This window comes from Microcoleus sp. B3-D7 (assembly GCF_036705305.1).
Taxonomy (GTDB): domain Bacteria; phylum Cyanobacteriota; class Cyanobacteriia; order Cyanobacteriales; family Microcoleaceae; genus Microcoleus.
Genome location: NZ_JAUBUE010000001.1, coordinates 115,343 through 163,563, shown reverse-complemented (window position 1 = coordinate 163,563; position 48,221 = coordinate 115,343). Strand labels below are relative to the sequence as shown.

34 protein-coding genes and 1 CRISPR repeat array (1 of these 35 cut by a window edge) are annotated in these 48,221 nt (G+C 46.3%); of the genes, 14 read left to right on the top strand and 20 right to left on the bottom strand.

The annotated features are described in order from the left end of the window. From QUB25_RS00600 to QUB25_RS00590, 3 genes are all read left to right on the top strand, one after another. Positions 1 to 1,952: CHAT domain-containing tetratricopeptide repeat protein (locus QUB25_RS00600; RefSeq protein WP_333181508.1), on the top strand; the 1,952-nt coding region annotated here is incomplete at its 5' end. 20 nt (positions 1,953 to 1,972) lie between these two features. Next, entirely contained in the window at positions 1,973 to 2,638 is a 666-nt protein-coding gene (locus QUB25_RS00595; protein ID WP_333181507.1) for a hypothetical protein, read from the top strand. Further along, positions 2,607 to 3,044, top strand: a complete 438-nt coding sequence (locus QUB25_RS00590; RefSeq protein ID WP_333181505.1) for a HEPN domain-containing protein — start codon at positions 2,607 to 2,609, stop codon at positions 3,042 to 3,044. The genes QUB25_RS00595 and QUB25_RS00590 overlap by 32 nt, the downstream gene beginning before the upstream one ends. A gap of 93 nt (positions 3,045 to 3,137) precedes the next feature. Here the strand turns inward: QUB25_RS00590 and QUB25_RS00585 are convergent, their stop codons facing one another. Both QUB25_RS00585 and QUB25_RS00580 read right to left on the bottom strand, forming a co-directional pair. Beyond that, complete coding sequence (locus QUB25_RS00585) at positions 3,138 to 5,204, bottom strand: elongation factor G (RefSeq protein WP_333181503.1); 2,067 nt, start codon at positions 5,202 to 5,204, stop codon at positions 3,138 to 3,140. A gap of 317 nt (positions 5,205 to 5,521) precedes the next feature. Further along, positions 5,522 to 7,435: a heavy metal translocating P-type ATPase gene (locus QUB25_RS00580; protein ID WP_333181501.1), complete on the bottom strand. Its 1,914-nt coding sequence runs from the start codon at positions 7,433 to 7,435 to the stop codon at positions 5,522 to 5,524. 161 nt (positions 7,436 to 7,596) lie between these two features. On the opposite strand from QUB25_RS00580, the gene QUB25_RS00575 reads away from it, so the two are divergent. Then, complete coding sequence (locus QUB25_RS00575) at positions 7,597 to 8,697, top strand: precorrin-8X methylmutase (RefSeq protein WP_333181500.1); 1,101 nt, start codon at positions 7,597 to 7,599, stop codon at positions 8,695 to 8,697. 51 nt (positions 8,698 to 8,748) lie between these two features. Next, positions 8,749 to 12,284: direct repeats of the CRISPR family, unit length 37 nt; unit sequence GTTTCAATCCCTGATAGGGAGTTAGGTTAATTGCGGC. A gap of 278 nt (positions 12,285 to 12,562) precedes the next feature. On the opposite strand, the gene QUB25_RS00570 is transcribed toward QUB25_RS00575, so the two are convergent. The 7 genes from QUB25_RS00570 to QUB25_RS00540 form a co-directional block, all read right to left on the bottom strand. Then, positions 12,563 to 14,680 (bottom strand): DNA-binding protein, encoded by a 2,118-nt coding sequence (locus QUB25_RS00570; protein WP_333181498.1) that lies wholly within the window; start codon positions 14,678 to 14,680, stop codon positions 12,563 to 12,565. Between the two features lie 264 nt (positions 14,681 to 14,944). Continuing rightward, complete coding sequence (locus QUB25_RS00565; RefSeq protein WP_333181496.1) at positions 14,945 to 16,711, bottom strand: NACHT C-terminal helical domain 2-containing protein; 1,767 nt, start codon at positions 16,709 to 16,711, stop codon at positions 14,945 to 14,947. Between the two features lie 350 nt (positions 16,712 to 17,061). Continuing rightward, positions 17,062 to 17,754 (bottom strand): hypothetical protein, encoded by a 693-nt coding sequence (locus QUB25_RS00560; RefSeq protein WP_333040868.1) that lies wholly within the window; start codon positions 17,752 to 17,754, stop codon positions 17,062 to 17,064. 172 nt (positions 17,755 to 17,926) lie between these two features. After that, positions 17,927 to 18,190, bottom strand: coding sequence for a hypothetical protein (locus QUB25_RS00555; RefSeq protein ID WP_333181494.1), 264 nt, complete (start codon positions 18,188 to 18,190; stop codon positions 17,927 to 17,929). A 15-nt stretch (positions 18,191 to 18,205) separates the two neighbouring features. Beyond that, positions 18,206 to 18,577 (bottom strand): hypothetical protein, encoded by a 372-nt coding sequence (locus tag QUB25_RS00550; protein WP_333181492.1) that lies wholly within the window; start codon positions 18,575 to 18,577, stop codon positions 18,206 to 18,208. Between the two features lie 38 nt (positions 18,578 to 18,615). Continuing rightward, complete coding sequence (locus QUB25_RS00545; protein ID WP_333181491.1) at positions 18,616 to 19,389, bottom strand: PP2C family serine/threonine-protein phosphatase; 774 nt, start codon at positions 19,387 to 19,389, stop codon at positions 18,616 to 18,618. 182 nt (positions 19,390 to 19,571) lie between these two features. After that, positions 19,572 to 20,234 carry a VWA domain-containing protein gene (locus QUB25_RS00540; RefSeq protein ID WP_332953856.1) on the bottom strand — a complete coding sequence of 221 codons (663 nt, stop codon included), beginning with the start codon at positions 20,232 to 20,234 and terminating at the stop codon, positions 19,572 to 19,574. A 244-nt stretch (positions 20,235 to 20,478) separates the two neighbouring features. On the opposite strand from QUB25_RS00540, the gene QUB25_RS00535 reads away from it, so the two are divergent. Both QUB25_RS00535 and QUB25_RS00530 read left to right on the top strand, forming a co-directional pair. Further along, positions 20,479 to 21,081 carry a Uma2 family endonuclease gene (locus QUB25_RS00535; RefSeq protein WP_333181489.1) on the top strand — a complete coding sequence of 201 codons (603 nt, stop codon included), beginning with the start codon at positions 20,479 to 20,481 and terminating at the stop codon, positions 21,079 to 21,081. Between the two features lie 52 nt (positions 21,082 to 21,133). Beyond that, positions 21,134 to 21,373, top strand: a complete 240-nt coding sequence (locus QUB25_RS00530; protein WP_333181487.1) for a DUF6737 family protein — start codon at positions 21,134 to 21,136, stop codon at positions 21,371 to 21,373. A gap of 286 nt (positions 21,374 to 21,659) precedes the next feature. On the opposite strand, the gene carB is transcribed toward QUB25_RS00530, so the two are convergent. From carB to QUB25_RS00515, 3 genes are all read right to left on the bottom strand, one after another. Beyond that, positions 21,660 to 24,971 carry a carbamoyl-phosphate synthase large subunit gene (carB, locus tag QUB25_RS00525; protein WP_333040874.1) on the bottom strand — a complete coding sequence of 1,104 codons (3,312 nt, stop codon included), beginning with the start codon at positions 24,969 to 24,971 and terminating at the stop codon, positions 21,660 to 21,662. 574 nt (positions 24,972 to 25,545) lie between these two features. Then, positions 25,546 to 25,785, bottom strand: coding sequence for a hypothetical protein (locus QUB25_RS00520; RefSeq protein WP_333040862.1), 240 nt, complete (start codon positions 25,783 to 25,785; stop codon positions 25,546 to 25,548). Positions 25,786 to 25,889: 104 nt separating this feature from the next. Further along, positions 25,890 to 26,105 carry a hypothetical protein gene (locus QUB25_RS00515; RefSeq protein ID WP_333181485.1) on the bottom strand — a complete coding sequence of 72 codons (216 nt, stop codon included), beginning with the start codon at positions 26,103 to 26,105 and terminating at the stop codon, positions 25,890 to 25,892. A 234-nt stretch (positions 26,106 to 26,339) separates the two neighbouring features. Between QUB25_RS00515 and QUB25_RS00510 the strand changes: the two genes are divergently transcribed. The 4 genes from QUB25_RS00510 (at position 26,340) to QUB25_RS00495 (ending at position 29,781) form a co-directional block, all read left to right on the top strand. Next, positions 26,340 to 26,597: a hypothetical protein gene (locus tag QUB25_RS00510; RefSeq protein ID WP_333040861.1), complete on the top strand. Its 258-nt coding sequence runs from the start codon at positions 26,340 to 26,342 to the stop codon at positions 26,595 to 26,597. Then, positions 26,590 to 27,813, top strand: coding sequence for a murein transglycosylase A (locus QUB25_RS00505; RefSeq protein WP_333181484.1), 1,224 nt, complete (start codon positions 26,590 to 26,592; stop codon positions 27,811 to 27,813). The genes QUB25_RS00510 and QUB25_RS00505 overlap by 8 nt, the downstream gene beginning before the upstream one ends. Before the next feature lie 151 nt (positions 27,814 to 27,964). Next, complete coding sequence (locus tag QUB25_RS00500) at positions 27,965 to 28,669, top strand: tetratricopeptide repeat protein (protein ID WP_333181482.1); 705 nt, start codon at positions 27,965 to 27,967, stop codon at positions 28,667 to 28,669. 224 nt (positions 28,670 to 28,893) lie between these two features. Beyond that, a complete protein-coding gene (locus tag QUB25_RS00495; RefSeq protein WP_333181481.1) occupies positions 28,894 to 29,781 on the top strand; it encodes an ROK family protein in 888 nt (295 codons plus the stop codon). Positions 29,782 to 29,933: 152 nt separating this feature from the next. Here the strand turns inward: QUB25_RS00495 and QUB25_RS00490 are convergent, their stop codons facing one another. The 3 genes from QUB25_RS00490 to QUB25_RS00480 form a co-directional block, all read right to left on the bottom strand. After that, positions 29,934 to 30,356, bottom strand: a complete 423-nt coding sequence (locus QUB25_RS00490; protein WP_015174977.1) for a hypothetical protein — start codon at positions 30,354 to 30,356, stop codon at positions 29,934 to 29,936. 462 nt (positions 30,357 to 30,818) lie between these two features. Continuing rightward, the gene (locus QUB25_RS00485; RefSeq protein ID WP_333062332.1) at positions 30,819 to 32,477 is read right to left on the bottom strand and encodes a CTP synthase; all 1,659 of its coding nucleotides are present in this window, start codon (positions 32,475 to 32,477) and stop codon (positions 30,819 to 30,821) included. Positions 32,478 to 32,583: 106 nt separating this feature from the next. After that, positions 32,584 to 33,564 (bottom strand): Rpn family recombination-promoting nuclease/putative transposase, encoded by a 981-nt coding sequence (locus QUB25_RS00480; RefSeq protein ID WP_333181478.1) that lies wholly within the window; start codon positions 33,562 to 33,564, stop codon positions 32,584 to 32,586. Between the two features lie 344 nt (positions 33,565 to 33,908). Here QUB25_RS00480 and QUB25_RS00475 point away from each other — a divergent pair, with 344 nt between their 5' ends. From QUB25_RS00475 to cutA, 3 genes are all read left to right on the top strand, one after another. Continuing rightward, entirely contained in the window at positions 33,909 to 36,419 is a 2,511-nt protein-coding gene (locus QUB25_RS00475; protein ID WP_333181476.1) for a VIT domain-containing protein, read from the top strand. Positions 36,420 to 36,672: 253 nt separating this feature from the next. After that, positions 36,673 to 37,572: a pentapeptide repeat-containing protein gene (locus QUB25_RS00470; RefSeq protein WP_333181474.1), complete on the top strand. Its 900-nt coding sequence runs from the start codon at positions 36,673 to 36,675 to the stop codon at positions 37,570 to 37,572. 330 nt (positions 37,573 to 37,902) lie between these two features. Beyond that, positions 37,903 to 38,223, top strand: coding sequence for a divalent-cation tolerance protein CutA (cutA, locus tag QUB25_RS00465; protein WP_333181473.1), 321 nt, complete (start codon positions 37,903 to 37,905; stop codon positions 38,221 to 38,223). 67 nt (positions 38,224 to 38,290) lie between these two features. Here cutA and QUB25_RS00460 read toward each other — a convergent pair whose 3' ends face one another. After that, entirely contained in the window at positions 38,291 to 38,830 is a 540-nt protein-coding gene (locus QUB25_RS00460; protein WP_333040852.1) for a DUF2231 domain-containing protein, read from the bottom strand. Between the two features lie 50 nt (positions 38,831 to 38,880). Beyond that, positions 38,881 to 39,159, bottom strand: a complete 279-nt coding sequence (locus QUB25_RS00455) for a hypothetical protein (protein ID WP_333062328.1) — start codon at positions 39,157 to 39,159, stop codon at positions 38,881 to 38,883. 211 nt (positions 39,160 to 39,370) lie between these two features. Here QUB25_RS00455 and QUB25_RS00450 point away from each other — a divergent pair, with 211 nt between their 5' ends. After that, positions 39,371 to 40,543, top strand: coding sequence for an FAD-binding oxidoreductase (locus QUB25_RS00450; RefSeq protein WP_333181471.1), 1,173 nt, complete (start codon positions 39,371 to 39,373; stop codon positions 40,541 to 40,543). Positions 40,544 to 40,569: 26 nt separating this feature from the next. Here the strand turns inward: QUB25_RS00450 and QUB25_RS00445 are convergent, their stop codons facing one another. The 3 genes in view from QUB25_RS00445 to QUB25_RS00435 are tightly spaced (at most 44 nt apart) and all read right to left on the bottom strand, a layout consistent with a single transcriptional unit that may run on beyond the window. Beyond that, complete coding sequence (locus tag QUB25_RS00445; RefSeq protein ID WP_333181469.1) at positions 40,570 to 41,691, bottom strand: ATP-binding protein; 1,122 nt, start codon at positions 41,689 to 41,691, stop codon at positions 40,570 to 40,572. 4 nt (positions 41,692 to 41,695) lie between these two features. After that, on the bottom strand, positions 41,696 to 45,403 hold the full coding sequence (locus QUB25_RS00440) for a PAS domain S-box protein (protein WP_333181468.1): 3,708 nt from the start codon (positions 45,401 to 45,403) through the stop codon (positions 41,696 to 41,698). Between the two features lie 44 nt (positions 45,404 to 45,447). Further along, positions 45,448 to 48,221 carry the 3' portion of an adenylate/guanylate cyclase domain-containing protein gene (locus tag QUB25_RS00435; RefSeq protein WP_333181466.1) on the bottom strand. 49 nt of this gene lie beyond the right edge of the window, so 2,774 of the gene's 2,823 nt are visible here — the last part of the coding sequence; its start codon lies off the right edge, out of view; its stop codon occupies positions 45,448 to 45,450.

The following is a 48,221-nucleotide window of genomic DNA, read 5'->3' as shown; positions in this document are numbered from 1 at the left end:
AGGGCATTGCCCTAAATTATTTGGAGCGCTACAGTGAGGCGCTCGCAGCCTTCAAGAACTGCTTAGAAATTGAACAAAAATTCCACGGGGCTTGGGTCGGGAAAGGCATGGCCCTAAATCATTTGAGGCGCTACAGTGAGGCGCTCGCATCCTTCGATAAAGCTTTAGAAATTAAAGACGATCAATTGTGGCTAGCGTGGGACTATCGAGGTTTGGCATTTTTATACTCCGGGTGCTACATTGAAGCTATTCAAAACTGGGACGAAGGCTTGGAGAAATATCAGCCCAGCAACCGCGACTATCGCCTCGCTTGTGGCAATTTGCACAAGGAAAAAGGCAAAGCACACTACGAACACGGTAAACAAACATTCACTTATTTTGAATCCTTCCACAAACCCAAAGCCAGCTACGAACAAGCCCGCGACTTCTTGAAATCACCCCTCATCCCAGAAACTTATTTAGAAGTATTGCAAGGCTTAATTACCGTCTGCCGCAGCTTGGGAGATCTCAAAACCAGCGAGTACCTTAACGAAGCTACTATCCTGCTAGAACAATTAATTTTAGACGATGACACTCACCCGGACATAAAACTGCGACTCCAGCGCAAATTTGCCGGACTTTACCAGTTAGAAGTCGATACCCTTGTCGAGTCTGGCGACAAGGTAAAAGCACTGGAAAAAGCCGAATTGCGGAAAAACTTTTGTCTGCAATGGATGCACGCAGGTTGGCAAAACCGCACCGATAGCCCGACTTATCCCCAAATCCGAGACTTACTGGCAAACAACACCGAAACGGCGATTATTTACTGGCATCTCAGCCCAGTTTCCCTGACGGCTTTTATCATTACCCCAGACAAGTTTGAAGTTATCTGCACACCTGTCACCGATATATTCGCAAAGCGCAACAGTCAGAGTTTAGAAAAATGGCTGGAAAACTGGAAAACCAACTATCAAAATTACGCCAAAACTACCAGCAAACAGCAAAGCAAACAATCCCATCCCTGGCGCGAGTCAATGACAGCGCAATTGCAACAACTCGCTGACATCCTCAAAATTCCCGAAATTTGTACGCACCTCACCAATATCCAACATTTAATCTTAATTCCCCACCGCGACTTGCACCTGCTGCCACTGCACTTTTTATTCTCCGATAATCTTTTCACTATCACTTATCTGCCCAGCATCCAAGTTGGGATAGACAGACTAGACAGACAACCCTCACCTTCAATGTCTCTGCTGTTGGTAGAAAGCCCCGATCCATTACTTTTTGCTGAAATAGAAGCGCCCGCGATCGCGAATTTCCACCTTCACTGCAATACTATCCCTAGTTCACAAGCTACCACAGACAATCTTAAAGAAGCTCTGCAACAAGCTGCTGACATATTCCATTTTACAGGTCACGCCTACCACAACACAAAACAGCCGTCCCAGTCAGCGTTAATCCTGAAAAACAAACAGGCCCTAACTTCACAAGAAATCGCCAAATTCGATTTGAAAAGCTATTATCTAGTCTGCCTTTCCGCTTGCGAAACTGGCATAACAGGAAAAGAAGAACTGATAGATGAATTTGTCGGTTTAGCCAGCAGCTTTTTAGCTGCGGGTGCTGTTTACGCCCTCAGCACCCTCTGGATAGTTGATGAGATATCTACCGCTTTAATGATGATTCGATTCTATGAAATTCTCAACGAACAGCGTTGCCAAAATAAGTTGCATCCGGCACTAGCCCTCAAAGAAGCGCAAAAATGGCTCCGAACTATTACTTACAGCGAACTATCCAACTGGTATCTCGAATTGTCTGAAATAATTAAAGACTATTCCGGTTGCAGTCAAGATTTGAGAGACGAAGCTAACCTCATCCGCAGAGATCGTGCTAAAATTGAATCTGACAAACCTCCTTATGCCGATCTCTACCACTGGGCAGGTTTCACAATTACTGGTAAAGTTAATCCCTAACTTCCAAACCATCGACTATTATGAAAGCAAGAGATATTATTAGTCTGCAAGCCCTTGGCGCTGCTTTAGCTAAACTAGATTCATCTGTCCAGCTTGGCGAGTTGGAAGAGAATATAAGTCGTGAGATATTGGCTTTAGAAAAATTAGCCGAACAAAACAACATTCTGAACGAAATTTACACAAAAGAACGCCTCGACTTAAAAGAGCAGTACCAAGCAAAATCAAAAGACAAACGCTACAACGAGACAAGTGACATCATTTACAGCACCGATGCTGCAAATTTAAGCCCTTCCTTTCCTCAGCCGCCTGAAGAAATGGAAAATCCCTCTGGAATAGCTAAAGCCTTTGAGAATTTAATTGCATCTTTTAATAAAATTAAAAGCCTGTATGCGCTTGAAAACCCTATAGAAAGTTTTCAAATCATCATGGAACAAGAAGCGATCGCACCTTTGATTCTGGAAGCTTACGAGCGCATTCTAGCGATATTTCCTACGGCAAGATTAGGCTTGGAAGTGAAAACCGATCCAGAAATTGCCAACTGGCGATCGCTGTGGATTACCATTTACACTAAACTCGAAGTCGAGGAAGCTTTTGCAAAGTTAAACATCCTTGATGATAGTTGGTGGCTCGAAGCTAAAAGAGCTGCCCCCAAAAATGATTTACATATTAGGCTTGAATGGGAGTAAAATGAGATTTGATTGGTCTGAATATTTTAATTTAGCTCAAGACTTAGCTGCCACCAATAGTGACTGTTCAGGTAACAGGGAAGCCAAGTTGCGATCGGCGATAAGTAGAGCCTACTATTCGACATTTTGCCTAGCGCGAAATTACTTGCGCGACATTGAAAAGGACCCAACACTTTTTCGTAAGAATCGCGATATCAACGAACATCAATATGTAGCAAAAGAATTTATATACCACCCAACTCAAATGAAAAATATGGTCAAAATTGGTGAAAATTTAAGCAGATTGAGAGAACTTAGGAATAAAGCTGATTATCAAGATACTATGTTTAACTTACAAAGAGAAGCGAGAACTGCGTTAATGCTAGCTGAGAATATTATTTCATCGTTAAGTAAGTTAACTCAATAATCCCAGAAATGAAAATCGATCGCAATAAACTTTAATGGCAACTCGTGCAAAAACCCGGTTTCTTGAAGAAACCGGGTTTTTTAAGACAATTACCTAACTTTTACCGTTACCGTTTCCATTGCCGCCAGTTGTTAGTAAAACCCGCTTAGCTAAAGGTTCCGGCACTTCTTGCAATCGATCGAACTCCCAATTAAAAAATCCGACTCCCATTGTCTGCGATCGCAATTCTACGATCAAATTCTGCATTTCTGCGATCGGCAAATAAGCAGAAACTGCATCCCATCCCTTCCAGTCTTGTTTACCTTCGTAACCGAGAATTTGGCCGCGGTGTCCGCTGACCAACTGCAACACCTTTGATGTACACTCGTTCGGAGCGCAAATTTCAACTTTGGCGATCGGCTCCAGCAATGCCGGTTCGCACTTCGCCATTCCCTCCTGCATCGCCAAACGCGCCGCTTGCTTGAAAGCTTGTTCGGAACTGTCCACAGAATGGTAGGAACCGTTCGTCAGCGTCACCGCTACGTCTACCACCGGGAAACCCAGCGGGCCGCGATCCAAATACTCGCGCACTCCCACTTCAACGCCGGGAATGTACTGTTTTGGGACGACGCCGCCGACTATTTTATCGCTAAAGGTGAAACCTTCTCCGCGAGGCTGCGGTTGAATGTCGAGGTACACGTCGCCAAACTGTCCGTGTCCGCCGCTTTGGTGTTTGTAGCGCCCGTGGATGGAAGATGCTGGTTTGCGGATGGTTTCTTTGTATGGCACTTGCGGTAAGTGAGTCGCCATCGGCAAGTTATACTTGCGGCGCAACCTGTCTAAAGCTACTTTCAGGTGGATTTCGCCTTGACCCCAAAGTATAATTTCGTGAGTGTCGCCGTGCTGTTCCCAGACTAAAGATGGGTCTTCTTCTAGCAATTTAGCTAAAGCGGAACTCAGCTTAACTTCATCGTTGCGCTTTTCTGGGACGATCGCCAGTGCGTAGACAGGGGGGATGATTTCGGCTTTTGGCAATTCTTCCGATCGGTCGAGCGCCAGCGTATCGCCTGTTTTCACGCCTTCTAGCCTTCCCAAAGCCACAATTTCCCCCGCGCTGACAGACTGCAAACTTTGCGTTTGCTGGCCGGTCAAGCGATACAAACCGTTAACTCGAACGCCGTTCAAAGTTGCTCCGTCTGCCAGCGTCCCCCGCCACATTCTCACTAAAGATAGTTTTCCTCCTTGTGGTGTGTAATAGGTTTTGAGGATTTGAGCCAAAACTTTGTTTTCACTTTGTATAATGCCGCGGCGATCGGCTGTAGTTTCGGGTGTCGGCGCTTCCCTCAGCAAAGCTTCCAGCAGAGGCCGCACGCCGAAATCTTGTTCGGCCATGCCGATGAATACTGGCACAATTAAATCTGCGCCTAATTCCATCTTTAAATCGCGGGTAATTTCTTCGGCGTCTGGATTGATTTCTTCGAGCAATTCTTCGAGTAAATGGTCGTCAAAATTCGCCAATTCTTCGAGCATTTGCTGTCGCGCTGCGCTTTCTTGTGCTTTGAGGTGTTCTGGAAGCGGGACGGGATCTGCGGCCGCGCCCGGATGGTAGTGGTAAGCTTGTTCGGTTACTAAGTCGATAAAACCGATGATTTGTTCGTTTTTGCCGATCGGATATTGGTGAGGTACGATCGGTCTACTGGAAACGGATTTGAGCGCGTCGATCACCTCGGTGAAGTTGGTGCCGCAAGTAGTTTCGTCTGTGTAAGCACGATCGATCTTGTTGATGAAAACTAAGTGGGGAATTTCCCAATCATCGAGGAATTTAAACAGGGGGGCGAGGGTTAAAGTGCGATCGGCAACGGGTTCGCAAACAATTATCGCCGCATCCACACCAATCAGCGCATTGTAAGTTTCTTGGACAAATTCTACCGAGCCCGGACAGTCGAGAAATGTGAAGCGGACGCCTTCATATTCAGCGGTGGCGGCGTTTACTTCTACGCTCATTTGGCGATCGCGCGCTTCCGGCGAACTATCACCTATTGTGTTGCCCTCTTTGACATTTCCTTTGCGGGTAATTGTCCCTGTCACCGACAGCAAACTTTCGAGCAGTGCGGTTTTACCGCTTAAATAAGGGCCAACAATTGCAACGTTCCGCGTGGCCCCAAGGACTTTTTCGTTCATATTGCCTCCAACAGAAAACTTGTTTTCCATTGCTCTTGGTGCAATCTTTTCTATACCATTTTCTAGACTTTTTCTAGGTTAATTTTTATTGCAGTTTCGAGCAATTTCAGATTTTGGTATGATTCAATACTTTTGACGCTAGCGTATTTTGAGTGACGCAAACACAAATTGTAGTTTTTCTTAATATTTTTTTGAATTTTTAACCGCAGATGAAGGCAGATTAACGCAGGTGAACGCAGATAAGACTCTGGTTCCCAGGCTCTGCCTGGGAACGTATTTCACTTTTGCTCTGCTTCGATTTTAGCTGTTTTTGGTGTCTAATTTCTCAGGAGGCGCAAACCGCTTAAGGTTACTATTACTGTAGAGCCTTCGTGACCGATGACGCCGAAAGGCATGGTGATATTTCCAAAAAAATTAGCTGCCAATAACAGCACAATGCAACTGAGTGCAAAAACAATGTTTTGTTTGACAACATTTTGAGCGCGGCGGCCCAAAATAATTGCTTTAGCTAGTTGCTCCAACTTATCTGCCATTAATACGATATCAGCAGTTTCTAAAGCAACATCGCTGCCGGAAATCCCCATCGCAATGCCCACGGAAGCTTGAGCGAGGGCAGGGGCATCGTTGATGCCGTCTCCCACCATTGCTACAGTTTGATACTGGGTTTGCAGTTGTTTAATTGCCTGCACTTTGTCTTCTGGCAAAAGTTCGGCGTACACTTCATTAATGCCTAATTGACGGGCGATGTGTTGAGCTGTTTGCTCGTTGTCGCCGGTTAGCATAATTATATGTTCTACGCCTAATTTTTGCAAGCGTTTTACCGTTGCTGCTGCTTCGGGGCGGATGGTATCTGCTACTGCAATGATTCCTAAAAGCTGCTCGCCTTTTGCCACCCAAACAACGGTTTTACCTTCGCCTTGCAACTGCTGGCTGATTTGACTCAATTCGGAGGTTGCTTCGACAAAGTTGGCTTTACCAATGGCAATGATTTGATTGTTGACTTTGCCGACTATTCCTTGACCGATTTTTGCTTGTACGTCGGTAGCGGTTGACAATTGTAACTGTTGCTGCTGGGCGGCGCTGACAATTGCAGAGGCGATCGCGTGTTCGGAATGAGCTTCTAGGGCTGCAGCCAATTGCAGAACTTCTGTTTCAGTATATCCGGCTGCTGGTACAATTTGGATAACTTCAGGTTTTCCCGTGGTGAGAGTTCCGGTTTTGTCAAAGGCGATCGCCCTGACTTTACCAATCATCTCTAATTGCGCGCCACTTTTAAACAAAATCCCCTGTCTCGCCCCGTTAGCAATTCCCGAAAGCAGCGCCGGCATAATCGAAGCCATCAGCGCGCAGGGGGATGCGACTACTAGGAAAATCAGCGCCCGGTAGATTGTCTCTTCCCAATTCCAGCCCAAAACAAAGGGCGGCAAAGTTGCGAGAAGCAAGCCTAAACCGACAATTAATTTGGCATAACCGCGCTCGAATTTTTCCACAAACATTTGAGAAGGCGGCGCTTCAGTTTGCGCTTCTTTAACCAGCCGAATCACTCGCTGAATCAAGCTGCTTTCTGGAGTTTTATGCACTTCGAGTTTCAGCGCGCCGACACCGTTAATTGTACCTGCATAGACTTCATCGCCCTTGGTTTTTTCCACGGGCATCGATTCGCCGGTAATCGAGGCTTGGTCGATCGCGCTGTAGCCTTCAATAATTATCGCATCTGTGGGGATGATTTCTCCGGGCTTGACTAAAATGTAATCGCCAATTTTCAATTTGTCGATCGCAATTTCCCGTTCCCCGCCGTACATTACCACCCTAGCAGTATCCGCTGTCAAACTCATCAAACTGCGGATGCTGCGTTCAGTCCGCTGCATAGCATAACCTTCAAGCGCGCCGCTAATTGCAAAGATTAAAATCAACACCGCACCGTCAACAATTAAATGATATTCTTGCCGCCACAGCCCCAAACTGGCCGCGCCCAAAGCAGCGACAATCATTAACAAATCTACATCTAATTCGCGTTCTTGAAAAAGCGTAGTTAAGCCTTCGCGGGTACTGGAATAGCCGCCGATAACATAAGCCGCGGGTAAGATTAACACGGCTACACCCAGCCAGCCGAGTTGCAGGGCTAGCGAACCCAAGATTACTAGAATTCCGCACAGGGCGGCTGTTAAAGCGTCGGGATGTTCTTCTGCTAACTGGGAGATGCGAGAAATTGACAAAGAATTAGAAATCATTTGTAAAGGTTGATTTGGTAGAATGACTCCTGTAGCCTAAACCTTGACATTAATGTTAATGTCAAGAGTAAAACCAAACAAAATTACAAAACTCAATAACGCTCCATACCCATCTGCCTCCATCCGCGTTTATCCGCCCATATCTGCGGTTAAAAAATCCCATGCAAGAATACCTGACAATCAAACAACTTACAGAAGCGGTAAAAGGCACAATTACCCCTCGGATGGTGCGACATTATCACGCTTTGGGGCTGCTATCTCCGGCGGTACGATCGACCTCTAACTACAGACTGTACACCCGCAGCGATGTGCAAAGACTGCAAAGAATAGTGGCACTCAAGCAGCAAGGCTTTCAACTGTCTCACATCCGCAAACTGTTAGAAACTGACGCGGATGCTTCCCCGGACGCGCTGATGGCGACTCTGCAACGGCAATATCTATCGGTTGTTCAGCAAATTGTACGCCTCAGAGAAACGGCTTCGGCGCTGGAAGGATTGCTGGGACGGGATATTTCCTGTCAAGCGGTGCAAGCGGACGCCTTGGCGCAATTAAGGCTGTTGCAGGCGGAAACTGAGGGGGGGTTGGATGAGTTGGAACAATTTTGGGAGGGTTGGGATGCGGGGGCGCACACTCACCCGGAGGATTTTGGGGAGTCGTTGCAGCATTTGTTGCCGGATTTGGGCGATCGCTCGGAAATTGAGGTAGACTTGCTTTCTAAACTGGTGTTAGCCTGCGGAGATTGTTCGCTGCTGCCGTTTGTGAAGTTGAGCGCAACGGCGATTAAATCGGCGCGGGAAGCTTTGAAAAATCAGTGTCAAATTGTGGCTGATGTGCCGCCTGTTTTTGCGGCTTTGGATCGGACAAGATTGGCGCATTTGGGAACAAGTATTGCAACTTTAATTGATGACCCGCACATCAATGCTGCGGCGGAAGCGGAACAGGAATTCTGGCGGCAGGGTGAGTGGTTTGATAAGTTGTTGAAACTGGAAAAAGGATGTATATTGGTGATAGGATATGCGCCGTCTGTGCTGATGGCGGTTTGCGAGGCGATCGAGTGTGGGCAACTGCAACCGGCTTTGGTAGTTGGAATGCCGATCGGTTTTAGTCATTCTCCGGTGGCGAAACGGCGGTTAGTGCGATCGGGTGTTGCTTATATTACGACTGTGGGGACTTTTGGCGGCGGGTTGTTGGCGGCGGTTGCTTTGAATGCTTTGGTTGAGTCTTTAATTGAAAAGCCGAATTGTCATTGTCATCTCAAGTGAAGAGGGAATTTAGGTTTATTGTGGCTTAATTTGTTTTTTACTCTTTTATTCGTTTCAATCCCTGATAGGGAGTTAGGTTAATTGCGGCCGAATCGTGTATTTCCTCAAAGGTTCGTTCTTGTTTTGTTTCAATCCCTGATAGGGAGTTAGGTTAATTGCGGCTCCATTCCTGGATACAGTTATGTACATGGTCCAGTTTGGTTTCAATCCCTGATAGGGAGTTAGGTTAATTGCGGCATTGGCAAGCCCCCCAAAAATTTGGACAATATAAGTTTCAATCCCTGATAGGGAGTTAGGTTAATTGCGGCTCGCCCGTGGTATCTGGCGGTTGTGTTGCCCTGTTCAGTTTCAATCCCTGATAGGGAGTTAGGTTAATTGCGGCCCAACCCGAACCATCCTTCATAATTGATAGGTATCGGTTTCAATCCCTGATAGGGAGTTAGGTTAATTGCGGCTGTTGTACGGCAACATGGCCGGGCATCCAAACGGAGATTGTTTCAATCCCTGATAGGGAGTTAGGTTAATTGCGGCAATTGTCAATTTTTCCTAAGCCGGGACAACTTGAGTTTCAATCCCTGATAGGGAGTTAGGTTAATTGCGGCTTGCGATCGTCCCGCGTCCACCGAATGCCTCTCTGGTTTCAATCCCTGATAGGGAGTTAGGTTAATTGCGGCGTATCAGCAATATTGGGAAAACTACCGATAATATGTTTCAATCCCTGATAGGGAGTTAGGTTAATTGCGGCCGAATAACATCCCGTGTACTGTCCGGTATTTTAAAGATGTTTCAATCCCTGATAGGGAGTTAGGTTAATTGCGGCCCAATCCGATGCCGACGGGCAACTGAGCTTGCTCGTTTCAATCCCTGATAGGGAGTTAGGTTAATTGCGGCCCAACAAACCTAGAGATAAAGGGGATCTCTAGTTGGAAGTTTCAATCCCTGATAGGGAGTTAGGTTAATTGCGGCCAGTGGCCGCGATATCTTTGCTGTAGTGCTAGTTTATGTTTCAATCCCTGATAGGGAGTTAGGTTAATTGCGGCTTAATATCTTCATCAAAGCTAGTAACAGACGCCAAGTTTCAATCCCTGATAGGGAGTTAGGTTAATTGCGGCATGGCTGGCGGTTTAACTTGTCCTGCTCCTGTTCCCTTGTTTCAATCCCTGATAGGGAGTTAGGTTAATTGCGGCTCGCTTTCGCGAGGCAGTAGGGCACTTCTTTACAGGAAGTTTCAATCCCTGATAGGGAGTTAGGTTAATTGCGGCTCATGTTGTAAATTCTCCCTCTGTTACTACTTTGTTTCAATCCCTGATAGGGAGTTAGGTTAATTGCGGCTCTGTCGAGTGCTCGCTCGACTCGCATATTTTGTTTCAATCCCTGATAGGGAGTTAGGTTAATTGCGGCCTATTGATTGCGAAGTCTTTGCAGCAGAGTCTGGTGTTTCAATCCCTGATAGGGAGTTAGGTTAATTGCGGCATCCTGAAATTTCAGGTGTTGAATATCAACAAGGAGGTTTCAATCCCTGATAGGGAGTTAGGTTAATTGCGGCGCTTAATAAAATATTAAGTTCTAATCTGTTAGCAGTTTCAATCCCTGATAGGGAGTTAGGTTAATTGCGGCTTTCTTTGCCCCTTAACTGCGGTAGTATGATTTTGCAGTTTCAAGTTTCAATCCCTGATAGGGAGTTAGGTTAATTGCGGCTGGCAGCGTCCGTTATCTGAAAATTAACTCGGAGCTGTTTCAATCCCTGATAGGGAGTTAGGTTAATTGCGGCACTCCCCTATTATGCGATATGCTGCAAGTGTTTTCGTTTCAATCCCTGATAGGGAGTTAGGTTAATTGCGGCGCGCTGCTGCTGAAGGTAAGCACTTGAGGGTACCGGCGATCGTTTCAATCCCTGATAGGGAGTTAGGTTAATTGCGGCGGGATATTTATTGGAAAAGGAGAAAGAACGGGGGTTTCAATCCCTGATAGGGAGTTAGGTTAATTGCGGCAAAAGTTTGAGGGATGTGTGACATGGACATGACGTTTCAATCCCTGATAGGGAGTTAGGTTAATTGCGGCCCAGAAAGAAGACGCCACCACATTCGGGATGCTCGTTTCAATCCCTGATAGGGAGTTAGGTTAATTGCGGCGCGCGTTCTTTTTGCTCGTTCTGGGATGCGTTCTCGGGTTTCAATCCCTGATAGGGAGTTAGGTTAATTGCGGCCTTCTAGTAGTTCATCAAGGGAATCCGAAGATTCTAAGTTTCAATCCCTGATAGGGAGTTAGGTTAATTGCGGCCAGGGCTAAAAGGATTTAAACCCAGCGCTTTTTTGTTTCAATCCCTGATAGGGAGTTAGGTTAATTGCGGCGCTAAAGCTGTTTGTTTTGAGTGGTGCTGCGATCGGTTTCAATCCCTGATAGGGAGTTAGGTTAATTGCGGCTCTCAAACTGTGAAGTGGTAAACGCTTGAAGCTTGTGTTTCAATCCCTGATAGGGAGTTAGGTTAATTGCGGCACTTTTTCTACTATCTTGTTAGCTTCTAGAGATGGTTTCAATCCCTGATAGGGAGTTAGGTTAATTGCGGCCCTGGATCAAACGAAGTAACAGCCTTACAGCAAGAAGTTTCAATCCCTGATAGGGAGTTAGGTTAATTGCGGCTGACATGGATTGAAGACGACATCATCAACACCTACGTTTCAATCCCTGATAGGGAGTTAGGTTAATTGCGGCCCTATCTTGAACGAACATTCTTCGATTTTTCTTAGTTTCAATCCCTGATAGGGAGTTAGGTTAATTGCGGCCCTAAGTAAAAAAATCCCTCTGCATAATTTCACGTTTCAATCCCTGATAGGGAGTTAGGTTAATTGCGGCGCGATCTAGCCGAGCTAGAGAATACTGAGTTATTCCAGTTTCAATCCCTGATAGGGAGTTAGGTTAATTGCGGCCTGTTGTCCATGTGGATATTTTAGCGGCGGATGGGATTAAGGTTTCAATCCCTGATAGGGAGTTAGGTTAATTGCGGCGGGAGGCTCCAACTAATGAGAGCGGTAAGCATGTTTCAATCCCTGATAGGGAGTTAGGTTAATTGCGGCTTTTAGAAAGCAGGCTCGCCGACTTACAAAAGCTTGAGTTTCAATCCCTGATAGGGAGTTAGGTTAATTGCGGCGTGGCATTGGAGTTCGATCGGCTCAAGATTATATGTTTCAATCCCTGATAGGGAGTTAGGTTAATTGCGGCCTTCGGCTCAGGAAGAATGGATCGAGTCGCTGCCTGTTTCAATCCCTGATAGGGAGTTAGGTTAATTGCGGCCCCTACTTCGCGGCCGAGCATTCGCAAAGTTTCTGTTTCAATCCCTGATAGGGAGTTAGGTTAATTGCGGCCTTATTTGCTAGCATTGCTCAATTTGCTCCAAATTTGTGTGTTTCAATCCCTGATAGGGAGTTAGGTTAATTGCGGCGATCGACGCGATAGGGCAAGAGCGCTACCCCAGCGAGTTTCAATCCCTGATAGGGAGTTAGGTTAATTGCGGCAGGCCCTCAATTTTCCCAAGCGCTCCTCCATCCGTACCGTTTCAATCCCTGATAGGGAGTTAGGTTAATTGCGGCCGCCCGTTCCAGAAGCTGTGCTGTATTTGGTTTTCAATGTTCATTTGCGTCTGCATAAAACAAAAGTACCATTTCAGCCTTTGACGTGTCAATACCAAAATTTTAAGACAGCCCTCAAACTTTTATCCTCCATAGATTCCAGCGATTGCGTCTACCATTGTTAAGCTTGAAGTGCCTCTAACCCTTAGAGCATATACATTATAGCCCCCAAAATTAACACCTCGATTTTTACACCTACGCATAGACGCATTTTCCACCCAAAAACAGACACCAAGCGATCACCACTTCCCCAAAGCCCCCCAAACAGTACCCGAAACCACCCCCCAAATCGCCCCCAAACCAGCCCCCACGATCGCCCCCGCCACAGGCCCCAACTCCACCGGCACGCCAGCGCTAACAGCCGGAAACATCGCAGACACCACCGCCCCCAACACAGCACCCGCAAAAGTCCCCAAAAAACTGCCCCAAATCGCCCCCAAAGCCCCACCTTTTACACCCGAAGGCTGAAACGAAATCGGCAGCTTCGGCGAGAACCCGCAAAAACCCAACAAACCCCCAGAAACCACACCTCCAACAGAACCCACACCAGCCGCCACGATCGCCACACCCAGCAGCAAACCCGCAAACTCATCCACCGGCCGCATCTGGACACTGTACTGCTGCCAAACCACTAACCCAGACCCCAACAAAACACCAGCCAGAGTCCCCACAAACGATCCCCAGACCGCCCCCAAAGACCCTCCCCGCCGGCCCCACACCCTTCCCGCCGGCAGCGCCAGAGGAGGCCGAAAACTCGCCCAAACACAGCCCCAGACAGCACCAACTCCCGCCCCAGCCAAAATCCTCTCCCCGATCCCCGGAGTGCTATTAATCGCGCCAAACACCGCACCGCCGATCGCCGCCAACAAAAAAGCCCCCCAAGCCGCCCCCACCAAAACTCCGCCCCACTTCCGCCAAATCTGATTCGGCGGCAAAGTAAAAACGCCCCACATCATCCCAAAAAAACAGCCCCAAATCGTACCAACAAAAATCGCCCCCAAAATAGCGCCGCCGCCCTCAGCTATTACCGAATAAATCCCCCCGATCGCCGCCAAACACAAACTACCCCAAACACCTCCCCAAGCAGCATCCTGAACAATGCGCTCAAACTTGCCCACGGGAACCCGAGGCGCAGGAGTTCGACTCCGAGGAGACATCGGCATCGGTAGCAAGGGTACTGCGTACTGGCCGAGGGGGCGGGGCAGCCCCGTGGCGGGCTGTTGCCGGCGCATTGCCGGCTCCCTCACGACGGGCGGTGGTTGGGGCTTTTTACGCTTGATTTTCGCGGGTTGCAAGTGCAATCCGTTGCTGATTGCTTGCCGCGAAGGAAACGGATCGCGCCCTTTGAGGAGTTTTGCCCGATCGCACCAAGGACAGCGACTGAGATGATTTCCGTATTTATGCTGACTATTTTTACTGCAAGTAACTAAAGCATCTTCCGCTTCCCGAATCGCATTCACCCAAGTTTTTGCATCCGGGCGCGCCGAAGGATTGCCGTGCCCTTCCTCAAAACAGCGGATAAACATCTGCCGCAGTCGCGGATGCAGCATCTCGAAAGGAGGCGCAGCGGGCATCGGGCGGTAGGGAATCCGTTTCGTACCTGTGGGGAAATGGCCCGATCGAATTCTCGCTTCCAAAGACGGCGGTTCATCGCTACCGAGATAAACTCCCGCAAACGGGTGCGTACCTTCCATCAGCAATTGAAAAATTAATACCGCTAAACCGAACAAATCGTGCTCTGGGGATCGATCGATATCGCGGAAAGTCTGCCCCTGCAACTCCGGCGGCGTAAACTCGGGTTTCCCCACGGGACACCGATAAACGTAACCCGTATAAGGATCGCGGACTTGAAACGAATCCGTATCTACCAGCGTTACCAACGCCGTATCCGTCACGAGAATGTTCGACTCGTTTACGTCGCCGATGACGTAACCCCTGACGTGGAGGGCATTTACAGCCGAGGCGAGATTTCGGGCGGTACGGTGGAGGTAAAGATAGCTAAATAGCGGTTTTTGTTCGCGCCTGGTTTTGGGAGTGTAAAAAGTGTGTACCGGCATCACTTTGTTGACGCGCGGCATCACAAAACCGACGATTTTTTCTCGCCCGCCCACAGTATGCAGCAAATCGATCGGCCAAGCAATGGAAGCGTGCCCGGGTTCCGCGATCGGCGCATCCGGCGGCATACTGAACATGACTGTGAGTTTGTCGCCGTCTTCGTCTGTCGGTTTGTGGTAGATTTTTGCTACAAGGGACGAGTCTTGGGCGATCGGGTAGATGCGACCTTCACCCCCACTGGCGATCGCGGTTTTGGTGTCGATCGCAATCAGTTGTCCGCTAAATTGGCGCTGCAACTGCATAGAATTCCGTTATGGGATACAGGATTTGGAAGCCATCACTCAATAAATTTGACTTGCCCATTAAATCTTACCTTTGTTAGGACTTAGGCACCGGTGAGGAGAAACCGGGTTTTTCACCAAAAGAGGCGTTGCAGCCCGCAGATTCGGTAAAAAACCCGGTTTCTTGGGTGGGAGTGGGTAAGCCCTGTTTCCATTGGTGGGATGGGCGTCCCGCCCGTCCGTCCCTTGGTGAGAGGGGCGTCCCGCCCGTCCGCGCTATCAAAATTAAATGTGAACCAGCTTCAAATCCACCGACAATAACAACATTTTATCCTCAATTTTTTGTCTGACGGCCGGTGTCACCTGACAATTATCGCTGTTGAGGCATTCCACCAGCAAGTTGTGGGCATAGTAATACTGTTTCAGCAAAGTTTTCTGTTGGGGGCGGAAGTCTCGATTGTAGCCGATCGCAGTTTTGAATTTTGCCAGCCAACAGCTACCGCAATCCTTGCGCCACTTTTTCCAGTTTGGCAAATCAGGCATCTGAGTCTGAAATTGGGCCAGCAGTTGTTTAAGTTCTGGTTCAATATCCAGCGCCAAAATGCCAACCAAGATACCCGCCACATCATTCTCAAAAGCAAATTTCAGAGACTCGTTAACATCCGCAAATTCTACCTTTTTTCGAGCTTTTGCCAAACAATTCCGAAACTTGCGAACTTTCGATCTATCAAACTTCAGACTCGGATCGAGGACGCGAGTCAAAGCCAAATCTAGCACGCAAACTAATGCCACATAAAAAGCTCGAATTTCCGCCGGTTTGAAATTCCTTTGCACTAACTGAGACTTGTGATTTGCCCAGATTAGCAACTGCTGCAAAGTTTCATCTTTAGCGGCCATACTGTCAAGTTTTTGTTGCATCAGCAGCAAAAGTTCGTCAGCCGGTTGCAAAATGCTGACAACTCTCACAAATTCATTTTTCCATTTTTTGTCTGTAATCCTGCTGACCAATTCTGGCAGCGATTCCGGGTTCGCACTGTCAATCAGATATTCTGGTTGAGTGTCGCTTTCCTCTAGCAGTTCGTCAACTGCGCTTTTGATAAAGTTATCCACCAACCAGTCGCGGGTACGCGAGAAATTGCTCTCCAACTCTAGGTAATGGCTGCCTAATTTTGCCTTAAAGTCTTTGGGAAAAATCTCTTTTGCCACTAACATATTTTTCCAGCGAGTTAACTGGCTGGCGTTGCGTTCTGGAAAACGGTTGTACAAATAGTCGATCGCGATCGCATCTAGAATATCCGCACCCAGGATTTCCCGCCGTTTCACCTCGTTTTCTGACCCTATTTGTCGCCGCTGAGTTAGATCCCCATGCTGGCAAACATTTGGTTCAATCAAGTGCTGAATCAGCCACTTTCCCCCACGGGAAAAATCGCGATCGAACTCTAAGTAAATCGCGCCAAACAAAGCTTCACAAGTCTCAGAAAAAACTCTCTTGTACTCGCTTTCTTCTGTTTCTATCCCATTCCATACGCGCCAACTGAGTTCGTTTAATTTCAATTTTTGTGCAAAATCCGCAAGTTTTTTGGGTTCTGCTAAACGAGCTTTTAAGGTTGAGATAGCATCGGGATATAGTTCTGGATATTCGCGGTAGAGGTAATCGGTAACAACAGCACCGAAAATCGCTCCCCCTAAGAGTGACAGCCGTTTGTACTTAACCTCTTGCCAAGCGGGAGACTCCTCCGGGCGATCGGAGTAATAGCTGGTAGAGTTACGGCAATTTAAGGCAATTTCCAGCAGTTTTGTCTGCTGAAAGCTGGGTATGTCGATCGCTGCTTTGACTGCTTCAATATCTACCTTTTTATTTTTTATTAGCTCTAATTCTTCTTCACATTTTCCCCACTTTTCCAACCAATCACCGCCAGCATCTTCCACATACAAATCCACAAAATCTACCCCATAATTCATCCATTCATCCTGCATCTTTCGGGCTGCTTCCAGTTCTTCCCAGACTTTGTGCAAGTTATTTTCAACGATGCTCGTACCTTGTACAGTCATAGTATTTGATTTTGATGTAATTTGATTTTATTTCCAACAAGTCCACCGCGATTTAATCAAATCTCAATTCAATTTAGGCAGAGTTGCTAGTTTTTTCACAAGATTGATTGCGGCGGTCAATCTTCCCGTTATGTAGCCTTCGTATCAAGCACCTCTTGCCAGCGTCTGGCAAACTCCTCCCGGAGACAGAAAAGGGGAGGAAAAATCTTGGTCTATTTTCCCTTTTCCCGAAGCAGTCTGGGGGTTAGGTTTTTGGCATTGTCGAAAATTGTGCAATATGTGAGTTAGTCAAATTTTTTTTCACAGAGTTTGGAGCAGTCGAACTATTCTCAGCAGCAGATATGCTTGATTTACGGGAACTTGAGGTAACGACCGGCGGGCAAATTATCGCTATTATATAATGCAATGTTAACTAACTGATTCAGGAAATTTGCATCGTTTTTATCATAACTTAAAAACAATCCTCTGTCAATCCCCCAATCTTTAAGAGTTTGTTGCCAGTTCTGATATTTTTGTTCAGAGAATTCATCCGAAAGAGTTGTGACTTGAATGCAGAGGGGCTGCTGTTGCCGGCTGCTAACGATCGAATCGGTTGCCATAGAAAGATCTGCAACATATCGATACAAAACAGTGCCTTGGCGATCGACAATTCGGGCTGCGATCGCACGAATCACGATATCATCTCCCGGATCGAATTGGCCGGCCTTGAGTTTTTGTTTCCAGATGTAAAATTTGCGATCGTTTTCGCTCAGCCATTTAGGAAATAGATAGCTGTACCAATACCTTTCCCCGGGCGTCATTAACTCAAACGCGGCTTGTTGTTCTCTTTCTGAAGGTAGAGATTGAATTGCCAGCCAAACCTGAGAATCTCGGATAAGCTGCAGCAAAAAAGCCATCACAAATTTTTTAGCAGTTAGCGAACCGGGTTTAATATCTTTCACCCAGCGATTGATTTCATCCAATCTTCTCGCCAAACTCGGATCTATTGGATCTGCTGCGCTAATTAGGGAGTTGAGCTTATCCTTAATCTCTTGTGCTTGCAAGTGACGACCTACTGTACAGATTAAACCAGAATTGTTGACACCTCGATTTTATTATAGAACCGCACCAAATTTTCACCGCTCGCGAGACAGCGCTAACAATTTTTGTGGAGTAGGTATCCTGACAGCCCTTGACTTGATTTTTAGGAGATGTCTATTTAATAGTTGCTGCCGATTACCGCAGGCGCAGGTACAATAAAACCAAATAAACATTCATCAACGGTGCGGCTAAAAATCCGAGTAGATTACCTGCCAACTGAGATGCTACGGATTTGGCAGTCGGATCGATTAATAGGGAAATCACTATGATTGGCACAGCAACGACAAAAACTATCAGAAAACTCGCTCGAAATACTAACCACCAGCGCCCTTTAGTTAATTCCCAACTGCTGCTAAGACTGTCCAGGGCCGAAGAGTTATCAATGACGGTAGCGTACAATGAAAATATTAAGCGCTATGCTACATAAAGCCCGGGAATTATTAGTGCAATTAAGCCTGCAAATACCAGCCCCACAAACATAATATAAACCAAAATAAGGTGCAGCAATCTTTTGTTTGCTTGATTGAAAGCCTGACCCACAGTTACTTGATTTCGAGTCAAACTTCGGTAAGTGTAGAAAATCATGGCTCCCGACAATAAAGGAATTACCACGAACGAGTAGATAATATTGAAAGCAACACCTGCTGAACCTAGGTTGCCCAAACTATTGAGCGCGGAAAATATCAAACTGGGAGAATTGATGGTCAACAGGGAAGCGTATAGAGGTCCCATAGTAGCAAAGGTTTCTTGCAACAAAGTTCGGGCACTAATTCGTGGACTTGTCATAATTTTTGATCCGCTTTTTGTAAGTGGAGTTCAACAGATCAGACATTACTCGAAAAAGTTGCTAACAATAAAGTTAAGTCATCATCGGTGCGTTCGGAAACGCGGGGCGATCGCAAAAATGACTCTAACTGCTGTTTCGCATCTTCTTCTTCTTTCCACTCGCCAGAAAACCGAAACAAAGGCGCAAAAAACGGCCCGTGCGGCGTACCTTCCGGGATTTTGAGCGCTAGCATTTGCAAGCCGTCAGAAAAAACGGCCAAGTGTCGCAGTTTTTCCCGCAGTACCTGAAATTGCGCTGTTTCTATTGCATTCGGCGAAATCAAAAAAATGGTTTCGTTGATGTATTCGCCGCAGGGAGGTACAGTCAGGGCGATCGCATTTCCTGCACTATCACCCGCTACCGCCGCACCGTCGCCGATTTGAGCAACTGCGATTAATTCCGGCGTAGCAACAACAGCAATTAAAGTGCAGGCTAAATCTCTGGCAGCCACTTCCCGCACAGACGCTTCTGCTTCCACCTGCGCCCGCGCAACTTGGAGTGATGCTGTCAAAAATACCTGCCATTCGTCGTCATTTTCAGGCAGCCTTTCCTGTTGCTGGCAAATCGTTTCGACAACCGCTTCCACAGCAATTTTTGCCCCAATTTCTGCGAGTGCTGCGGAGCCCGCACCATCGGCAACCGCTGCCGCTAAAACACCGTTCGGCAAGAGACGCCAGCAGTGGGCATCTTGACAAGGCTGCGATCTTTTTTCGTGGCTTGTACCTATCACCGATGCCGCTACAACTTGCCAATTAAAGGATGAATTCTGCATTAATAACTCTTTAACTCAAAACTTCGTAAATTCACAACTATGCAAAGTCTGGACGGGTTTATTTATCCCTAATTAGATAGGGCGATGCACACCACACCTTACTTATTATGTAGGGCTATGCACACCGCACTTACCGCTGGTCACTTACTAATGACCAATGATCAATGAGCAATGACTAATACCTAAACAGTTCCCCATCCGGGTGGTGGCAGCGCTACTTGTTCATCAATTTTTGAGTGAGAAACTCTCTGCATACTAGCCGACAGCCAGATGAACATCTCTCTAAAGTCTAGTCCTCTCAATTTTACAGGCGTGCGCTCGACAATTTGCGCCAGACGGGTGATATTAGCACCTTCCACTCCGACTGCAAAAAATGCCACGCGCTTGTTAGTTTCTTCCTCTTTAATCCGCTGTGCTGCTATTTCCACAACATCATCTGATTCACCTTGAGGTTCGCCGTCAGTAATCATAAATACCCACGGGCGGTAGTAGGTAATGCCGTTGTTGCGGTATTCGGATTTGCGAGCCGCAATAGTATCTAATGCTAGCTGAATGCCAGCGCCCATGTGGGTTTGTCCTTGAGCTGTCAGCAGTGGCGTCTCGAACTGGTCGGCGGTCACGAAGTCTTGCACGACTTTGATATGATTGTCAAATGAAATAATCGCGACTTCGACTCGCTTTTTAGCTAGTTCGTCTTTAATTAGGTCATTCCTAAAAATTTCCAGCCCCTCATTCAAGGCATCTATGGGTGCGCCTTGCATGGAGCCGGAGGTGTCCAGCAGGAGGACGCAGGGACAGCGCGGCTCTGGGTTTTCGGCAAATTCTACGGCTTCGTCTAGTCTCATGGTTCGGGGTTGACCTGGGAGTGGCTCGATTTCTAGGTTTGTTACTTTACTGTATCAAGTCAGTAACAAATTTAAGTGCAAATTGCTAGGGCGATCGCATTTTACCATTTACGTGAATCGATTTTTTATTTTTGATTGTATATTTTAGATTTAAGAATTGGATGTCTGCCGTCAAAAAAACAAATTTTTTCCTGCCTGTGGTAATATAGACTAATAGTATTACTGCAAAATAAGGATAAATCTTATGATTGCAACATTCACACAGAAATTAACCTTTGACCAATTCCTTGTAGAATGTCCAGAAGATGGACGCTATGAACTGGTAAATCGAAAAATTGTAGAGATGAATGCGACAAGAAATCATGATGATGTTGCTGATTTTACGTCTGACTCATTTAAAGATCAAGTTAAACGGCTAAGTTTAAATTATGTAGTCAACAATACCGCCGTTATCAGAACTGTAAGTAAAGCGGGCATCGAACAAGGGCGGAGGCCGGATGTCAGCGTAATTGATCGCGATTTGTGGCGCTCGAACCGTTCTGCTTATTCTGCCTTACGAGAACCAATTCAACTGGCAGTGGAAGTAACATCAACAAATTGGGAGGACGATTATATAGACAAATTGGACGAATATCGGCGCCTCAGAATTCCTGAGTATTGGATTGTCGATTATTTAGCAATTGGTAGCAGGGAATTTCTGGGAAATCCCAAAGTTCCAACTGTATTTGTCCACCTTTTGGATGCAGAGGGCAACTATCAAAGAAGCGCGTTTAAAGGCAGCGAACGAATTGTGTCGCGGACTTTTCCCGAATTAACGCTGACAGCAGAAGAGGTTATGAATGTTTAACTTCCGTTAATCCACCTAGCCAGACTATTATCCATAAAAAATTACTGAAAATATGAAGTCTCTTTCTGATAAAAAATCTATTAGTCCTTGGAGTTACAAACCTTGGTGGTGTCAGCCTTGGTCGATTCTTTTAACTGGTACTAGCCTGATTAGCGGTAGTTGGTTTTTATTAAAAAATGTTTGGATAACTGTTTTAGTGGCGATTCCTTTATTAGCTTGGATGGGTTTTTTCTTGTTAGTTTGGCCGAGGTTGATGCTTTCTAGCGGAGTTTTGGATTCCGATGCAGATTAGGTTTTGGTGACGCGCACCTTATGTTTAGGATAAGGTGCGCGGTCATTGGTGTCAACTTAACGTTAAACCCTCAGTTCGGCTCTTGTTGAAACCCGTGCCTCAAAGCGAAAGTCCTCGCTATGATGACTAATGAGTTCTTCACTCCTCTTTGAGAGGACTTTCGCTATAAGACAGGGAATTCATTCCCTGGCGGAGTGCGGGGTGAGCGAGAGGACTGGCGGACTAAAAGCTTAAGTTGACACTAATAGTGCGCCCTGCACACCCTAAACATAGGGTGTTTCGCCCTCTAAGTTTGCGGGTAATAGTCTTGAATTGCTTTTACTTCCATCGGGTGAGATTTGAGCGATCGAATTCCCGCTGCTGTCGCTTTGGCACCGGCTATTGTCGTAATAATCGGGATTTTGTAAGTCAAAGCTGTGCGGCGGATAAAGATGCCGTCGGCTCGGGATTCTTCGCCGGAAGGTGTGGTGATAATTAGTTGAATTTTCTCATTTTTGATCGAATCCAACAAATTCGGTCGCCCTTCGTGCAGTTTCAATTCCAAATCTACCTGTAAACCTTGCTCTCGCAAAACTTTTCGTGTTCCGTGAGTTGCGACTACTCTGAAACCCAATTCTAAGAATTCCTTGACAACGGGTACAACTGCTAGTTTGTCCCGATCGCGCATCGAAACCAGCACGGTTCCCAACAGCGGCATCATTTGTCCAGCACCTAATTGAGCTTTGGCAAAGGCTTTGCCAAAATCGGTGTCAATTCCCATGACTTCGCCGGTCGATCGCATTTCTGGCCCTAACAAGGTATCAGTTCCCGGGAACTTAGCAAAGGGTAATACAGCTTCTTTTACCGCAACATGAGTGGGTATAATCTCTTCAGTAAAACCCAAAGCTTCTAGAGTTTTGCCAGACATGACTCGTGAGGCCATTTTTGCTAAGGGAACTCCGATCGCCTTGGAGACAAAAGGCACTGTTCGAGAAGCGCGCGGATTAGCTTCCAAAATAAAAACTTGTTCCCCTTGAACAGCAAATTGAATATTCATCAACCCGATTACTTTCAGGGATTTTGCTAATTCTACAGTCCAGCGGCGGATTGTTACCAAAGCTGCATCAGAAAGCGTTTGGTAAGGGATAGAACAAGCAGAGTCGCCGGAGTGGATTCCCGCTTCCTCGATGTGCTCCATAATACCGCCGATCGTCACATTGCCCGTAACATCGGCGATCGCATCGACATCCACCTCGATCGCATTCTCCAAAAACTTATCAATTAAAATCGGATGATCGGGTTCTACTAGCACGGCATAGGTCATGTAACGTTCCAATTCCGTATCGGAATAAACAATTTCCATGGCTCGCCCGCCTAATACATAACTTGGTCGCACCACTACCGGATAACCGATCCGTTGAGCTACTATTAAAGCATCCTCAAAACTACGGGCTAAACCGTTAGCAGCTTGCTGAATATCCAATTCCCGCAGAATCTTTTCAAACCGCTCCCTGTCTTCAGCAGTATCAATGGAATCCGGCGAAGTTCCCCAGATTTTTGTTTGTACATCGGGGTGATTTTCCAGAGCTTTTTGTAAAGGAAGCGCCAACTTCAGCGGCGTTTGGCCCCCAAATTGAATAATTATTCCCTCTGGATTTTCCGCTTCGATGATGTTGAGAACATCTTCTTTTGTTAGCGGTTCAAAATACAGGCGATCGCTCGTATCATAATCCGTCGAAACCGTTTCCGGGTTCGAGTTGACCATAATTGTCTCAAAGCCATCTTCTCCTAGGGAATAGGAAGCGTGACAGCAGCAGTAATCAAACTCAATTCCCTGTCCGATCCGGTTCGGCCCGCCACCTAAAATCATCACTTTTCGTTTGGTAGAAGGCAAAACTTCCGACTCCGGCGCGAGACTGTGGCCTACAGGCGAAATCTTCTTCTCTTCATCGCCCAAGTCCCAAATTGCTGCTCCCGCTTCGTAGGTGGAATAATAATAGGGTGTAAACGCTTCAAATTCAGCGGCACAGGTATCGACTGTTTTGTAAACCGGAATTACGCCTAACTGTTTGCGGTAAGCGCGGACTTGATCTTCCGATGTTTTTGTGGCATAAGCAATTTGGCGATCGCTAAAACCCAATTGCTTTACTTCAAACATTGTCTCTTTTGTCAACTCTTCCAACCGCGTTCGTTTCAAGAACTTCTCAGTTTCCAGCAATTCCTGCATTTTATCCAAAAACCAAGGATCAATTCCTGTAAACTCGAAGATATCTTCCACCGACATTCCCATCATCATCGCGTGGCGAACTGTAAAAATGCGATCTGGATTTGGCGTCCGCAATCCGGCGCGAATTTGTTCCAAACTCGGCAACTTTTCCGGTTTGTCGCACCCGAAACCTGCGCGGCCTGTTTCCAATCCTCGCAGGGCTTTTTGGAACGATTCGTTGAAGCTGCGCCCGATCGCCATTACCTCCCCAACCGACTTCATTTGCGTTGTCAAAGTCGGTTCGGAACCAGGGAACTTTTCAAAGGCAAATCGGGGAATTTTCGTCACCACGTAGTCAATTGTCGGCTCAAAAGACGCCGGAGTTTTCTTGGTGATATCGTTGGAAATTTCGTCTAGGCTGTAACCTACCGCTAATTTTGCCGCCATTTTGGCAATAGGGAAACCAGTTGCTTTCGAGGCCAAGGCGGAGGAACGGGAAACCCGAGGGTTCATTTCAATAACGATGAAATCTCCGTTGACAGGATTGACGGCAAATTGAATATTGGAACCGCCGGTTTCAACTCCGATTTCGCGAATAATTTTCACCGAAGCATCTCGCAGGCGCTGATATTCTTTGTCTGTGAGAGTTTGCGCCGGGGCGACGGTGATAGAATCGCCGGTGTGGACGCCCATCGGGTCGAGATTCTCGATCGAACAAATAATCACCACATTATCTGCCAAATCCCGCATTACTTCGAGTTCGTACTCTTTCCAACCAATCAAAGATTGTTCGATCAAAATTTGCGATACTGGACTGGCATCAATCCCGCCTTGTGCCATTTCTTCAAACTCTTCTTGATTGTAAGAAATGCCGCCTCCCGTGCCGCCCATTGTAAAAGCAGGACGAATAATTAACGGATAACTGCCAATTTGGTGACCAATTGCTTTGGCTTCGTCGAGAGTGTTGGCAATTCCCGAAGGGCAAACTGCGACTCCAATTCGCGCCATCGCTTCCTTAAATAATAGCCGATCTTCTGCCATTTCAATTGCTGGCAACTTAGCACCAATCAACTCGACGTTGTATTTTTCTAAAACGCCATTTTTGGCGACGGCAACTGCTAAATTTAGCGCCGTTTGACCGCCCATTGTCGGTAAAATTGCTTGAGGTCTTTCTTTAGCGATGATTTGTTCGAGGATGGCTGGCGTTAGAGGTTCGATGTAAATGCGATCGGCAGTTTCCGGATCGGTCATAATCGTTGCAGGGTTGGAATTCACCAACACTACTTCATAACCTTCTTCTCGCAAAGCTTTGCAAGCTTGTGTCCCTGAATAGTCAAATTCGCACGCTTGACCGATAACAATTGGGCCGGAACCAATGAGAAGAATTTTTTTTAAGTCTTGACGACGGGGCATAGGTTCGTAATTAGTAATTGGACAAGGTGGAGGATTAATTTGATATTTTGCATCACTCTTAGAAACAGGCTTTCTAAGCTGTTCCTCCCAAAGCTTACTCAAAATAGTGCAAGTTTTGTTGTTAATTTGAAATTGTGCACCATTATCAGCATTTTGGAAGCAGAACCTCGCAACTCCGGCTGACAGACACCCCCAGCTAACCAGAAATATTGATGAGAAAAGGGTGCGGTCGATCGGTAAATCAAGACTATTTTAAGTGTTGCGGTCAAATCGTGTTCTAAAATACACAATCCCTGTATTCCGCCGGATTAATCATTGTAGAGACACTCCAAGAACCCTTCTTCGTGTCAACTTAACGTCTAACCCAATCACAGACTGTTGTTTGAGTATTAAATCTAGATCCCCCCTAGCCCCCCTTAAGAAGGGGGGGACAAGATTCTTCTCAAAGTCCCCCAACAACCAGGGGGATTTAGGGGGATCTAGACTGGGTTAAAAGCGAGATTTATCAATGGTTTCAGGCGATTGTTGACACCAATGGGTTCTTGGAGTGTCCCTAGCGTATTTCAGCCTATTGTTAAGCTTTGCGCGATCGGCGAATGAGTACACTTATAACTTGTCCCGGCTTTGCACCTCGCTGCGGCGGACTCCAATCGCCAACTTGGGCAAATCCCAGTCGGTACAAGGTGTGGATGGTGTCTAACACGGCGGCGCGGGAACCGACAACCGTTATCCGCACGACTTCCTGTTCCGATACTGCTGAGTCGTCATTTGGACGCGCGGACAAGTTATCGTCAGGTACGAATTCCTGTGACATAATATGGTCTCCTGGTTTTTGGTTTTCTAGGAAAACCCAAAAACCCAGCCGCCCCGCACGTTAACACAGAGCAGGGCGGCTACAGAGAGTGTTAAAATTCTCCATTAGCCTCCATACTGCTTACTCAGTTTGGCGGTTAGCTGTCCATTGCTGTTGGTAGCAGCTTTGGGCAGTGCAACTAGATTTTTGGGCGACGCGGGCTGCTTCTTCTTTGAGGAAAGCAGCCTTAATTTCACAGCGTAGCCGCAGATGGGGGCCACCGTCAATCGATTTAAGATTTTGGATTTAAGATTGAGATTTTCCTCCAACAACTCTCGCACTCTCCCCTTCTCCCACTCTCCCCCTCTCCCTCCACCCAACCTACTAGATGAGGGAATGCGCCGAGGAAGAGGTAAAATATGGAATCGTTCCAAAAGCTTAAAATCAAAAATCTAAAATAAAGATATGCCTAGAACTCAAGTGCGAATATTCCGTGCACCTGCTGCTTGAGGGCAACCACATCAATTTTAGATTTTAGATTTTAGATTGTCGTCCAACAACTCTCCCTATCTCCTATGCCTAGAACTCCCAGCGAATATTCCGTGCACCTGCTGCTTGAAGGCGGCCACCGCGAAGAAGTGCGTTTCGCAACGCTGCAAGATTTTCAAAAGTGGTACAGCAGTACGCTGGTGCCGAAACAAGATTCAAGAGAATTTCTTAACGTCCCGATCAAAAATATTCAAGGCGAATACATGGTAGTTCGGCCTACCAGCGTTCTCGCAATTCGCGTAGAACCGATATTTACTTCTAGCGTCGAACGATTCGATGAATAAGGAAAATAATCAATTTAGTAGGGAAGATTGGAAATTGAGCAAGATTTTTCGCTATCAGCTATTAGCGATCGCCTGTTGCGTTTTGGCGATCGCTTTTTCGGTGCCAGCCGTTGCAGCCCCGCCACTGCAACCAATTAGTATAAATCAATTGCAAGCTGGCGAGTCGGAGGATCTCGCCTTTGACGCTCAAATCTGGGGCGAAAATGGCAAACCGGGTGATAAAGAATTGCTGTTAAAGTCGATCGACAACAGCCTCCGCTATCTCAATACATCGGCCGCCGCCACTGCTTACAGCAGCTATCCAGTCGCAGGAGTTACGCGCGATCGAGTTCGGCGTTCTCTCGATCGATTCCGCCAATTAGTTGTCAGTTCCACAACCCCATCACAACTTCAGGAATCGGTCAAGCGCGAATTTGTATTTTACAAATCCACGGGCAAAGATGGCCAAGGAACAGTCGCATTTACAGGTTATTTCGAGCCGACTTACGCAGCATCTCGCACGCCTAATTCCGAATACCGTTATCCCCTGTACCGGATGCCGCCAAACATGGCATCTTGGCCGAAACCTCACCCGACAAGATTGCAATTAGAAGGCGAAGATGCTTTGCAGGCGAGTAAAGGATTGCTGCGAGGATTAGAATTAGTTTGGTTGCGCGATCGATTCCAGGCATTTCTCGTGCACGTCCAAGGTTCTGCGAGATTGCAGCTAACAGATGGTAGCGTGATGACCGTCGGTTTTGCAGGCAAAACCAGTCACAGTTATACAGGAGTCGGGCGAGAATTAGTTAAAGACGGAAAGTTTACTTTAGAAGAGTTAAATTTGCCGAAACTAAGGGAATATTTCACTAACTTTCCCGCAGATATGAACAAATATTTGCCGAAAAATGAAAGCTTTGTATTCTTCCGGGATACTAATGGAGTTCCAGCCACAGGAAGCATTGGAGTGCCAGTAACTGCCGAAAGGTCGATCGCCACCGACAAAGCCTTAATGCCACCCGGTGCACTAGCATTAATTAGTACAAAACTCCCTTATCCGAATGCGGCAGGACAACTCGAACAAAATGCCGTGAATCGGTACGTTTTGGATCAGGATACCGGCGGTGCAATCAAAGGCGCGGGGAGAGTTGACGTATTCATGGGAACGGGGAATTTAGCGGGCGATAGGGCCGGTTATATCAACTCAACAGGAGAACTGTATTATCCGCTTTTAAAGTAGATTAATTCTACTTCATGTGATTTTTGGCTGTGCGTCGCCATCCCGGACACGGCAGTGCCGTGTCCCTACAGATACCGCCGGCAATCAATATGTAATCTATTTTTGATAATTGCTATAAAATAGAAAATACCCCACCCTCCCAACCTCACAAATGCTCAACAAAATTCTGCTATTCATCAAAGGACTAATTCAGCGGCTGTTCGGAACCCCAACCAAACCCTCCCCGCCTTCGGAAAATACCGCTATCCGCCCAACATTAACTGACGCGGAATACGAGTCGAAATTCATGGAAATTCTCGAAGGGGTGAATGCCGGCTGGAGTCGCGGGGATGTAGCAGGATTCTTAATCGCAAAACGCCTTAAAGATAGTGAATTGGCTGCTTGGCTGCGACGGTTTGGCAAAAGATTGTTAGAGGGCGAACATGATGACACCGCTGCTACGGATGCGGTGGCATCGCTTCAGGAACTGGCGCAGCGGCTGGTTTTGTTAGGTAGAATTGGCAGCGGGGAATTGTCAGAGGTGGCGAGGCAAATTGGGCGGGAGATATTGACACGGTTCCCGCCGGAGGTTGAGGAGGAGGATACAAAGGGGAGGGTGATTGAGGCGGTGTTTGTTGGGGATGGTTTGGGTTTTTCTGGGGAAGTGAACCGCAGAGGCGCAGAGGCTGTGGAGGCAGAATCGGAAGTTAATGTAGATGCTGAGGCGTGGTGCGAGCGAGGGAATGAGCAGTATAATTTAGGAAGATTTGAAGATGCGATCGCATCTTATAACCAGGCAATTGCTCTCCAACCAGACTATCGCGATGCTTTGCACAACCGAGAGGTAGCGCAACGTAAGTTAGGCGAAATTCCATAGGCGAACTCGCTGGGATCCATAATTTTTGCTAGGTATTGCGAGCGACCTAATACTATTAATAATTAATGGCATTTTTCGGGGCTAATTATCATAGATTTAAAAGAGAAGTTTGAAGAATTAGGTCCTCACTACAAACTTAATCTGTAAGGTGTTTTAGGCGCACATACAATAGGTTTATAATATTAAAATTAGTCCCCAATTATTGCATCCAAAACCCACATCGAATGACACAAGTAATCGGCATTGACTTAGGCGGAACCGCAATTAAACTCGGCAGATTCGGCGAAGACGGCATTTGTCATCAATCCTTAACTGTTCCAACTCCTCAGCAGGCAACGCCAGAAGCCGTTTTTGCTACAATGACCGATGCTATTTTACAACTGAATCCGGTCGAAAATGCTGTAAGTGCGATCGGCATCGGTACTCCAGGCCCGGCAGACGCCGCCGGCCGCATAGCCAGAGTAGCAATTAACCTCAAAAACTGGCATAACGTCCCCCTCGCTGACTGGGTGGAAGCTAAAACCGGACTGCCGACCATGTTAGCAAATGATGCCAACTGTGCCGGATTGGGAGAAGCTTGGTTGGGCGCAGGAAGGCACTTTAAAAACCTAATCTTAGTAACTTTAGGTACAGGCGTCGGCGGTGCAGTTATCCTAGACGGCAAACTATTTGTAGGTCATCAAGGCGCGGCTGGAGAACTAGGATTGATTACTATAAATCCCGACGGCCCGAAGTGCAACAGCGGCAATCGCGGTTCTTTAGAACAGTACGTTTCGGTGCAAGCAATTCGCCGAGAAACGGGTTTGGAACCTATAGAATTAGCAAACTTAGCTAAGTCTGGAGATGCCAAAGCTTTAGAATTTTGGCAAAATTACGGGCGCTATTTGGGTATCGGTTTGGCAAGTCTCATTTATATTTTGACGCCGGAAGCTATTATTATCGGCGGTGGAATTAGTGCAGGTACAGAATTTTTCTTGCCGCAGGTTCGAGAAGAAATTGAGCGGCGGGTTCTGCCGACTTCTCGCGAAGATTTGCAGTTATTGGTTGCTGAATTGGGCAATCAAGCAGGCATGGTAGGCGCGGCAAAATTAGCTTGGCAGCTTGTTCAATAGTTAAAATTTAAAAAAGCAGCGCATTTTACTGCGCTTTTTTAATATCTAAAATGAGAGGGCAACCTAAGCACTTTAGCTCAAAAAAAAATAAAATCAATGTGAGGAGTTACTAAACATAGTCTCCCTTCATCCTTCAATGACTAATGACTTTTTTATGGCAGAGATTGTCCAGTCGTATTTTTAATGTATTCCTGAATTTCTTGATAAGTTTCCGGGTTGCTTTGGCGGAGGATAATAATATTAGTTGCGCTGTCAGGCAGGCAAAAGCTTAGCCGACCGTTCTGTTCACAAGCAAAAGAGCTAATTCGACTCATATCAATCGCAAATTCTTTGCGGTCATAATGAATTTTAATCCACGAGCCTCTAGAATTGCGATCAATGGTTTTTTTGAGGTAATCGAGAACTTGCTTGTAAGCCTCATAATTGCCTTGGGGATTGAGGATAATCGGCTGACTGCTATTAGGCAGCCAAAAGGTGAGACGCTTGTTATCCAGTTCGCTAGAAAAAGCACTAATAGTGTCAAGGTCAATTATGTATGTACTTTTCTCATAAGTAATTTTGCTCCAATAAGCCACAAAGCCTCCTCAAACCTGTGTTTCCTGGTATTTTAGGATAGTTTGACAACTCCTACCATTTTAGATTTTAGATTGTAGATTTTAGATTGGGCATGACAGATGACTATCGGGGTTGGGAAGTTGCCTAAAGTTGCATTTTTTTGGGAAACTGGTATCACCCTTGAAAGCCGTAAAAAGTTAAGAAAAATATTAGCATTTTTACCTTCTGCCTTCTCCCTTCTGCCTTCTCCCTTGTGGTACTATCCCCCCAGCCCTAGCATAGGGGTTGAGGGGGAGGTTTTTCACTCGTTGAGAATGCTGCCCGATATCTAGTCCGGTAAGTGCGACCCCTATCAAATCCTATTGGTCTGTTGGGTGGGTTTTGTAATGTCCATTGTAGGGGCGATTTGAATATTGTCTATTCTGAACCGCCCCTACAGACATCTAATATATCAGAACTCATCGATCGCACATGATATCAGATCAGTTTGCGACAACTTTCCCGGCCACCAAGTCGCGACCCTCATCTTCTAAAACATCCTGCTTTCCCTGGATGCTAGCGGCCTGGATAAACCCTTGAAACAATGGGTGGGGGGTGCTAGGTCGAGATTGGAATTCGGGGTGAAATTGACTGGCTATGAAAAAAGGATGGTTGGGCAATTCGATCATTTCTACCAATCGGCCGTCTGGAGATGTACCGGAGACGGCATAACCTGATTCTAAGAAAAGATTGCGGTAGGCGTTGTTAAATTCGTACCGATGGCGGTGCCGCTCGTAAATCACTTCTTTCTGATAAAGTTTGAAAGCTAGCGTGTCTGGGTTGACACGGCACGGATACAAACCCAGTCGCATTGTACCGCCCAAATCGACTACATCTTGCTGTTCTGGCAATAAATTAATTACCGGATTTGATGTATCCGGGTCAAATTCAGCGCTGTTGGCATCCTCTAGTTGGGCGATGTTGCGCGCCCATTCAATCACAGCACACTGCATCCCCAAACACAATCCCAAAAATGGAATTTTGTTGTGTTTAGCATATTCGATCGCCGCTATTTTGCCGTCCACTCCCCGAACCCCAAAACCTCCCGGTACAAGAATGCCGTTGATATCTTTGAGATAATTATCGAGGTTTCCCGATTCTAAATCTTCTGAGTTAATCCAGCGCAAATTCAGGTCGCAGCCGATCGCAATTGCCGCGTGCCGCAAAGCTTCGACTACCGAAAGATAAGCATCGTTCAACCGCACGTATTTGCCAACTAAAGCAATATCAATTTTGTGATTGGGACTGTAAAGCCTGTTGACTAAAGTTTGCCACTGATGCAAATCTGGCTGGCGATGTTCCAGTTGCAGCAAATTGAGCGTTTGTTGCGCCAAACCTTCCTGTTCCATCATCAGGGGTACTTCGTAGATACTTTTAGCATCTTGAGAGGTGATGACACATTCTTCGGGTACGTTGCAGAATTCCGACAATTTCTGTTTCATGCCCAAAGACAGCGGGCGATCGCACCGACAGACTAAAATATCTGGTTGAATGCCGATCGACCGCAATTCCTTCACCGAATGCTGAGTCGGTTTAGTTTTCATCTCCCCAGCCGAAGGAATCCAAGGTATCAGCGTGACGTGCATATACACAACATTTTGCCGGCCGACATCCTTGCGAAACTGGCGAATTGCCTCCAAAAATGGCAAAGATTCAATATCTCCCACCGTTCCGCCGATTTCTGTAATCACGACATCGGGATTAGTATTTTTGGCTACTCGGTGAATTCGCTCTTTAATCTCATTAGTGATGTGCGGAATCACCTGCACCGTACTCCCCTGATACTCGCCACGGCGTTCTTTGTTGATCACCGCTTGATAAATGGAACCAGTGGTGACGCTATTGAGGCGAGACATTGAAGTATCGGTAAAACGCTCGTAGTGCCCCAAATCCAGGTCAGTTTCCGCACCGTCTTCCGTTACGAAAACTTCTCCGTGCTGAAACGGGCTGAGAGTGCCGGGGTCAACGTTAATATAGGGGTCTAGCTTCAAAATCGACACTGAATAGTCCCGCGACTTCAATAGGCGGCCCAAAGAAGCACCGACAATACCCTTGCCGATGCTGGAAACCACGCCGCCAGTCACAAACACAAATTTGCTCATAGGATTTTCGACTTTAGATGTTTCAATGTCAGGTCAGACTCAAATGTGACATAGGTAATCCATAAGGGCAACCACGGGGGATTGCCCCTACACCCATTTGACCAAATTATTGACGATTGTTATGTGCTTGCAACCAAGTTGTCAAATCTGACACACTGGCAAAGTCTAATAGTGCCTCTCCTAGATTCTCTAATTGCTGAGCGGATAACTGATCGATGCTGGTTTTGATCTCCGGCGACAGCAGGCCGACACTGCGCTCCAACTGACGAACAATTAATGTCACATTTCCTTGTTTGATGCCTTGTTCGATGCCTTGTTCGATGCCTTGTTCGATGCCTTGTTCGATGCCTTGTCTTATTCCTTGTTCTATCCCGATTCGGGTAGCTTTGGTAATTGCACCGCGCTGGTCTTGAATAAAAATTTCTCGCCTTTCTAAATCTTCCAATTCATCAGGATCGAGATTTGCTTCATTGGCAATTGTAAAAGCTTTGCGGAGTTCCGGTACATTTCCCAACTCTTCCGGCACAGACCTTAACGTCCGAGCTGTTTTCATGAAATATATCCACTTATCAGTCAGAGTCTCTAATTCTGCTAAAGTCTTGTCAAATTTGGGCAACTCAACAAATACAAATTCTAATTCATCCGCCAAATAATCGACCAAGTTGTTTTTTTCTTTGATACAAAACCGCGAAATTACTGTTTCCAGATGCTCAAACATTTGGAAATCTGTAATCGTCAAGGCAATCACGGGATTTAATAGGTTGTAGTTTTCTCCGCTTTTCAATTGCACTGAGTAAGCTTTGGTAGCATTGTATAAAATCCGTTTTTCAAAAGATTCTACATTCAATACCTGCATTTCAATGATCACTGTTTTGCTACCACTAATTTTAGCTTTAACATCCAAGTAAGTATCTTTGACTCCTTTGAGTTTGGGAGCTAAATAAGGGTCAAGAATTTCTAAATCTTCGATGACTGGCTGCGCTTCGTAGAGGATGGCATTTAAGAAGCTAATCAAAATGTCTTTGCTGTCAGCAGAGCCGAAGATTTTTTTAAAGGCAAAGTCGGTTTTGGGGTTAATAAAATTCATGGCTTTTTCAATTTATTAGAGCTTGAGAGGTTGAGGTTAGAGTTATTTAATTATTTAACTATCATACAATCTTCTAGCTTGGGTTCGCGGACGATCGCCCCAACCGACCTCACCCAAATACGGATCGAGCGGCCGACAGCAGTCGCCCTGAACAATCATGGCTTCGACAAAAGTTCCAGCGCCCAGTCCGCCCCTAGGCGAGTCAATCTAAAATCTAAAATCTAAAATCTAAAATCAGCCCTACGCCCTTGGTCATTTTTCCCAGAAAGTTAACTCAGGAACGTTTCGCGAAGCGTAAAGTCATGGTAGACAAAGCACCTCAAGTCTGCTAAAAAAAAACAGCTATGAAGTTTGTCTGCGTTCTATCCCCTCAACGGTTGCTTTCTGCTGGTATCGCATTGCTCGCAGCCATCGAGTGTGGCGCGTGGCTCGCTCCAAATACGGCGCGGGCAAAAGCTCCTGGAGAAAATTATTCCTCTGTGTCGCCGAAAATCCTCGCTAGTAACGATGTTAATTGCAATGGCGGACGATCGCCACAAAATCGCTGTCCAGTCGGCGGTTTGTTCGTCAAAACTCCAAATACGACCTCAGAACAAGTCTTTCCTCTCAAGCAGACTGAAGTTAAAGCCAAAATAGCTGGTAATATCTCCCGCGTCGAAGTTGTTCAGAAGTTTGAAAATCCTTTTCCTGAATCTATAGAAGCTGTTTATGTATTTCCTTTGCCCGACGAAGCGGCGGTGGATGATATGGAAATTAAAATAGGATCACGAACTATTAAAGCTGATATCAAACGCCGCGAGGAAGCTTTGGAAATTTACGAACAAGCCAGAAAGCAAGGCCGGACTGCGGGTTTGTTGGAACAAGAACGATCCAATATTTTTACTCAGTCTCTCGCTAATATCAAACCCGGAGAAAAAATTGAAGTTACGATTCGCTACACGGAAAGTCTCAAGTTTTTCGGTGGCGATTACGAATTTGTGTTTCCAATGGTGGTAGGGCCGCGCTATATTTCGGGAAATTCGACCCCCCCCAACCCCCCCTTGCTAAGGGGGGGCGATGGTTCAGGTGCCGATCGCATTAACCCGCCTGTCTTGCCTCCAGGAACGCGATCTGGTCACAATATTGCTGTGTCGGTAGAAATAGATGCCGGAGTTGCGATCGGCGATGTCCGCTCTACTTCCCATCAAATTACAACTGACCGCAGCGGCAATATTGTGCAAGTCCAATTAGCCAATTCAGACACAATTCCCAATAAAGATTTAATTTTGCGCTATCGAGTCGCGGGCGAAAATACTCGGGCAACTATTTTGACTCAATCGGACAAGCGGGGCGGTCATTTTGCTACTTATCTGATTCCGGCATTACACTACAAAACTAATGAAATTGTACCCAAAGATGTCGTGTTTCTGATGGATACTTCCGGTTCTCAGCAGGGCGAACCGCTGGCAAAATCTAAGGAGTTGATGCGCCGCTTCATTCAAGGGCTGAATCCCAACGATACTTTTACTATTATTGATTTTGCCAACACTGCGCAAGCGCTTTCAACAACTCCTTTAGCAAATACTGCTCCCAACCGACAAAGCGCCATAAATTATATCGACAAGTTGCAGGCAAACGGTGGTACTGAACTGCTTAACGGCATTCAAGCAGTGATGAATTTTCCGGCGGCGGCAACGGGAAGGCTGCGGAGTATTGTACTAATTACTGACGGTTACATTGGTAATGAAAATGAAGTGCTAGCCAGGGTTCAGGGGAGTCTGAAACCGGGAAATCGACTTTATAGTTTTGGTGTCGGCGGTTCGGTGAATCGGTTTTTGATTAACCGTTTGGCGGAAGTGGGAAGAGGCACGTCTCAAGTAATTCGTCAAGATGAACCGTCAGCAGAAGCGGCAGAAAAGTTTTTTCGGGAAATTAATCGTCCGGTATTGACTGAGATTCAAATTAGTTGGGAGGGAATGGGGGAAAAACCAGAAATTTATCCGATCGCACCCCCAGACTTGTTTGCGAGTCAGCCGCTGGTTTTGTTTGGCAAAAAGGCCGATCGAACTAACGGTCAACTTCGCATCCGCGGCACTCTTGCCGGCGGCAAAGCTTACGAGCAAGTTTTACCTGTTAATTTTGCTCAATCCGGCGGGAGGCAGCGGGAGTCAACATCAGTCGCAGCAAACGCTACGGATTTTGGCAATTCGGCGGTAGCTCAGCTTTGGGGTCGATCGCGCATTAAAGATTTAATGAATCAAATGTTTGGTGGCGAGACTAAATCTTTGGTGGAAGCTGTGACTAATACTGCTCTGACTTATCGGTTGCTGTCGGAATACACGGCTTTTGTGGCTGTGAGCGAAGAAGTGCGAGTCGAACCAGATGGAACTCGTCGTCGAGTGCAAGTGCCTGTGGAATTGCCGCAGGGTGTCAGCTATGAGGGTATTTTCGAGTCGGGAGGGGCAGAGCAAACTAGGGGTGGCTCTCGCAGCGTTACCTCGACTCGCAACTCGGCACCAGTGAGTCCAGCTCCTGCTATGCCGCGGCAGCCCGGTTACGGTGAGTTGCAACGCCCGAAGCCTTTGGTTTCTCGCCTCCAAGTAGTTAGCGCCGAAGGGTTGGATGCCGGGGCGATCGCGGCTTTGACTCAATACCTGCAATCTGTTAATCTCCCGGCGGGGGTTAGCGGTGAAACGGTATGGGAGTTATCGGTACAAGACGGCCGCGTTGCCCGATTGGCGATCGACCCTCAAACCTCGACGCTGCAAGCAACAGACGCCGTAGAAACTCTCAAGAGGGCCTTGAGTTCCTGGCAACCTCCCGCAGGGTTCAAGGGCACGCTGCGCCTGAAGTTGCGAATTACTGTCGATCGTTAAGCAAGGAGTATCTATCTCAAAAAATATTAACTTTTAATTCAAAAATACCGAAAGCGCGATCGCTACCCCGTGGAAGATATAAAATCTTTATTAAGAGATTGCCTTTAAACAGAAAGTGATGTTAAGGAAATTTATACCGTTTGAGGCAAACGCTAAAACAGTTTCCTTTCTGAAACAGTTTCCTTTCTGAAACAACCTTAACAGTAAAGATTTCTGGATCGAAACCCCACAATCATAGAAGGTATGATGCCCTATGGAAGTTAGTGAACTGCTCAACAATTACGAAAAAGGACAAAGAGACTTTACTGGAGCCGACCTCAGCGGGAAAAACCTCAGCGGAGCAATCTTAATCGGAGTCAACCTTTCGCGAGCTAATCTTTCCGGGGCGAACCTCAGCAGGGCGTTTCTCACCAAAGCAACACTCAACGATGCACAGATGCAAAGAACAAATCTGACTTTTGCCAAAATGGGCGAAACCCAACTTTCGGGTGCAGATTTGACAAAAGCTAATTTGAGTGGAGCTTTTTTGGTAAAAGCAAAATTGCCCAGAGTAAAGTTAAGCGGCGCAACTTTAACTAGCGCCAACCTGCGGGGCGCTGTGTTGTGGAATGCCAATTTGTGCAGCGCCGACTTGCAATTAGTTAACTTGCTGGGCGCGAATCTGACGGGAGCTAATTTTAAGTGGGCTAACCTTTACGGTGCAAGGCTCAATAATGCAAAACTTTTTGGAGCTCAATTAACCGGAGTCAGTCTGCGGCGAGCGCAGTTGACAGGGGTGAATCTCTGCGGTGCAGATTTAAGCGGAGTTAACGTGAGCGAAGCTAAACTAATGGGAGCTAATTTGGAAGGCTCGAATTTGGCAGGGGCGAATTTCAGCGCGGCTCAGTTGCGTGGGGTGAAGTTGGCGGGTGCAAACTTAACCGGGGCTAAGTTGAGGGGAAGTTGTTTGAGAGGGGCAAATCTGAATTGGGCAAAGTTGTGTCAAGCAGATTTGATGGCGGCCGATTTGAGCGAGGCGACGTTAATAGGAGCTAATTTAGATAATGCTTTGTTGGCGGGAGCTATTTTGCCGGAATCTACTAGGCGCTATTTTTCTTTAGCTGGGGCTGGCAAAGTCAATTCTTGGGAAGTTACGGAAATTAAAAATGGGTAATGGGTAATGGGGAATTGGTAATTGGGAATATCAAATCTGGTAACTATGGAATTATAGGCGAGTGCGAGCGTCCCGCTGGCACTGTTTTAAAATCAATGGACGCACTCGCGCACAAAGAAACCGGGTTTTTTTACCGAGATTGAGGGTTTAAACCAAGTATTTTGGTTGAAAAACCCGGTTTCTAGGCATCGGTGCCTAAGTCCTAGAATTATTAAAAGTGGCAGATATCCACGCCGGACGTAGCCTGGGCCGTTGCGCTACAAGTGACTAAGTTCAAGGTTTTCTGTTGAAATCAAATCTTTAATCTCAAATCTCAAATCTCAAATCGTTATGACTGTTAATTTTGGCGTCGTGCTGGTAACTGTGGCATCGGAAGCGGAGGCGGAGAATCTCGCTAAATCTCTAGTTGAACACAAGCTGGCTGCTTGTGTGAGTTTGTCGCCGATTCGCTCTATTTATAGTTGGCAAGGCGAGATTCATTCCGAGTCAGAGTGGCAGTTGGTGATTAAAACTGATTTGGCTAAATTTGAGGCTTTAAAAACAAAAGTTCAGGAACTCCATTCCTATGAAGTTCCCGAAATTATTGCTATTCCTATTATCGCTGGCAGCGATGCTTATCTCAATTGGCTGGGACAATCTTTAAGTTTGTAGTAAGGACTTTAGTCCTAAAGTGTCAAATGAAGAGGGACGGAAGTCCCTACTACAAATGGTCATAAACCTACGAATTATGACTGGTAGGGCCGATGACGCCGATTTTATGGCGAAAACTTAGTTCGCCGCCGAACCAGCCTGTAATGCCCAGCAAGGTTGCAACGACGATCGATATTGCTAAACCTGTATATACGATCGGCTCCGCCGGATTTCCTTGGCGCAACAGCAAGTTAATCAGGGTAAGTACCATAACCGCCACATTGCCGCCCATGTGCAACCAGCCAGCACTGCGAGCGCGCACTCTTTTAACTTTGAAAAAATCTAAAAAGCCCGTGATTGCTGCCAAAATCCCCGCAGCAAAACCGACACCCATCAGCCAAACCGAAGCTCTGGCCCAAAACGGATCGCTTGTCAGCCAATAACCGATGTCCGTGCCCGCGGCTCCTACTAAAAAGGCTACCGGAAAGATCACGATGATGGGGTGGATGGGATGGCCTGCAACTGAAAGCGTACTCGTAATGCCGGCGTCGCGATACTCTGAGTCGTCACTTTCGAGAATCGGCGGAATATTGGGATAAGGGGTACTATTTCTTTGATTTGTTTCCATGATTTCTACAGTAACTTTTGTACAACAAACCCATTTTTATTGGATTGAACTTAATCCCAAATCCGCTCGCCATTTTCGTCAACGCGGGCCTGCCGAATTACGTCGGAAATTTCGTCGGCGTCTTTGACGTGGTGCAAAGCTTTCTTTTCCCCATCGGGTTCTTCGACGATCACATAAGTTGGAACTGTAACAACATCTCCCGTGATGTCGGGTACGTGGTCTACCGCCAGTTGCTGCGCTTTTTCTTCAATGGTTTGCGGTTTGTCGGAAATGCGATCGCCCGGATTGGCAGTGCGCTCCATATCTTTGCCTGGTTTGTCGATACTCATAAAAACCTCTCTGGTATTTCTAATTTTTTGCTGACTCTAATTCCTACTATTGAACGAAAAATATCTCTACGCAAACATCTCCCGACGGGTGGAAGTTTCAGTTATGCCGATCGCAGGCAGCCTCTTCCTGTAGGTAGAGGTTTTTCGATTGGTTCCGAAAAAACGTAAGCTAAAATCTAAGCATGATATTTTCATTCCCTTTGAGTTGCCCATGAAAAGTTACGATTGGATTGTTGTCGGCGGTGGCATTACCGGTGCGGCACTGAGTTACGAACTGGCAAAAAAAGGTTGTGCTGTGCTGCTTTTGGAACGAGATGCTACCATGCAAAATGCTACTCGTTTTAGTTATGGCGGCTTGGCTTATTGGTCGGGAACGACTGATTTAACTCGGCAATTGTCTCGGGAAGGTATCGAACGCCACCGCCATTTATCGGCGGAATTAGATGCTGATACTGAGTTTCGCGAGTTGGATTTGTTGCTGACAATTGATGCGGGCAATGATGCCGAAAAAGTGGCGGCTAATTACGCGCATTTTGCGATCATTCCGCAGCTTTTGAGTGTTGCAGAAGCTGGCGAGTTGGAACCTTTGCTGAATAAAAGCGCGATCGCCGGAGCTCTGACTGTGCGTCACGGTCACATTTCGCCGACTGCCACAAATAAAGCTTATTGTCAAGGGTTTCTGCGGTTGGGAGGAACTATAGAATTTGCTGAAGTAATTGGGTTTATCAAACAGGGAAATCGGATTTCGGGAGTCCAGACGCTACACGAAAGTTATGCCTGCGAAAATACGGTTATTTGTGCTGGAGGTTGGAGTCGGAGTTTACTGAAGCTGGCTGCTGTTTCTGTGGGAGTTTATTTCACTCGCACCGAGATTTTGGAAACTGCACCTGTGGATTTGAAACTCAGGACTTTGGTGATGCCTGCGGTATTAAAACGTTTTGAATTGGAAGCTGAATCGAGTAGAATTGAGGTGGATTTTCTTTGGGATGAACCGGGTAAAGAGTTACAGCCACCGATTTTAGATGCGGGTGCAATTGGGTTTAAGGATGGGAGTTTGCGTATCGGGCAATTGTCTCGCACTTTGAGCGATTTGAATGCTAAAGTCGATCGCGAAACCAGCGAAACGGCAATTCGTGCAGGAATCCGCAAGGTTTTGCCTGATTTGGCAGGCTTACCGGCAACTTGGCACGAGTGTAGTGTGGCATTCAGCGCTGATAATTTGCCTGTAGTGGGGTCGATTGCCGATCGCCCTGGATTGCACGTTTTTTCGGGGCTCAGCAATCCTTTGGTGATTGTACCTGCTTTGGCTGAGCGATTTGCGAAGGCGGCGGGGGGAGAAGAAGATAGGGCGATCAAACTTTTGTCTCCCAATAGATTTTGCTGACAATGACTAATGTTAACTGTTAACTGTTAGCTGTTATCGTCACCACAAAAAGGCAGCGCGACAATAAATGTAGTACCTTTGTCGATCGCACTTTCCACACTTATTGTACCGCCGTGCAGGTCAACTATGTGTTTGACAATGCAGAGTCCCAAACCCGATCCTTTAATATTGCCTACATTAGCACCCCGTTCAAACTGCTGAAATAGTTTTCCTTGATATTCCGGTGTCATCCCAATTCCCTCATCTCGAACGCACAAAATTATTTGTTGGTTTTCGCAGCTTAAGTCTAAACTTACCTTGCCGCCGTTTGGAGAATATTTAATAGCGTTTGAAAGCAAATTAGTCAGAAGGTGGTGCAGTAGTTTGGCATCAAGATTGGCGTGCAGCGGATTTGTGTGACTGCGGAAATGTACTAGGTGTTTGTCGGTGACAATAGGTTGCAGCTCTTCTAAAATAGAATTGCATAAATCCGTGGCATTAATCGGATTTAAATTTAAGGAAATTTTCCCTGCTTCTGCTTTGCTAAGCATTAAAATATCTTCCAGCAACCCACTCATATTACTGACTGCTTTTTTAATGCGAGCAACATTTTTATTCTTCGTTCCGGGGGTTCTATGCAAGTCGCTATCTTCTAGCATTTCAGCCGATAACTGTATAGTAGTTAAAGGAGTATTTAAATCGTGGAAAGCCATCGAAATAAACCGCGATCTGCTTTCGCTTTTTTCTGCTGCTAAGGCCATTATTTTTTTCAGGATAACTGCTTCTTGGTGTTTGCTAAGTGCTATCTTGATAGTGGCGTGCATTTCTCTTTCTTTAAAAGGTTTGAGCAGGTAGCCGTAAGAACCCGTATTTTCGGCTCGCAGCAAAGTTTCGTCGTCAGCATAGGCAGTTGTATAGATAATTGGTATATCTAATTCTTGATTAATTATTGCTGCTGTTTCTATGCCGTCAATGTCGCCTTTGATAACTATGTCCATTAAAATTAAATCGGGTCTTAGTTCGCGGGCGCGCTGGATGGCATCCGCTCCAGAAGAAACGATATCAGCGACTTGATATCCCAATTTTTCTAATTTAGGGGATAAATTTTTAGCAATTAACAGTTCGTCTTCGACAATCAAAATCTGAATGGGTTTTTCGACCAAGCTCATATTATTACAATCTTTGAAAGTAGTTTAACTCGTTAAATTTTAAGTGAAAAGATGTACCCAATTCTCGGGATATTTCGATAGTTCCTTCTAACTGCTCGGTCAAAGTACAGACAACTTGAAACCCCATCGAATGAGTCTTCCGAAAATCTAAGTTTTGAGGAAAGCCAATGCCGTTGTCCTTAACTAAGAGGTTGATTTCTTGCTCTCCCGTTTGATAGCATTCAACACTAACTGTACCAGTTGTGCCATCAGGAAAAGCGTGTTTCAGGGTATTTGAAACCAATTCATTGGCAATTAAACCGCAGGGAGTAGCAGTTTCAAGATTTAGGGAAATTGGCTCAGCTAATACCTGCAACTGAATTTGGTTGTTGCTAATATTGTAAGAGTGAAACAAATTACTTACCAAATCTTCGAGATATTCGCCAAAATTAATTTGGGCTAGGTTAGTCGAGCGGTACAGTTTTTCGTGAATCAGAGCCATAGAATAAAGGCGATTCTGACTTTCTTCAAACATTTTGCTTACTTGCGGGTCGGCAACTGTGTTTGATTGCAATTCTAACAGACTGGCAACTACGCAGAGGTTGTTTTTGACGCGGTGGTGAATTTCTTTGAGCAAAATTTCTTTTTCTCTGAGGGAGTTTTTCAAATTTGCTTCTGCTTGTTTGCGATCGCTCAGTTCAGCTTGCAGTTGCTGGTAAAGTAGAGATTGCTGAATGGCGATCGCCAATTGATTCACCAACTGCTGAAATAAATTGATTTCCCATTCTTTCCAATCACGAGGGCGATCGCATTGGTGGGCGATCAGCAATCCCCAAACTTGGCTGTGCTGAATAATCGGCACTACTAACTTTGCCCTAACTTGAATGTGTTTCATAAACTCCACCACACAAGGTGTAATGGAGGGGTCATCTAGTTCGGAGATCGCAGAAATTCGCCCTTGCAGATAAAGCTGATAACTTTGGATCGGAAAAACCTCTTCCCCAAAATATCTATCCACGAGTTGGCTGCATCCTTGGGCCACGGCTTCAGCAATTACTCGCCCGCCGCTTGTGGGTAAAAGTTGATAAACCAAAACTCGATCGGCTAATAATACTTGCTGGAGTTCGGCAACCGTGGTGTTGAGAATTTCCTCTAATTGCAAAGACTGGCGGACACGACGGGCGATCGCCTCCACAAGCCGTTCTTGCTCGAACTGCTGCCCCCTAGCGAGTTCGGCATATTTAGAATTGCTGATATCAGCGGCATAACCAATAATTTCGATCGGAATGCCCATGCTGTCAACCAATAGTTTTAGTTCCGTCCTTAGCCAACGGTAAATTCCGTCTTGGTGTAGAAAACGATACTCGCAAATGCAATTTTTTTCCTCGGACAAATCCGAAAAATTTACTAGAAATTGTGGTCGATCTTCAGGGTGAATCCTGCTAGACCAAAATTTACAATCTGCTAACAATTGTTGGGGGTCGTAGCCAAAGATTGTCTGAACGTTGTCGCTGATGTAAGTAGTACAAAAGTCCTCCATCGGTGCGGCTGTAAAAATTACCGCCGGATTAGAACCAAGTAAAAATTGCAGGCGTTCTTTTAACTGCTGAAATTCCATTTCTGCTCGCTTACGATAACTGATATCTTCGATCGCCCCCATGCTGTAGAGAGGAATGCCCTCGCGATCGCGGATCAGCGTCACCGTCAAGTTTGCCCACATCAGCTCGCCATTCTTCTTAATCAAGCGTTTTTCCCTTTGGAAGCGAGAAATCTTGCCACAGATCAACTCCTTGACTTCCTCTACATCTGCTTGTAAATCTTCTGGATGCGTGAGTTCAGTAAAAGTCATGCTAGCCAACTCAGAATCGCTGTAGCCCAACATCTGGCGGTGAGCTCCATTCACTTTGATCGTGCGGAAGTCGCGCAGGCTTGCCAAACCAAGCGCGATCGGAGCATCGTCAAATAAGTTGCGAAACTTTTCCTCACTCTTTTGCAGTGCAGCTTCTGCCTGTTTGCGAGCGGTAATGTCTCGGGCGACCCACATCACCCGATCACAATCCAGGGGCGAAATACTGGCATCAAACCAAAATAATTTGCAGCCAATTTCCATCCTGTATTCAATTCTGTGGGTTTGGCCAGATGCCAATGTTTGGCGAATGTGGATCAGAGCAAAATTAGCTTCCGCTTCTGGGAAGATTTCGGCGACGGTTTTGCCCAGCACTTCAGGAGCAGGTTTGTACAGCAGTTCGGGAGCCGTGGGGGCGATTTTGAGGTAGCGGCCGCTTGCGTCGAAAACCAGGACGATATCGGTCATGGCGTTAAACAGTGCCAGCAGTTCAGCTTCGGAGTTTTGGAGTTTTTCTTCGGTCAATTTGCGATCGGTAATGTCGGTGTCAGTGCCAGTCAGGCGCAAGGCCTTGCCAGAAGCTGATCGGATCGCGCTGCCGCGGGCAAGTATCCAGCAGGTGCTGCCGTCTTTACGCAGCATCCGGTGTTCTACTTCATAAATTTCTGTCACACCCTCTAGATAAGCATTTACTGCTTCCTCGACTGCAACTCGATCGTCGGGATGAACCTGAGACGCCCAATTTTCCATGCGGTTAGGAATCTCTGCGTCCTGATACCCCAACAAAGCTTTCAAAGACGGAGCAATATAGATTTCGTCGGTTTCCAAATTCCAGTCCCAAACCCCCACTTTGCCTGCCGATACTGCCATTTCGTACCATTGTGTCCGCTGCTGCACTCTCCGTTCTAACTCTGCATTGAGCTGCTGCAAAGCGATTTCTGCTTGTTTGCGATCCGTGACATCCCGGCCAGCAGCTTGATACTCGACGATTTGTCCGCTCTCGTCGAATATCGCCCGATCGATCCACTGGTGCCAGCGAATTTCCCCGCTCGGCAAAATTACTTGGTGCTCGCAGGTAAAAATAGGGTTGTCGGGAGACACAGAAGTATATTGCTGTTGAAAAATTTCTCGGTCTGCTTCTGGCAGCATGGACATGAAGCATTTGCCGAGTAAGTCGAACGGCTGCAGGCCGAAATAACGGCAGTAAGCTTGATTGACAAAAGTTATTTTACCGTCTGGGAGGTAGCGGCAAATCAGTTCGGTTTGGTCTTCCACAATCGCCAGGTAGCGCGCCTCGCTCTGCCGCATCGCATTTTCGGCATTTTGGCGATCGCTGGCTTTTTCTAGTTCACAATTGCCTTCTAACAGTTCGCATTGTTCCTGGAGTTTTGCCACTTCTTGATGCAGTGCCTCGATCCAGCTATACATTGCTGGGCGAATCCTTTTTTCGCTGACTATACCTACTGGCTGACCCCGTTCATCTACAATTGGCAAGCAATCGATCGAGTATTGACAAAATAGCTTGAATGCGGTATTAAGATCTGTAAATTCTGATTCTTGTAAGACAATTAAATTCCGCGTCATTGCGTCGGCAACTTTCATGCCTTGCCATCCGTATTGGGCGGCGGCTAAGTTCAGCACATCTTCCGGGCTTAGCAGTCCGACTAGCTGATTTTCATCGACAACTAAGACGCAACTAATAGATGCTTTTACAGTTTCGTTTGAGTCGGGAAATGCAGGTGAATTAGGCAGTGGGCAAGGGTTGCTCGTCCGACGCATCAGGGCGCTCGCCTCTGCGAGCGAAGTTGAGGGCGCAACCGTCACAGGGTGGCGATCGACAGCTTCGTCGGGCGATCGTAAATTTGCCGACAAATTAGCAAGTTCCATTAGTCTTGGTAAAAAAATATTGCTAATTAACTTTAGCAATACTTTTAGTCATCAGCCAGATGATTGATGACTGATGAGCTGCCTGATTTTCGACCAATGAGAATATAAGTTTTCATTACCCCTTTGCCTTTAACTTCAATCATTCCTCGCTCCTGAAATAAATATTTGTTTTCCAACAATTTATAAGTAGTTTCGCTCACTTGAATCCGCCAAGGCAAACCCTGAGATTCCATGCGGGAAGCAATATTTACCGTGTCGCCCCATAAATCATAAATAAACTTCTTTATACCAATTACTCCGGCAACAACCGCGCCGCTGTGAATGCCGATGCGGATGCTAAAATATTTATTATTATTAGCATTAAATCTGGCTATTTCTGCTTGCATATCTAGGGCAATTTTGGCGATCGCATCTGCGTGATCTGCCCTGGGTTCAGGCAGCCCTCCTACTGCCATGTATGCGTCGCCGATGGTCTTGATTTTCTCTAAACCGTGCCGTTCGCACAAAAGGTCGAATCCTGAGAAAATCTTATTTAGGAGATCCACGAGTTCGATCGGATTCATGACAGCAGACAAAGCAGTAAACCCCACAATGTCGGCGAACAAAACAGTCACTTCCGGAAAGTATTCGGCAATAGTAGTTTCGTTTTTCTTGAGGCGTTCTGCTATTGCCTTGGGCAAGATATTTAACAGCAGCTTTTCTGATTTTTCTTGTTCTTCCCGCAGGGCATCTTCTGCTTGTTTGCGTTCCGTAATGTCGTGGTAACTCCACACTCTGCCGATAATTGTATTCCCCAGCCGCTGCGGTTGCGAATAGCGTTCAAAAAATCTGCCGTCTTGAAATTCCAACAAGTCGTAACTTTCGGCTTCTGGCTGCTCGTAAAGCGATTGTATTCTTTCTTGAAATGCTTGGGGTTCTTTGAGTTGGTTCAGCACAAAGGCGATCGTTGTGGCTTCGTCTCGCAGTGCCATCACTTCATCAGGGATGCCCCACATTTCCACAAATTGTCGATTGAAAGTGACGATTTTTCCGCTCCTGTCAATCGCTAAAATACCGTCCGCAGTAGAATCAAAAGTTGCTAGCAGCAGGGACACAGATTTTGCTAGGGCGTCTTCGGTCATTTTTCGAGCAGTAATGTCTCGCAAAATAGCGCGAATTGCTACTAGCGAACCTACCGCAAATTTACAGCTTATGCTGCCTTCTAGTAAAATTTTTTCCTGATATTTAGTAATAAATGTTAGTTCAATAGAGTCTGGATACAATGTATTTTCATTTACCGTCTGTTCGGTAATAGCTTGATACAATATATCCAGAGACTCTGGCGAACTGTTCGGATGAATGATATCAAAAACAGTCATTTGAGCAATGTCTGCTTCGGTGTAGCCCAGAGTTTCCCGCCAAGCCCGATTTACATACAAAAAATGACCGTCGGCTCCAATACTTTGAATTAAGTCAGTAGCATTTTCAAATAAGTCTCGCAGTTGTTCTTCGCTTTCCCGCAAAGCTATTTCCGCTTGCTTACGCTTGATAAATTGACCGAGTTGGCTGCCGATGGTTGCCATTATCTGGAGCAATTCTTCATCAAAACACTGCACTTCGCGGCTGAATAAAATCATCACCCCCAACACAGACTTTGCAGAATTGTCCGGGTCGTAGTCGCCCACAATTGGAAAACCAAAAGCTCCGTGCAGCCCTTCTTCAGCAGCGATTTCGCGGCGCATACAACTGTCGCTTTTTGCGACATCGGCAATCCACTGAGAGGAACCGCTAGCCCAAACGAAACCGGGTAATCCTTCGCCAAACGCACAAGTCATTTGTTCGGTAAATTCGGCAAATTTGGGGATAGAAACTGAGCGTTTTGTCCAACTGGCGACGCAGCGAAGCAAATTGGGGTCGGAAACCGCAGTTATTCTCTTAGTTTCTGACAGCAGTTTTTCCCCAGATTCGGGCATCCAAAGTTCGGCAGTATCCCATCCCAAGCTGTCACAAATTACGGGGAGAATAGCTGCTATAGCTTTTTTGATTGTTTCGGATGCCGACAGGATGCGAGTGGTGACGTACTGAGTTATTTGTCGCTTGCGGGCGCGCTGTCTATCTGTGACATCGCGGCCAATGTACACGAAATCTTGAAGGGCGGGTCCTGAGCCAGAAAAACCTTTAATATCAGTCGAAATCGCCGTACAGGAAAACGAAACTGTTAGCTTTTCTCCGGTTTTTGCCGTGCAAATTACTTCGGCGTTAGTTTGCAAGTGTTGAGGCTCCTGGCTGAGTGCTTGCAAAGAGGAGCCAAAAGCCGCAAGAGCGTCTATTTGCTGGCCTACTAATTCTGATTCGCTGTAACTGAACAAATCTTGAGCCGCTTGATTGACTTTTTTAATTTTTCCCGAGGCTGTTGTTACCAACAAAACTTCGGCCATTGAAGTAATAATTTTTTCAACATAATTATTAGTAGCAGCTAAGGTACTCAATAAAATATCCATTTCATTGGTAGCTTGCACTAGAGTTTGTTCTAAAGCCATCCTGTCGCTTACGTCTTGAAAAAATATAATTAATCTCTGATAATTCTCGTCATTGGTGAACTCGACTATATACATATCAAAATAAAGTCGCGAACCATTTTCTAATAGTCGCGTCATCGCTTTTAATTCAAAATTTGGTAAACGTTTCTCAAAAATATCGATTAAAATTTCTTCAGTTCCCACTAATTCGGGAAAGGGAATGCGGACATCGTTGCCGGCGACTACTTCCTCGGGACAGTCCGCAAACCGCTGCACTTTCAGAGAGATTTCTTGGATTAAAAAGTTTTTATCCAGTGCTA

Excerpts from the sequence above, each read along its gene's own strand:
- QUB25_RS00595 (WP_333181507.1), top strand. The coding sequence starts at position 1,973 with ATGAAAGCAAGAGATATTATTAGTCTGCAAGCCCTTGGCGCTGCTTTA.
- QUB25_RS00590 (WP_333181505.1), top strand. The coding sequence starts at position 2,607 with ATGATTTACATATTAGGCTTGAATGGGAGTAAAATGAGATTTGATTGG.
- QUB25_RS00585 (WP_333181503.1), bottom strand. The coding sequence starts at position 5,204 with ATGAACGAAAAAGTCCTTGGGGCCACGCGGAACGTTGCAATTGTTGGC.
- QUB25_RS00580 (WP_333181501.1), bottom strand. The coding sequence starts at position 7,435 with ATGATTTCTAATTCTTTGTCAATTTCTCGCATCTCCCAGTTAGCAGAA.
- QUB25_RS00575 (WP_333181500.1), top strand. The coding sequence starts at position 7,597 with ATGCAAGAATACCTGACAATCAAACAACTTACAGAAGCGGTAAAAGGC.
- QUB25_RS00570 (WP_333181498.1), bottom strand. The coding sequence starts at position 14,680 with ATGCAGTTGCAGCGCCAATTTAGCGGACAACTGATTGCGATCGACACC.
- QUB25_RS00565 (WP_333181496.1), bottom strand. The coding sequence starts at position 16,711 with ATGACTGTACAAGGTACGAGCATCGTTGAAAATAACTTGCACAAAGTC.
- QUB25_RS00550 (WP_333181492.1), bottom strand. The coding sequence starts at position 18,577 with ATGACAAGTCCACGAATTAGTGCCCGAACTTTGTTGCAAGAAACCTTT.
- QUB25_RS00545 (WP_333181491.1), bottom strand. The coding sequence starts at position 19,389 with ATGCAGAATTCATCCTTTAATTGGCAAGTTGTAGCGGCATCGGTGATA.
- QUB25_RS00540 (WP_332953856.1), bottom strand. The coding sequence starts at position 20,234 with ATGAGACTAGACGAAGCCGTAGAATTTGCCGAAAACCCAGAGCCGCGC.
- QUB25_RS00535 (WP_333181489.1), top strand. The coding sequence starts at position 20,479 with ATGATTGCAACATTCACACAGAAATTAACCTTTGACCAATTCCTTGTA.
- QUB25_RS00530 (WP_333181487.1), top strand. The coding sequence starts at position 21,134 with ATGAAGTCTCTTTCTGATAAAAAATCTATTAGTCCTTGGAGTTACAAA.
- carB (WP_333040874.1), bottom strand. The coding sequence starts at position 24,971 with ATGCCCCGTCGTCAAGACTTAAAAAAAATTCTTCTCATTGGTTCCGGC.
- QUB25_RS00520 (WP_333040862.1), bottom strand. The coding sequence starts at position 25,785 with ATGTCACAGGAATTCGTACCTGACGATAACTTGTCCGCGCGTCCAAAT.
- QUB25_RS00510 (WP_333040861.1), top strand. The coding sequence starts at position 26,340 with ATGCCTAGAACTCCCAGCGAATATTCCGTGCACCTGCTGCTTGAAGGC.
- QUB25_RS00505 (WP_333181484.1), top strand. The coding sequence starts at position 26,590 with ATGAATAAGGAAAATAATCAATTTAGTAGGGAAGATTGGAAATTGAGC.
- QUB25_RS00500 (WP_333181482.1), top strand. The coding sequence starts at position 27,965 with ATGCTCAACAAAATTCTGCTATTCATCAAAGGACTAATTCAGCGGCTG.
- QUB25_RS00495 (WP_333181481.1), top strand. The coding sequence starts at position 28,894 with ATGACACAAGTAATCGGCATTGACTTAGGCGGAACCGCAATTAAACTC.
- QUB25_RS00485 (WP_333062332.1), bottom strand. The coding sequence starts at position 32,477 with ATGAGCAAATTTGTGTTTGTGACTGGCGGCGTGGTTTCCAGCATCGGC.
- QUB25_RS00480 (WP_333181478.1), bottom strand. The coding sequence starts at position 33,564 with ATGAATTTTATTAACCCCAAAACCGACTTTGCCTTTAAAAAAATCTTC.
- QUB25_RS00475 (WP_333181476.1), top strand. The coding sequence starts at position 33,909 with ATGAAGTTTGTCTGCGTTCTATCCCCTCAACGGTTGCTTTCTGCTGGT.
- QUB25_RS00470 (WP_333181474.1), top strand. The coding sequence starts at position 36,673 with ATGGAAGTTAGTGAACTGCTCAACAATTACGAAAAAGGACAAAGAGAC.
- cutA (WP_333181473.1), top strand. The coding sequence starts at position 37,903 with ATGACTGTTAATTTTGGCGTCGTGCTGGTAACTGTGGCATCGGAAGCG.
- QUB25_RS00460 (WP_333040852.1), bottom strand. The coding sequence starts at position 38,830 with ATGGAAACAAATCAAAGAAATAGTACCCCTTATCCCAATATTCCGCCG.
- QUB25_RS00455 (WP_333062328.1), bottom strand. The coding sequence starts at position 39,159 with ATGAGTATCGACAAACCAGGCAAAGATATGGAGCGCACTGCCAATCCG.
- QUB25_RS00450 (WP_333181471.1), top strand. The coding sequence starts at position 39,371 with ATGAAAAGTTACGATTGGATTGTTGTCGGCGGTGGCATTACCGGTGCG.
- QUB25_RS00445 (WP_333181469.1), bottom strand. The coding sequence starts at position 41,691 with ATGAGCTTGGTCGAAAAACCCATTCAGATTTTGATTGTCGAAGACGAA.
- QUB25_RS00440 (WP_333181468.1), bottom strand. The coding sequence starts at position 45,403 with ATGGAACTTGCTAATTTGTCGGCAAATTTACGATCGCCCGACGAAGCT.